The sequence below is a fragment of the Catenulispora sp. MAP12-49 genome (assembly GCF_041262705.1).
Lineage (GTDB): Bacteria > Actinomycetota > Actinomycetes > Streptomycetales > Catenulisporaceae > Catenulispora.
Genome location: NZ_JBGCCP010000016.1, coordinates 56,380 through 114,050, shown reverse-complemented (window position 1 = coordinate 114,050; position 57,671 = coordinate 56,380). Strand labels below are relative to the sequence as shown.

The window sequence follows — 57,671 nt, the reverse complement described above, 5'->3', positions numbered from 1 at the left end:
TGCGACGAGTGGGAGAACAGCGGCTCGGCCGGGACCGTGTACCAGAACACCGCGACGACCCAGGGCGCGATCTGGCGCAACCACCCGAGCATCTTCAGCTTCCAGTGGAGCGACAACAACCCGAGCTCGACCCAGGAATCGCAGGCTCTGAACGGCTTCGCCGCAGCCGATTTCCCCGGTCCGTTCATCTCCTCCGCCGAGTACAACTCCAGCTCCCAGCTCGGGGTGTCGGGGGAGAAGGAGGGTCCTTACGACTGGGTGCCGTCGAACTACTGGTACGACACCTCGCACTACCCCTCCGGCGACTCCACGCTGACCAACGCCGGCGGCGCCTGGGGCTTCGACTCCGAGCAGAGCGCCGGCGACACGGTCCCGACGCTGGACTCGATCAACCGCTTCCTGTCCTCCTCAGACCAGTCGGCCCTGTGGCAGACCACCGCGGCGAACCAGTACCACGCGAACTATGAGGGCACCAGCCACAGCGGCTACGCGTTCGGCACGCTCTACAACCTGGACCAGGCGGTCTCCAAGCGCTTCGGAGCCTGGTCGAGCCTGGCGCAGTACGTCCAGGAGGCGCAGGCGCAGAACTACGAGGACACCCGCGCGCAGTTCGAGGCCTACATCGCCCACTCCACCAACACCACGCAGCCTTCCACCGGCACCATCTACTGGCAGATGAACAAGGGCTGGCCGACGCTTCTGTGGTCGCTCTACAACAACGACTACGACCAGGCCGGCGCGTACTTCGGCGCGCAGGAGGCCAACCGCACGCTGCACGCGATCTACACCCTCGACACCCACACCGTGACCGTCGACAACCTGTCGGGCCAGACGCAGTCCGGCGTGACCGTCGAGTCGAAGGTCTACAACACCTCGGGCTCCCTGCTGGACGACCAGACCTCGGGCTCGCTGTCCCTGGCCTCCCAGAAGGTGCAGAACAAGGTGCTCACGCCGAAGCTGCCCAGCGCCGCCGGCACGGTCTACTTCGTCGAGCTGCTGGTCAAGCAGAACGGCACCGTGGTCGACCGCAACGTCTACTGGGACTCGACCACGCCGGACGCCGTCAACTGGGGCTCGACCATCCCCTCCGGCGGCGGCAACCCGCAGGCCACGATGAGCTCCTACGCGAACCTCAGCGCCCTGCAGAACCTGCCGTCGGCCACTGTTTCGGCGACCGCCTCGACTACCAGCCAGCCCGGCCCGAACGGTGCCGACAGCCTGGTCACGGTCACGGTCACCAACAAGTCCACGACGCCGACCGTCGGCTTCCTGCTCCGTGCGGACCTGCGCCGCGGGACCGCTTCGGGCTCCGAGCTGTCCGGCGACAACGAGGTGACCTCGGCGGTCTGGAGCGACAACGACATCACGCTGTGGCCGGGGGAGTCCGAGACCCTGACCGCCTCCTTCAAGTCCTCCGACCTGCAGGGCGCGACGCCGGTGGTGAGCCTGTCCGGCTGGAACGCGGCGAAGACCGACGTGGTCGCGGGCACCGGCACCGGCGCCCCGAACGACTTCTCGATCTCCGACGCGCCGGCCTCCGGCTCGGTGGCGCAGGGCTCTTCGACTACCGCGACCGTCTCCACCGCCCTGACCAGCGGCACCGCCGAGCCCGTCACGCTGACCGCCTCCGGTCTGCCGACCGGCGCCACCGCGGCGTTCTCCCCGGCCTCGGTCACGGCCGGCGGGTCGTCGACCGTGACGATCTCGACCGCGGCGAGCACTCCGGCGGGGACGTATCCGATCACCATCACCGGCACCGCAGCATCGGCCACACACACCACGAGCTACTCGTTGACGGTCACGTCGTCGGGCGGCGGCGGCTGCACCGCGGCGCAGTTGCTGGCGAATCCGGGCTTCGAGTCCGGGGCGGCCTCGTGGACGCAGACCTCGACGCTGGGGTTCGACCCGATCACCAAGGCCACCTCGGCTGAGCCGGCGCACTCCGGGTCGTACATCGCCTGGTTCAACGGCAACGGCAGCAAGGACACCGACACGATCGCGCAATCGGTGACGATCCCCGCCGGGTGCAGTGCGTCGCTGACGTACTGGCTGCACATCGACACCACCGAGAGCACCAGCACGGCGAAGCCGGACACGTTCACCGTGCAGGTCCTGAACGCCTCCGGGACGGTGCTCGGGACCGTCGGGTCGTTCTCCAACCTGAACGCCGCCTCGGGCTACTCGCAGAAGACCGCCGACCTGTCGGCCTACGCCGGCCAGACGGTCACCCTGAAATTCACCGGCAGCGAGACCGACACCAGCGGCGGCACGACCACCTTCGTGGTCGACGACACCGCTCTGCAGACCAACTGACGCCCCCACATCCCCACCCCAGAAAGGATCGACCACTGTGAAGCACCGCACTCAGCGTGTGCTCAGCCTGGCGACCGGAATCAGCACCCTGGCCGGAGTCGTGGCGATCGCCGTCGCGCACTCCGCCCCGGTCAGCGCCGCCGGGCCGAACTACGCCTTCCCGCAGCACCAGACGTACAAGGTCGGCGTCATGCCGTCGGCCTCGCAGGCCACGCGCGACGCCGCCGTGGAGAAGCAGTACAACTCCTGGAAGTCCACGTACCTCGTCAAAGGCTGCGCCAGCAACGAGTACTACGTGTCCACCAAGGGCGACGGCGACGCCACCAACAACGGCCCGGTCTCCGAGGGCCAGGGCTACGGCATGAACATCGTGCCGCTGATGGCCGGGTACGACGCCAGTGCGCAGACCGAGTTCAACGGCCTGTGGCAGCTGGTCAAGGACCACGAAGACCAGTACGGCATGATGCAGTGGCAGCTGGACGGCAAGACCTGCAAGTACTACAGCGGCGGCACGCCCGACGGCGCCACCGACGGCGACCTGGACATCGGCTACGGCCTGATCCTCGCCGACGAGCAGTGGGGCGGCTACAGCAGCGACGCCAAGACGTGGCTGACCAACTTCTGGAACCACAACGTGGCCCCCGACGGCCACCTCAAGTGCGAGGACGACGGCCCGAACACCGACACCCGGCCCTCGGACCACATGATCGACCACCTGCGGGCCTACGCCGCGTACGACCCGTCGCACGACTGGAACAAGGTCATATCCCGGACCGAGGCCGTGGACGGCTCGCTGGTGAGCAACTACTCGTCCTCCTACGGCCTGCTGTCCGACTTCGTCGTCGGCGCCGACGGCAGCAGCCCGAAGCCGGCCCCGGCGAACTACCAGGAGGACCAGCCGGACAACATCGTCGGCTACAACTCCATCCGCGTGCCCTGGCACATGGGCACCGACGCGCTGCTGAACGGTTCCTCGACGGCGGCGTTCGAGCTCAGCGAGGCCCAGAAGTGGTCGGCGTGCGCCAAGAAGGTCTCGGGTTCCAACCCGGGGAACGTCTACCCGCACCTGAACCTGAACTGCACCGCGCAGAGCACCTCGGACGTCGCCGAGGAAGCCGGCGACTCGATCGGCCCGTCCGCCATGGCCGCCGGCGACCAGGCGTGGACCGACACGATCTGGAACTACCTGCAGACCAACCCCTACGGTGACGGCTACTACGGCGAGACCATCAAGACGCTCGTCATGATCGTCATGGCCGGCGACTACTGGAGCCCGGCCTCGGCCTCCACCCCGCCGCCGCCCGCCAACGACTTCTCGATCTCGGCCTCGCCGACGTCGGGCTCGGTCACCGTCGGCGGCACCGCGACCGCCACCATCTCCACCGCGGTGACCGCGGGCAGCGCCGAGTCCGTCGCCCTGAGCGCCTCCGGCGGTCCGGCGGGTTCGACGGTCAGCTTCAGCCCTGCTTCGGTCACCTCCGGCGGCAGTTCGACGCTGAGCGTGGCGACGAGCTCCTCGACGGCCACGGGCACGTTCACCATCACCGTCACCGGCACCGCCGCGTCCGGGACCCACACCGCCACCTACACGGTCACGGTGAACCCGACCTCCGGCGGTGGCGGCTGCACCTCGGCGCAGCTGCTGGCCAACCCGGGCTTCGAGTCCGGGGCGACCTCGTGGACCCAGACCTCGACCCTCGGCTTCACGCCGATCACCAAGGCCACCTCGGCCGAGCCGGCGCACTCGGGCTCGTACGTCGCCTGGTTCAACGGCAACGGCAGCAAGGACACCGACACGGCTTCGCAGTCCATCACCATCCCGGCGGGCTGCACCGCGACGCTGACCTACTGGCTGCACATCGACACCACGGAGAACACGACCTCGGCCAAGCCGGACACGTTCACCGTGCAGGTCCTGAACTCCTCGGGGACCGTGCTGGCGACCGTTGGTTCCTTCTCGAACCTGAACGCCGCCTCGGGCTACTCGCAGAAGACCGCCGACCTGTCGGCGTACGCGGGGCAGACCGTCACCCTGAAGTTCACCGGCTCGGAGACCGACACGAGCGGGGGGACCACCAACTCCGTCATCGACGACACGGCGGTGACGACTTCCTGACCTGACCGGGAGGAAAGAGGGCGCCGGCCCTGACGCTTTGAGGGAGGCGTCGGGGCCGGTGCTTTTTTGTCTTGTCCGCTCCGGCTCTACCGCTCGACGAAGTAGTGGTCCTGCTCCAGATCCTCGATCAGGCCCAGGTGCTCCGGCTCCCAGCCGAGGGTCTTGCGGGTGACCTCGTTCGAGGTCGGGTTGTCCAGGCCGACGAGCCCGCCGAGGAAGCCGAAGTGCGCGGCCGCCTCGTCGGCGGGGATCGACGCGGTCGGGACGCCGAGCCGCCTGCCGATGGTCTCGGCGATCTCGCGGAAGGCGTAGCCCTCGCTCTCGACGCCGTGCAGCCGGGTGCCGCCGGGCGCCGACTCCAGCGCGAGCCGGTAGATGCGGGCCGCGTCACGGGTGTTGATGGCCGGCCAGCGGTTGGCGCCGTCGCCGACGTAGCCGGCCACGCCCTTCTCCCGGGCGACGCGGATCAGGGTCGGGCCGAAGCCGTGGTGGTCCAGGTCGCTGTGGACCAGCGGGGCCAGGCGCACCACGGAGGTGCGGACCCCGCGCTCGGCCAGGGCCACGAGCGCGTTCTCGGTGTCGATCCGCGGGCCGCCGGGGAGCGTGTGCTCCTCCAGGCCGAGCACGCCGGGCGCGCGCATCGCCAGCATCAGGGTGCCGGTGGTGGCGACCAGCGGCTTGCCGGTGCCGGCCAGCCGCTCGCCCATGGCCCGGACCACGCGCAGGTCCTCGGCCGCGGCGGCCGCCATGTCGGTGAAGGAGTGGTCGTAGGCGAGGTGGATGACGCCGTCGGCGGCGGCCACGGCGTCGAGGTAGGTGTCCGGGTCGAAGACGTCGCCGCGGTGCACCTCGGCGCCCCGGGCCGCGACCCGCTCGGCGGCGGCGTCGTTGCGGGCCAGCCCGACGACCTGGTGGCCGGCCTGGAGCAGGTCGGGGACGACGGCCGAACCGATGTGTCCGGACGCGCCGGTGACGAATACACGCATGAGGGCCTCCCGGGCCAGTGATGACAGTTTCTGACATCACTAACGCTAGCACTGATGTCAGTCACTGTCATCAAGTACCATGGGGGCATGAGTCGCTGGCCGTCGAACCCCCGAGGACGTCTCGAACAAGCCGCCATGGACCTGTTCGTGGAACGGGGCTACGACCAGACGACGGTCGCGGAGATCGCCGAGCGCGCCGGCCTCACCGAGCGCACCTTCTTCCGCCACTTCAGCGACAAGCGCGAGGTGCTGTTCCAGGGCGGCGAACTGCTGCGGGCGACGATGGTCGAGGCCCTGGCCGCCGCCCCCGCCGACGCCCCGCCGATGGCCGCGGTCCACGCCGCCGTCACCTCGGTCGCGATCTTCTTCGACGAGCGCCACGACATGTCCCGACTCCGCCAGGGCATCATCGACGCGCACCCGGAACTGCAGGAGCGCGAGGTCGCCAAGATGGCCATGATCGCCCTGGCGCTCGCCGCCGGCCTGCGCGAGCGCGGCGTCGCCGACCCGGACGCCCGGCTCGCGGCGGACGCGGGCATCGCCGTGTTCCGCTCGGCGTTCGCCCAGTGGGTGCGCAGCGAATCCGGCGACATGGCGAAGTCGATGAAGGAGTGCTTCGCCGCGCTGGAGAAGCTGGTCGAGCGCGCCGGCTGAGCCGGCTGAGCCGGCGTCGGCCTACCCGAGCCCGGAGACCGTCGAGAGCAGCACCACCAGCGCGCCGCCGATCGCGCCGACCTGCGCATAGCGCACGACGCGCGCGCGATCGGTCGCCTGGCGCAGGTACCAGAGCGTCGCCATCGCGAACGCCAGCCCGCCGACCAGGAAGTACGGCCCCCACAGGTACAGGTACCAGCGCAGCAGCGCGACGGCATCGGGCTTCGCGTGCACCGCTCCGGACTCCACCAGCGCCCCGCCGACGACGAACAGCAGCCCGTGGCCGGCCAGCAGGACTGCCGCCCCGGAGCCGCAGAACACGGCGAACCGGCCCACGAGGGTGCTGCGCGGCCGCGTCAGTGCCAGAGCGACAACGCTCGCGAACAGCTTGAGGAACCCGCTCAACCACAGCACGACGAGGAACCAGGTCACCCCGTCCCGTGCCTTCGCGACGAGTTCGGGGGAGACGGTGGAGGTGGCACCGGCGGTGTGGCCGGTCGCCCAGACGAAGCTGGGCACTGCGAACAGCACGCCCCACACCACGGCGACCCACGCTGCCCGGTTGCGGGTCCCGACGCCCGCCGCGGCCGTGTCCATCTCAGCGCGCTGTCGCGCCGGCCAGCAGGGCCCGGACGGTTTTCGTGAGCTCCGCACGGTTCTCCGCGGTGCCCGGCGTCTGCGTCTCGGGAGAGCCGCTGACGAGGCGCTCGAAGATCAGTCCGTCGACGGCGGCGACGAACGCGCGGGCCCGGTTGTCGAGGTCGGGGACCCCATGCCCGGCCAGGTGCCCGGCCAACAGGTCGCGGGTCTGCCGGAAGGCGGCCTGCTCGTGCGGCGCCAGCAGGGCCCGCAGGTCCGGCTGCGTGATCGACTCCATGCGGCAGTGGTAGCGGGCCAGCGCGCGGTTGCGGGTGCGCGACAGCGAGAGATCGATGAAGGCCGCGGTGGCCTCGGCCACGGCGTCGAGGTCGGACGGCATGGCCGGCGCGGCGGGCGCGGCCGGCTCCGGCCTCGGTTCCGGCCGCGGCTCCGGCTTCGGCTTCGGCTTCGGTTCCGACCCGGCCGGCTGGGAGGGCAGGTCCAGCCCGCGCCGTCGCAGGTCCTCCCGGTCCAGATCGGACAGCCGCTTCACGATCGCCGTCAGCAGGGCCTGCCGGGTGCGGAAGTAGGCCGACGTGGTCCCCAGCGGCAGCGCGGCGCGGGTGTCCACGGCGCGGTGCGTCAGGGCCCGCATGCCCTCCTCGGCGAGCAGGTCGATGGCCGCGTCGGCGAGGAGCGCGCGGCGATCGCGCCGGTCGGTCTGATCGCTTGTGGTTCCCACATCTGGAGCGTACCTTCTACATCTGTAGAGAGTTCTACAGATGTAGAAGGGTGGGGACGGGGCGATGAAGACGGCGATGGTGGTGGGCGGCGGCATAGCCGGACTGGCCGCGGCGATCGGCCTGCGGCGCGTCGGCTGGCAGGTCAGGGTCATGGAACGCGCGGCGGTGCTGGACGACGCCGGCGCCGGTATCTCGGTGCAGGCCAACGGAATGCGCGCTTTGGACGTGCTCGGGGTGGGCGATGCGGTGCGCGCTGTCGGTGCGGCGCAAGGCGGCGGCGGAATCCGAATCCCGGAGGGCAAGTGGCTGTCGCATATGGATGCTGAGGCGGCCGCGCGCATCCTCGGCTCGCCGGTTTACAGCTTCCTGCGGGCCGACCTGCATCGGGCGCTTCGTTCCGCGCTGCCCGCCGACTGCCTCGTCACCGGCGTGACGGTGGATGAGGTGGTGCGCACGGCCGACCTCGTGGTCGTCGCCGATGGAGTTCACAGCCGGATGCGGGCTCAGCTGTTCCCGGGCCATCCCGGCGCCGTCTACGCCGGTACGACGGTGGTGCGGGGCGTGACGTCGGTCCCGGTGCAGACCGAGGTCGACATCGATCAGACCTGGGGCCGCGGCGCCGAATTCGGCTCCACCCGCCTGCTCGACGGCCGCGTTGAATGGCATGCGGCGTACAACGCCGCCGAGGGTGTGCGCCACGACGACCTGCTGTCCGAGATGGCGCGTCGCTTCGGCCACTGGCACGCCCCGATCCCGGCCCTGCTCGCCGCGACCGAGCCGGGTGCCGTCCTGCACCACGACGTCTACGAACTGCGGACTCCGCTGCCCGCTTACGTCGCCGACCGCGTGGTGCTCGTCGGTGACGCGGCCCACGCCATGACCCCTCACCTCGGTCAGGGTGCCTCCCAAGCGTTGGAGGACGCAGTGTGCCTCGCCGCATATCTGGGTTCGGAGGCGACGATCGACGAAGCCCTGATCCGCTTCGACCGCGAACGCCGTCCCCGTACCCAGGCGGTGGTCGGTGCGGCCCGTCAGACCGGCCGGATCGGCCAGCAGCTCCAGGGCCGCTTCGCTGTGGCGCTCCGCAACGCCGGGATCCGGATCACCCCTTCGTCCGCGGCGGTGAAGGCGATGGTCAAGTACGCCCTGTGGGAACCGCCGGCGCTCGGTTGAGGGGGCTGCCGGGGAGGTTGTCCGGAGCTCAGGAGCCTGCCACGTCCAGCACCAGCTTGCCCGTCGTCGCGCCGGACTCGATCCGCCGGTGTGTCTCGACGACCTGCGCCAGCGGCACCGTCTCCACCTGCACCCGCAGCGCACCCGCGCTCGCGGCCTGGACCGCGCGCCGCAGGGCCTGGCCGGCCCGGTCGGGGTGCACGGCCGAGTACGCGGCGAGGTTGAAGCCGGAGACGGTCTTGTTGCTGAACCAGAGTTCGTTCGCGGAGATGCCGACGTCCTCCGCCCCTGAGGCGTTGCCCATGACCACCAGGCGCCCCAGCGGCGCGAGGCGGTCCAGACTGCCCTGGCGCGCGGGGCCGCCGACCATGTCCACGACGACGTCGAACTGCCCGGCCGTCGCGAGATCGTCGCGCAGGATCACCTCGTCGTAGCCGAAGGCGCGGGCCGCCTCGATCTTCGCCGCGCTGCCGACCGTCCCGACCACGCGGCCCGCGCCGAGCAGCCGCGCGACCTGGCCGAGCTGGCTGCCGACCCCGCCGGCGGCGGCGTGGACGAGCACGCTCTCTCCGGGGGCGAGCCTTGCGATCTGGTCCAGGACGAGGAAGGCCGTGGTGCTGTTGGAGGGGAGCGCGGCGGCGGTGGCCAGGTCGAGGCCGGAGCCGGCGCCGGAGTCTGGGCTGGAACCGGAGTCTGGGCTGGAACCGGAGCTGGAGTCGTCGGGGAGCGGTGCCACGAGGTCGGCGGACGTGACAGCCACCTCGGCGTACCCGCCGCTGTCGACGATCGTCAGTGCGGCCACCGGCTGGCCGACCGTCAGCCCGCTGACCCCGGCTCCGATCGCGCGCACCCGCCCGGACACTTCGATGCCGGGCACGAACGGCAGCGGCACGTCCACCACGCCGCGCCGGTACAGGACCTCGGCGAAGTTGGCGCCGGCGTACGCCACGTCGATCGACACCTGCCCGGCGCCGGGCTCGGGAACGCCGGTCGCCACCTCGCGCAACACCTCGGCCTCCCCGAACTCGGGGATGACGACGGCCTTCATCTGTGCATGTTCAACAATCCGTGCTTGTCCATCAATCTCTATTCGCTCATTGCTCATGACGATCAGTCTGGCAAGGGGACCGCCGGCGACAGGAGTGCCAGTTCATGCTGGGCTTGGCACCACCAGGCTCCGGCAGCCGGGCTCGGCCCCCCCGTCACATCAACGGGTCGGCATCCGTGGGCCCGGGCGCCACCGCCAGCGGCACCACCGTTCCCTCCTCCGGATCGCCGTAGTGCTTCCAGATGCGGTTCAGCTCGTGCTGGTAGTACAGCGACTGCAACCCGGCGAAGAAGACCAGGATCAGCCCGATCAGGCCGCTGCAACTCCCCGGCAGCCCCGCGGCCCGCTGCATCGCGGCGATCCGGCCCCCGGTCCGGTAGACCGAGATGAACGGCGGGACGATGATGATCCATCCGAACAGGATCGCGCACACCGCCACCGCCGGGCTGACCTCGATCCGCCGGTCGAAGTCCTTCGCCTCCCGGTTGATCTTGTAGTACCAGACCAGGTGGTAGATCCCCAGCGTGATCAGCGGCCAGACGAACCAGACCAGCAGGATGTTGCGATGTTTGCCGACGCGACCGTTCACCTGGGCTCCCGCTGACGGATGAGTGTGGTTGCCCGCACTGCTGCCCCGCGGGCGCGGCACGCAAGCCGGGACTGGGCCGCACGGGTTACGGCGGGCCGCTCGCCGCCGACTCTGGTTCAGGGCATTGACGAGGCTGCCGGCGTCTCTTATCGTGTGCGCCGTTCACCTACATATTGATTGCTCATGTATGTGAATTCATTCGCACGGCACCTTTCTTGCTCGGGCACCCCACCTCTGCACAGGCACTGGCTCGGAAAGGGAGTTCCGCAATGACCAGAATGACAAGAATGCCCAGATTGCCCCACCGGGCGCGAGGCAATCCGTCGCGCCCGCACCACCAGAGCAGGCCGACGGCCGCCGCCCCCACGCGGCGCCGGCCGGCCAGATCCTTCGCCGCCGGGACGCTCGGCGCGGTGCTGACCATCGCCGGGACGAGCCTGGTGCTGGCCGCTCCGGCCTCCGCCGGAAACGATACCGGCCAGGTCACCGGGTACCAGGGGCTGTGCCTGGACGACCGTGGCGCGGTGACCACCAACCTCAATCCGGTGCAGGTCTACTCCTGCAACGGCACCAGCGCGCAGCAGTGGAGTGTGGACAGCACCGGCGACACCTTGCAGGTGTTCGGCAAGTGCCTGGACGTGAAGTCCGCCGGCACCGCCAACGGCACGCTCGTCGACCTCTACGACTGCAACGGCACCGGTGCCCAGAAGTGGGTCCCGCAGTCCAACGGCGAACTGCTGAACCCGAACTCCGGCAAGTGCCTGGACGACACCGGCTACGGCGGCTCCGGTACGCAGGTCCAGATATGGAGCTGCACCGGCACCGCGAACCAGCAGTGGACGCTGCCCTCCGGCGGCAGCACCGGCGGCGGGGGCCTGAACACCTCGGTCGCGCCCGGCGGCAACTTCGACCTGTCGCTGTGGGAGCTGCAGGAGCCGACGGGCTCGCCGGGCTCGCCCACCACGATCCTGCCGTCGCAGCTCGAAGGGGCGAACGGCTATCAGGATTCGTACTTCTACACCGACTCGAACGACGGCGCGATGACGTTCTGGGACCCCGAGAACGGCGTCACCACCCCGAACTCCAACTACTCGCGCTCGGAACTGCGCGAGATGGACTCCAGCGGCGCGGCGGCGAACTGGTTCGCCGCGGGCACCACCAACACCCTCAGCGCCACGCTGAAGGTCACGCAGGTGCCCGACCACGTCTGCGTCGGCCAGATCCACCTCGGCTCCGGCGGCTCCACCAAGCCGCTGCTGGAGCTGTTCTCCTACGCCAACGGCGACATCAAGATGGCCATCGAGCAGACCCCGGCCGGCGGCAACGAGGTGCTCTACAAGGTCGGCAACGTGCCGGTGGGCACGCAGTGGAGCTACGTGATCGGCCTGAGCGGCAGCACCATCAGCCTGTCGCTCAACGGCGGCGCGGCCCAGACCTGGACCGCGTCCTCCACGTTCAACGGCTACGGCATGTACTTCAAGGCCGGTGACTACGACCAGAGTTCCGGCAGCGACGCAAGCGTCGGTGCCAAGGTCGGGTTCTACGCCTTGGCCATCCACCACGGCTGATCGGCTCCTTGCAACCACATCGCGCCGCCGGGCGCCACGGCGATGGCCGGAACCCGGCGGCGCGGCAGCGACCCGCAGTCGACGTGCACCGGCTCGGCGATCGACCAGCCGTCCGCCGCGAGGCTGCGGCCGTTCACCGGCGGATACACGTGCAGGGCCACGACATCGCGATGCCGCGTGGCCCACAGGCACATCCCGAACCGCTCCGCGTGCTCCCCGGTGGAGAAGTACGCGGCCGGGAAGAGATAGCCGATGCGAGGGACGGTGTCAGCGCGGACGCGAAAGGCCAGCCGAACCATGTAGCGGGGTTCCTTCATGAAAGAAGAGACGGCCGGATCGCCGGTTCATGACGCGGCTTTCGCGTCGGAAACAGAGTTATTCCCCGGCAGAGTCATTCCCCGGCTTCCAACGCCTCCGCCCAGCGTTCGGACCAGCGGACCAGGCCGCCCAACTGGTCGCGTGCCTCCTCGCCGAGCGCCGTGAGCCGGTAGGCCCCGGCGGCGTCGCGCTCGACGAGCAGGCTCTCCTGCAGCTCGGTCAGGCGCTGGTGCAGGACGCTCGACGACATGCCGTCGCACCTTTGCTGCAAAGGCCGGAAGCCCAACGCTTCCTCGCGCAGCTCCCAGATGATGCGCAGTACCCAGCGCCGGCCGAAGAGGTCGAGCGCGGCCATGAGCGGGCGGCCGGTGGACGAGCCGCGGACCGGGCGGCCGGGGCGCGGAGTGCCGGATGGCGCGTCGGTCATGCGGGATGGTCCTTTCACGAACTCGCGAGTGGGTGAGGCCGGGGGTGGCGCTTCGGAATCAGAAACACTACTCTCGAGGCCAGTGCTTCTAAAACAGAAGCACTCTCTGTGGAGCCCCGATTCCCGAGCCCCGAAGGGAGCCGACCACCATGGCCGCCCGGATCCCACCGCTTTCCCCGCCGTACTCCGACCAGGCCGCGGATCTGTTGCGGCGCATGATGCCCGGCGGCCAGGAGCCGATCGCGCTGTTCCGCACCTATGCCCGCAGCCTCCCGCTCGCTGAGGCGCTCAACGGCTGGGGCGGCTACGTCCTCAGCCGCCGCCTCAGCCTGAGCCTGCGCGACCGCGAGATCCTCATCGACCGCACCTGCGCCCGCTGCGGCTGCGAATACGAGTGGGGCGTGCACATCGCCCACTTCGCCGACCGCGCCGCGCTCACCGCCGACCAGATCACGTCCCTCACCACGGGCACCGGCGCCGATCCCTGCTGGACCGGCGAGCGCGACCGCCTGCTCCTCGACGCGGCGGACGCCCTGCACGACGCCAACGACATCGACGACGCGCTCTGGGCCCGGCTCGCCGCGGAGTTCACCGACGAGCAGATGCTCGATCTGCTGATGGTCTGCGGCTGGTACCACGCCATCAGCTTCACGGCCCGCGCCGCCAGACTTCCGCTGGAACCGGGAGCCGCGCGTTTCAGCTGCGTCCCGGAGCCTCGGTGAGCATCCAGTGGCTGAAGGCCGCGTAGTGCTCGGCGTAGGAAGGTGCGTCGTCGGCGCTCTCGACGGCGCGTGAGTGCTCGCGGACGCCTTCGTAGCGCGCACGGCGATCCGCGTCGTACTCCTTCAGCGCGGACGCGATGTCGCCGGTGCTGTCGGTGTGAGGTGGGCCGACGCCGACCGGCGCCGGCCGACGCCCTACTCGCCTTCGGGGAAGTCGACGTTCGCCCCGATGTGGGCCCAGCGCTCGTCCTCGGCGGCGGCGTCCTGGAGCGCCTGCGCCGTGAGTCTCTGCGCGTCGCGTCCGAGCAGCAGGTGCAGCGGCGGCTCGGGCTCCCCGGCGATGGTCAGCAGCGCCTTGGCCGCCCTGACCGGGTCGATGGGCTCCTTGCCGGTGCGGGAACGCACGTAGGTCTCCAACGCGCCGGCAGTGCCCTGATAAGCCGGGTCGAACTCGGGGATGTCCATGGAGCTGCCGCCCCAGTCGGTGCGCATGGCGCCGGGCTCGGCCAGCGTCACCTTGATGCCCAGCGGGCCGACCTCCTTGGCCAGCACGCCGGAGAAGCCCTCCACAGCCCACTTCGCGCTCTGATACGCGCTCATACCCGGCGCGGTGATGCGGCCTCCCACCGAAGTCACCTGGATGATGTGGCCGAAGCCCTGCGCGCGCAGGATCGGCAGGACCGCCTTGGCGACCAGGACCGTGCCGTAGAAGACCGCCTCGACCTGCGCGCGGAAGTCGTCCATCGTGACGTTTCACTGACGGTCGAATGACTGAGCCGGGCGTGAGACGGGCCCGTGCCGGGCCCCCGGCCGCCGGCCATCTGCCGAATCATCACGAGTCATATGACGGAAGCCAGGCCCACCTGCCGCTTCCTAGCATGATCCATACGTGGGAGAGCCACGACACCTCGCGGTGACAGCGGAGAGGGGATCATGACCATGAACGGTTCGGGGCTGCGGCCGATAGCCGCGTTGTGGGAATGGCAGGAGTCCGCCGCCTGCCGGGATTCCGACAGTGCACGGTTCTTCTCGCCGTCCGGCGAGCGCGGGTTCGCCCGGCGCGAGCGGGAACGGCTCGCCCGGGCGGTGTGCGACACCTGCCCGGTGCGCGAGGAGTGCGCGCGCTTCGCGCTGGCCGTCGGCGAGGAGCACGGCATCTGGGGCGGCACGACCAGCCAGGAGCGCATCGCGCAGCTGCGCCGGCCGCGCGGCGGCCTGTCGCGCGTCGACATCGCGGCGGGCCGGGCCCGGGAGTCCGCCGCCTCGCAGGCCGAGGCCGCGTGATGACGCCCCCGACGCAGCCGGAGACCGTCGTGCTGATCGGCGGTACCTGTGTCACGACCATGGACTGGCAGGGCTGGATGTCCCGCTACACCGCGCGCGGGTACAGCGTCATCGCCACCGGCGTGCCGCTGGCGACCTCCGAGGACTGCCTCGGACCGCGCGACTGGGAGCAGGTCGCGTCGGTCGTCACCTACTACGAGCGGCTGCTGTTGACGGTGCCACAGCCGCCGGTGCTGATCGGCCACTGCTTCGGCGGGGTGATCGTGCAGATGCTGCTCGATCGCGGCTACGGCGCGGCGGGTGTCGCCGTCAATCCGCCCCGGATTCCCACAAAGCGGGTGCGGGTCTTCGGCGGCGCGCTGCCGTCGCGCCGTGCCGATCCCATGGCGATCGACTACCGCTCGTCCTTGCGGGCGCCGTTGCTGTTGGTCGGCAGCGGGGCGGACCGGAGTGTGCCGCCGGAGTCGGTGGAGGCGACCGCGCGCCGCTATTGGAAGTCGGACGCGGTCACCAGCTACCTCGAATACCCGGACGGGTGTCACCACACCCTGAATGCCCCCGGCTGGGAGAGCGTCGCCGACGACGTTCTGGACTGGACCGAGCTGTACGCCGATCCGGGGCGGCTGACATCCGCCGATCTCTGGAACCGGTGACCTGACCGGCGGACCGTGACTCGCGGTCTTGGTTTCTCAGCCCGCGCCCTTCGGGCAACTGAGCAGCGCCACCGCTTCGGTGAACGCCGTGTCCTTGCCGGCCGCCATCTCCTCCGGCGGGAACACGGGGATCCGGATCTGCGGCGGGATCCCGGTGATGTCGAAGGTGGGGCCGGTGCGCGAGACCGGATACTCCTCGTTCGGGAGCTCGAACTCCCAGCCGTTGGGCAGGACCCGGTTCAGTGTGTCGGAGAACGAGCCCTGCGTGTTCTCGCCGATGCGGACCGGGGCGGGGGAGCGGCCCATCAGCGCCTGCGCGAACGTCTCGCCCGCGCTCACCGTCGAGCCGCCGGCCAACAACGCGATGGGGCCGCGGTAGACCGGTTTGTCCGCCGGGGCGACGCGGATCGGCTGGGGACTGCTGAAGACGGTCGGATCGTCCGGGTCGTCGCGGTGCTTCTTCCAGTAGGCGGTGTACGGCTTCGCGGTCAGGCGCGAGACGACGTCCAACGCGAGGACGTCGGAGCCGCCGCCGTTGACGCGGTCGTCGATGACCAGGCCGCGCAAGGCGTTCGGCCCCTGGGTCCGCTCAGGGGTGAAGATCGCGTCGAGGGCCTTGGTGAGTTCGGCTTCGTCGGCCGAGAAGCCGCCGCTGTCGTCGGGACTGGTGTAGCCGGCGAACGAGGACAAGCGCAGGTAGCCGATGCCGCCGGGGAGGTCCGCGTAGGCGATGTGGCCTCGGCCCCATTCCTGCAGCGGCGTGGTGAGGTCGTGGGCCTGGATGAAGGCTTTGATCGAGAGGTCGTAGGCGCGGCTCGGATCGATGGTGCCGGGCCGGGACGGCGAGACCATCGTGGTGCCGTCGGTCAGGGCGGTGTGGGCGTCGTTCAGCGGGGCGAAGGCTTCGGTGAGGATCTGGAAGAGCTGGGCGTCGGTCGTCGTCGGGGTGATCTCGGCCCGCAAACGGTTCCCGGTGGCCTGCCAGTCGATGCCGCTGATGCCGCGCGCGGCGAAGAACGGATAGTTCTCCTGGTAGGTCTGCCAGAAGACGTCGAAGACGGTCCGCGGATCGGCGGGGGTCGGCTGCGAGCACCGGGCGGGGAGCGCGGGCAGGCGCGTGAGGTGCCGGGTCCCGACCGACTCCTGGATCGTCATCGCGAGCGCCTGCACGTGCTGTTCGGGGCGGAGCGTGAACTGCGTGGTCCCCACTGCGAAAGTCGTAGCCCCATGAGGCCCGCTCGCCCCGACCTGGTCGCCGGTGAAGTCCGGCAGGCAGCTGATGGCGGTGGTCTCGTAGGACGCGACGGTGCCGCCTTCGACGTCCAGGACCGCTCCGTAGCCGTCCATCCGCCATACGCCGTCGACCGGCGACCTTCTGGCCTCGGCTTCGGCACCGGTCGCGGCCGCGGCCATCACCAGCGCCGTGGCGGCGGTGACGGCACCGGCCCGGCAGAGCGTCCTGCGTCGTGTGCTGGTTCGGTTCATGCCGTCAGCCTGCTGCGCCGGGTCGGGCCTTGCATCGGCCATCAGTTCTCTGTGTCGCTCATCCCCCGGGGTGATTACACAGCGCCCGGGCCCTCACACCTTCTGAGGGCCCGGGCGCCGATGGTCCGGTTCTGCTTCACCGGCCTTCACAGCCGGCGGGGGTGACTACCGGTGCGAGACGACGGCGCCGGTGGTCGGGTTCAGGATGACCTTGTTGCGGACGTCCTGGTCCCAGAAGTTGAACATGCCGTCGATCGAGCCGGCGGTGCGGTCGAAGGACCCGTTGCCGACCTGGCCCAGGCACCAGTTGTTCTCGACGAACTGCAGGATCGAGGCCTGGGAGATCTGGTTGTGGCTGATGTAGTTCTGCTTGCTGAAGGGCGAGATCACCAGGAACGGCTGGCGCGGGCCGACGCCGCAGCGGTCCGCCTGGCCGCTGGCCGGAGCGGCCGCGGTGCAGGCGGCGGAAGCGTCCAGCGCGGTGTTCGAGCCGCTGACGACCTTGCCGGACTGGTGGTCGTACCAGCCGTCGGAGTCGTCGTAGGCGACGATGATCGCCGTGTCCTTCCAGTCCGCGGACTTCTGGATCGCGTTGATCTCGGTCGCGACGAAGTTCTGCTCGTCCAGCGGGTCGGAGTAGCCGGCGTGGCCGTCCTGGTACTCCGCCGCCTTCAGGAAGCTGACGGCCGGCAGGTTGCCGGTGTTCAGCGCGGTGGTGAAGTTGGTCAGGTCGTACTCGTGGTTCGCCTGGTCGGTCTTGCCGATCATCGACGGCTTCGTCGGCGGCAGGTGGTGCGGGTTCGCCGTCGACTTGTAGTACTCGAACGGGTTGTGGTGCGGGGAGTAGTCGGCGGAGGAGTTGCCGCCGATGTTCTTGGAGGTGGCGCCGCACTGCGCGTAGCCGTTGGCCGAGGCGCTCGCGGCGGTGGTCGGCGCGAAGCCGCCCTGGAACCAGCCCCAGGTGACGTTCTTCTTGTTCAGCAGGTCGCCGACGTTCTGGCCGGACAGCGCGGCCAGCGGCGAGGTCGACGCGTGGCCGTTGTCCGAGCAGTCGTCGTACGCCGGGTCGGCGTCGGTGTACAGCGTGCCTACGCCGGAGGCGTTCGGGGAGCCGATGAACGAGGCGGTGACCGGCTGGCCCGTGGTGGAGTTCACCGCGGTGGCGCCGTAGGTCTGGCCCGAGATCAGGTTCAGGGCGCCGGGGGTCGACGGGCCGAACACGTCGCTGTAGGCGTTGTCGCTCATCGCGTAGTTCTGAGCGTAGTTCCACAGGCCGGTGACGGTGTTGCCGTCGTAGTAGTCCATGACCAGGCCCGGGGCGCCGTAGAGGATCGGCTGGCCGGTGCAGGTCGACACGTCGGTGTTCTGGACGTAGGCGTCGTTCTTGCCGTTGTCCGACGCCTTCTGCTCGGCCGTGTAGCCGTGGTTCTGGTCGCAGGTCAGCGCCTGGCTCGGCGAGAGCCGCTGCGGGTTGTACTGGTTCGGGTTGGCCGTCAGCAGCGACGGGGTCAGCCCGTTGGACTTCGGCGTGTCCTTCTTCGCCGTGAACGGCGTGCCCTGGCCGTCGTTGGCGGCCTTCGGGTAGGTGCCGAAGTAGTGGTCGTAGGAGACGTTCTCGTCGAACAGCACGACCACGTGCTTGATCGGCGTGCTGGTGCGGTTGTCGCCGCTCCCGTCGTGGCCGTGGTGCCAGTTGTAGCCGGACGCGAAGGCGCTCGGGGTGGCGACAAGACCGAGCACCGCGGCGGCGGCGGCGGGCAGGACCCACTTCCGGCGGATCAGTCGTTTCTTGCTCTGCGACATCGGATTCTCTTCCTTGGAGACGGCCTTGCCTGCTTTCCGGGGACAGTCTCGACAACCGCAGTGAACTTGCTGGGAATCTCATGAGAATTCTGAGGCACGAGCCCCGCGAATCTTCAGGTCAGGAGCCCCGAGGCGAAAAAGTCCGAACCGGGCGAAACCCCGGGGAGTACCAGGAAGTACCCGCCGCCGAACGGCGATATGTAATCGTCCAGCGGCTCTCCGCTCAGGCGGTTCTGCACCGTCTCGAACTGCCGCTTGATGTCCTGCTGGTAACAGGTGAAGATCAGGCCCATGTCGAGGTTGCCGTTGGCGTCCACACCGCGGTCGTAGTTGTAGCCGCGCCGCAGGATCCGTGAGGCGTCGGTGGCCGCGCTGCGCGGATTGGCCAGGCGGATGTGGCTGGTCAGCGGGATCGTCTCGCCGGTGGCGTCGTTGGAGTAGTCCGGGGCGTCGGTCTCGACGTGCCCGGACAGCGGGGCCCCGCTGCCGCGCCGCCGCCCGAACATGTTCTCCTGCTCCCCGAGCGAGACCCGGTCCCAGAACTCGGTCAGCATCCGGATCAGGCGCACGCTCAGATAGCTGCCGCCGACCGCCCACGCCGGGTTCCTCGCCGGGTCCACCCACACCAGCCGGCTCATCTGCGCCGCGTCGGCGACGTCGGGGTTGGCGGTGCCGTCCATGAAGCCGAAGTGGTTGCGCGGCGTCCCGGAAGGACGCGGCGGGCTGACGAAACCGTCGATGCGCCACCGGATCTGCGCGGCGCCGCGGACGCTGCGCATGATGTCACGCAGCGCGTGCAGCACGGTGTCGCCGTGGTCGGCGGACAGCTGAAGGCTCAGGTCGCCGTGGCACTGCGCCTGGTCCAGGTCGTCGTTGGGGAAGACCGGCATCGGGAACAGCCCGGCGGGCTTGCGCGCGGCCAGCCCGAACCGGTCGTCGAACAACGAGGCCCCGACCCCGAGCGTCACGGTGAGGTTGTCGGCGGCCACCTCCGGCCCCAGCGTCCCGGAATCGGTCGGCGGCCCGGCGACCCCGGCCTGATCCGGCAGCCCGCCGGCGGTGAGGAACGAGGCCCGCGCGGTCAGCGTGCGGAACAACTCGGCCAGCCCGGCCCTGTCGGTCGCGGTGACATCGAGCGCCAGCATGATCGTCGACGGCGAAGCCCCCCGCAGCACCGCGGCCTGATGCGGCCCCCGGAACGAAGGCGGCGCCGGCGCGGCACCGTCGGCCACAGCGGCGGCCGATGCGGTCTCGCGGGTCAGCGCGACCCCGGTCCCGGCGGCGGTGGCGGCTGCCGCGGCCCCGCCGATACCGGCGGCGCGGAGCAGGGATCGGCGGCCGATCGAGGCGGTCATCGGGTGCTCCCTGGTGAGATCTGGTTCAGAGCAAGCGCTTCGAGGGGAGTGGGCTTCGGCACTGGGGCGGTCATCAGGACTCGTCCAGCGGTGACTCGCGGATCGTCGCCGGGCGCCGGCTGGTGCAGGGCAAGGGCTTCGAGCGGAGTGGGCTTCGGTATCGGAGCCGCCATCAGGACTCGTCCAGTCGTGGCTCGCGGATCGTCGCCGGGCGCCGGCTGGTGCAGAGCGAGCGTTTCGAGGGGAGTGGGCTTTGGCGCCGACAGCCTCAGGGCAAGCGCTTCGGCGAGCGGGGTGGGCTTCGGTGTCGGGACCGTCGTCAGCACGTGTCCAGCCGCGGTTCGCGGATCGTCGCCGGGCGCCGGCTGGTGCAGGGCAAGCGCTTCGAGGGGAGTGAGCTTCGGCATCAGGACCGCCGTCACGACTTGTCCAGCCGCGGTTCGCAGATCGTCGCCACCGGCGCCAGCAGCTCCACCGCGCCGCCCGCCGCCGAGTTCAGCGCCTCGCGCTGCGCCGTCGTCAGCTGCGCCAGCGGGGTCCAGGAACCGTCGGGCCGGTGCTGGGCCTCGGCCAGGGTGCGCAGGCGGGTCAGCGCTCTGTCAATGCGGGGGAGGTCCGGGTCGCGGGGCGTCAGCAGGGGCCGCAGGATGCCCAGGAGGGCCTGGGTGCCGTCGATGTTCGCGTCGACCGTCGCCAGCGTCGTGCCGCTGCCCTGGTCGCTCTGGCCCGACAGTTCGAAGCGGACCGCGTCCTCGAGGATCTCGTGGGTGCGCAGGCCCAGTTGCAGCGGGTCGATCTGCGCGGTCGGGAACTGGGCCGCCAGTTTGTCCACCGAGCTCGCCAGGTCGGCGGCCGGGCCGGTCAGGTCCGCGGCGCTCTGGCCGTGCCAGAGTCCGTACTCGAGGCGGTGGAAGCCGCCGAAGCCGGAGTCGCCGACCCCGCCCGGCAGGTCGCTGGGCAGTCCGTCGATCGCGTCGCCGAGGTCGCCGAAGGCGTCGTACGCGCCGCCGAGCCGCTCGTACTGCTGGTGCGCGGGCACCCAGTCGGCGCGGGCGGCGTCCAGGTTGCCGGCGGCGAGGTCGGCCTGGAGCTTCTGGACCAGCGGCTTGAGCTTGCTGAGCCCGTCCTCGACGTAGGCCTGATACTGCTTCACCGGTCCGGTGAGGTCCTCGCGCGAGACCGGCAGCACGCCCGGCGTCACCGTCCCGGCCATCGCCGCCGGCGCGCTGCCGGTGACGTGGACCCCGGGCCCGGTGACCGGGTCGGCGTCGGCCGGCCAGCAGCGCAGGGCGTAGGTGCCGTCGCCGAGCACGACCGGCATCTGGTCGGTGGTCCCGGGGGCCAGGCCGACGAGCTCGCCGTAGATCGCGCCGCTGCCCGGATCGACCAGGTACACCTCGGTGGTCTCGATGCCGGTGTTGGCGATGAGCAGGTTCTGCTTGCCCGGCTTGGCCGAGGTCCAGTCGGCGCCGCAGTCGTAGGCGTCGACGGTCAGCGCGTCGGCCGGCAGCCCGGCGGCGTACCTCGGCTTGGCCGGCGAGTGGTGCAGGGCCGTGCCGGCGACCGCAGCGCACGCCACCGCGACGGCGGTGAGCGGCAGGACGACCTTCGGCGAAGCCAGTCTGGGCAGGATCTTGGACAAGGGGAGCCCCATCGTGGCGAGCGTCCGGAACGGGTTCGCCGCTGAGCTTAGGGCATCCTTAGTTGGTCGGGACCTGCCTGAACGCGGAATTCATCGGCCCTTCGCCGAGTGTTGGCCTGGGGCCGATCAGGCTTCGGTCAGGCTTCGGCCGGGCCCGGCCGGGCCTCAGCCGCGGACGCTCACCACGACCTTCCCCTGCCGCGCGCCCGACTCCACCGCGGCGTGCGCGGCGGCGACCTCGGCCAGCGGATAGACCTTCTCGTCCAGCCGCGGCCGCAGCAGTCCCCGGTCGACCAGCTCGCTCACCGCGGCCAGGATCTCCCCGTGGTGCTCCCGGCCCTTGCCGGTCAGCATCGGCAGCAACGTGAAGACGCCGGAATACGTGGCGCCGCGGAACGACAACGGCGCGAGGCTGTGCGACCCCCAACCCAGAGCGCTGACGACATGCCCGGTGTAGGTGCGCACCGCCGCGAACGAGGCGTCCAGCGTCGCCCCGCCGACGGTGTCGAAGACGACGTCGAAGCCCTCGCCCCCGGTGTGCTCCGCCACGTACGCCTCGACGTCGCCCACCGTGTAGTCGATCGGTGTGGCCCCGAGCCCGCGGATGACGTCGAGACTGGCGCCCGAACCCGTCGCGAACACCTCGGCGCCCCGGGCCCGCGCGAGCTGCACCGCGACATGCCCGATCCCGCCGGCGCCGCCGTGGACCAGCACCTTGTCCCCCGGCTGCACGTCGGCCCGGTCGATCAACCCCTCCCACGCGGTGATCACCACCAGGGGCAGTGCGGCGGCCTCGCGCATCCCGATGCTGTGCGGCTTGCGGGCGAGCAGGCGCGCGTCGACGGCGGCGAACTCGGCGAGCGACCCCTGAAGGTCGCCGACACCGCCGGTCAACCCGTACACCTCGTCCCCCGGCGCGAAGCCGGTGACCCCCGCCCCGACCTCCTCCACGACCCCGGCCAGGTCCAGGCCCAGGACGGCGGGCAACTCCGTCTGGGCGTGCGCCGCCCGGCCGGCCCGGATCTTGGTGTCCAGCGGATTCACCCCGCTGGCCTCCACGCGCACCAGGACCTCGCCGGCGCCGGCCTGGGGCACCTCCTGCTCCACCGGGACCAGCGCACTGCCGAATTCCTGGAGAACCATCGCCCGCATCATGGCGTCCCACCTTCCGAAGTTCGATCACACAGGGACATTCGCGGCCAACAGCGCAGGGTCCCGCCATGTTCCCGCCTTGATCCCACCCGCCACGGAAGAAGGCTGGACGGGCCCCATCGGACCCGTCCAGCCTCAGACGGCGCTCAGGGCGCTCACGGATAACTGGTCACATCCACCGCGGACGTGTTGGTCGGCGTCGCACCGCCGACCCCGTTGATCACGTCCTCGATCGCGCCGGCGTTGGTGATCGAGACGGTCACCAGGTCGTGCCAACCCGCTCCGGAGGCCGCCGACGTGAACGCGTTGTCCGACACCACGCTGTTGTTGGTGCTGAAGAAGCAGTACACGCCGAGCCCGTACCCCTGGAAGCCGGTGGCCGAGCCGGACACCGCGAACGACGGGTAGCCGCGCGCCGAGCCGTCCATCCACGAACCCTGATCCGGCACGTCGTAGGGCATCTCGCTCTGGTAGAAGTAGTCCTTCCCGCCGCTGCCGTTCCACTGCACCTGGACCGCCTGGTAGTGCTCGACGGCCAGGCCGTACATCGCGACGTTCGCGCCGTTGACCACCAGGCCGTTGGCGGCCGTGTTGGCCGTCCAGCCGACGGTCCCGTCGTTGCCGTGGTCGGCGCGCCACAGCCACAGGTCGTCGCCGATCACGTTGGCGCTGTTGACCACCAGCGTCTGCGTGGCCGAGCCGACCGTCGCGCCGCCGATGCGGGCGAACACGTCGGACAGCACGGTCGGGTCGCTCGCGTGGCTCGCGCTCGATCCGGACGGGCCGATCTGCACGAGCGTCTGCGAGTTGGTCGTGCCGGCGTCGAAGATGAGCCCGCCGATCCGGATGCCGTTGACGTCCGCGGTGGACAGGATCGTGTTGCCACCGTTGGAGACCAGCGTGGCCAGACCCAGCCCGAGCACCACGGTGTCCGGCCGGGTCACGTTGATGGTGCCGTTGACCTGGTAGACGCCCGGGGTGAACAGCAGGTTCTGGCCGTTGGCCAGCGCGGCGTTGATGGTCGCCACGCTGTCGCCGGGCTTGGCGATGTGGAACGAGCTGATCGGCAGCGAGCTGCCCGGGGTGTTGCCGTTGCTCCAGCTGGTGCCGGAGCGGTTGGCCTGGTTGCTCGGCACGAACACGTTGTAGTTGCCCGAGCCGTCGACGTACAGGTACGGCTTCTCCGAGATCGTCGGCGTGGTCCCGACCGAGGTGTCCGGCGGGTTCGGGAAGCTGTTGCCCGGCACGCCGGTCGAACCGGTGAAGACCATGTTCCAGTTCGCGCCGGCCCAGCTGCCGAACTGGTCGTTGCGCAGCATGTACTGCTGCTGGCTGCCGGAGTTCACCTGGCCGGTGACCACCGAGTCGCCGATGAAGCCGCCGGAGGAGTAGCCGTTGAGCGACAGCGCCAGCGAGCCGTTGATGTCCATCCGGCGCAGCGGGGTGGCCTGCGAGGTGGCCCACACCGTGCTGCCGGAGGAGGGGGAGCTGGTCAGGTTCTCCGCGTCGCGCCAGAAGTTGATGGTCGCGTTGCCGCCGTTCCAGTTCGCGTCCGCGTGCACACCGCCGCCGGTGATCGTGGTCTGCGTCGGGGACTGCCCGAGGCCGAGCACCTGTGTGTAGAAGCCGACCGGCACGTCCACGTTGTACGTGCCCGGCTTGAACAGGATGGCGTAGCGGTTCGAACCCATCTCGCTGCTCTGCTGCGAGTTGTAGACCGAGTTGATCTGGTTCTGGATGGTCGAGGAGGACATCGACGGGTCCATGACGAACACGTTGGGACCGAAGTCGGGCGTCCCGCCGCAGGAGGTCCCGCAGCCGCCGGTGGGCACCACGAGGTTGAACGCCTGCGCGCTGGTGCCGTTGCAGGTGTTCTGGTCCAGCTGCACCCCGCCGGCCGTGGAGGCGCCGGGGGTGTCGACGCACAGGCCGGAGTTGTCGGCCACGAAGGTGTAGTCGCCGTTGGTCTGCTGGTGCGCCGCGAACAACTCGTTGGTGTTGCTCGTGCCGCCGTACTGCCAGGTCTGCAAAAGCGCGCCGGCCGCGGTGGCCGTCACGCCACCGGTGATGTTCCAGCTCTCGCCGCCGGCCTGGGCGTTCTGGTTCAGGACCTGGTACTCGCCGGCCGCCACCGGGACGAACTGCCAAAGCTGGCTCGACGCGCCGGTGCACGCCGCCTGCTGCACGGCGGTGCCGTCCGCGGTGCCGCTGCCCGCCGCGCTCGCGCACAGGCCCGAGTTCTGGTTCACGACCTCGTACCAGGCCGAGGTGTCGATCCCGGAGGCCGATGCGGCGAAGGCCAGGCTGTTGAGGTTCCAGCCGCCGTTGTCCTGGGCGACGGTCAGGGTCTGCTGCCCGGCCGGAAGCGTGACGGTGGCCGAGACCGTCGTCCACGTCTGCCAGCCGCCGGTCGCCGGGACGGTGACGTTCCCGGAGAGGTTGGTGCCCGAGGCGTCGGCGATGTGCAACCCGTCGGTCACGCCACTGACCGAGGCCAGGCGGAGGCCGACGGTGTACGTGCCCGCCGTCGCGACGTTGACCGTGTACTTGAACCACTGTCCGGACGCGGTCCAGCCGACGTCGTATCCGCCGCCGGTATCCGTGGTGGCTTCGAGGTCGATGCCGCCGGACCGGTAGCTGTTGGCCGAGCCGTTGGTGCCGGTGACGTTGTAGGCCACACCTTGGCCGCCGGTGTCGTAGTTCTCGGCCTGCACAGTGCCGGGTATCGCGGCGGCCGTCCCGCCGTAGGGACCCTCGTTGCTGGCGAAGGCCAGGCTGTTGAGGTTCCAGCCGCCGTTGTCCTGGTCCACGACCAGCGTCTGTTGCCCGGCGGGGAGCGTGACACTGGTGGTCACGGTCGCCCAGGTCTGCCAGCCGCCGGTCGCCGGCACGTTCACCGAGCCCGACAGGTTCGTCCCGGAGGAGTTGGCGATGTGCAGGCCGTCGGTCACGCCGTTCGGTGAGGCGAGCCTGAGGCTCACCGTGTAGGTCCCGGCCGCCGCGACGTTCACGGTGTAGTCGAACCACTGCCCGGTCGCGGTCCAGCCGACGTCGTATCCGCCGCCGGTGTCGGTGGTGGCTTCGAGGTCGATGCCGTCGGACCGGTAGCTGTTGGCCGAGCCGTTGGTGCCGGTGACGTTGTAGGCCACACCTTGGCCGCCGGTGTCGTAGTTCTCGGCCTGGACCGTCCCGGGAACCGCGGCCGCTGTTCCGCCGTAAGGGCTCCCGCCTGCGGCGTGGGCGATGGAGGGCCCGCCGACCAAGGCCAGGGCGGACACCACTGCCAGGCCGAGCGTCAGTCTCGTGATGCGAAAGCGTCCCATTTTCTCCTGCCTCGGACGGGTTCGGAGGGACTTAATTCACGTCGTGATTGAACTCGCGATCCGCACCCTCGTCAAGCAGTGGGCGGTGATCCATCGGAGTTGTGTGAAACCAAGGCTCGAAGACCGGCTCAGAGTCTTGACTTACACCCATAGTCAGACGAAACATGTGCGCAACACCAGCCCGAAATCAAAAGCCTGATCCGATGGAGGTGTCCGTGTTCGTCCCACCAAGACTCCGACGTGGAACGCGGCTGGTGGCCGCGTTCCTGATCGCGATGGCCATAGCCGTCGCGGTGCCGGTCTTCGGCACAACCTCGACGAAAGCCGCGGCGGCCACGGCTGCGCCGTGCGACATCTACGCGTCGGGCAACGCGCCGTGTGAGGCCGCGTACAGCACCACGCGCGCGATGTTCGCCTCCTACAACGGCCCGCTCTACCAAATCCAGCGCGCCTCGGACAACAGCACCCTGAACATCGGCCTGGAATCGGTCGGCGGGGTGGCCAACTCGGCGCCGCAGGTGTCCTTCTGCTCCGGGACCACCTGCACCATCACGCTTCTGTACGACCAGACCTCCAACGCCAACAACCTGCCGATCTCCCCGGGCAAGTCGTGCTCCGGCTGCTCGAACGGCCTGGGCGGCCCCGGCCCGAACGGCTCGGACATCGGCGCGAACGCCATGGCGCTGCCCGTGACCGTCGGCGGCCAGCCGGCGTACGGCGTGCTGGTCAACACCGTCGGCACCGGGTATCGCAACAATGCCGCCAAGAACGTGCCCACCGGCTCGCAGCCCGAGGGCGAGTACATGCTGACCTCGTCCAACCTGACGAGCGGCAGCTGCTGCTTCGACTTCGGCTCAGCCGAGACCAACGACAGCGACGACGGCAACGCGACCATGAACGCGATCTACTACGGAACCGCCTGCTGGACCGGAGGCTGCACGGGCACCGGCCCGTGGGTCGGCGGCGACATCGAGAACGGCATGTACTTCAGCGCCGCCGGCCCGAACCCGCCGAACATCCCCAGCGAGACCGGCTCGTTCGTGACCGCCTGGGAGAAGAACAACGGCACAACCAACTTCACGCTCAAATACGGCAGCGGACAATCCGGCGGGCTGACACAGGCCTATTCCGGAGCACTGCCCAACGGCTACAACCCGATGAAGGTGCAGCCCTCCATCGAGCTGGGCACCGGCGGGGACAACAGCGACCTGGGCAAGGGCGAGTTCTTCGAAGGCGCGGTCACGGCCGGGTTCCCCTCGGACGCGACCGAGAACGCGGTCCAGGCCAACGTCACCGCGGCCGGCTACGCCAACAACACCACGACGTTCTCCACCAGCGCCTCGGTGGTCAGTTTCAAGGCCCACGCCAACGGCCACTACGTCGACGCGCCCGACAGCACCACCTCGCTGATCGCGGACGCCGCCTCGATCGGCAGGGCCGAGGAGTTCGAGATGGTCACCGGCACCGACGGCACGGTGAACCTGAAGTCCCTGTCCGTCGGCGACTGGGTCACCGCCGAGAACGACGGGGCCGCGCCGCTGATCGCCAACCGGGGCGGTGTCGGCAACTGGGAGGTGTTCGGACTGATCCACAACCCGGACGGGAGCGTGAGTCTGCGCTCGTTCACCAACCAGGACATCGTGACCGCTGACAACGCGGGCGCCTCTCCGCTGATCGCCAACCGCACCTCGATCGGCCCCTGGGAGGAGTTCGACCTCGTCCAGGACACCGTCCCGGTCAGCTTCCGCGCGCACGCGAACAACGACATCGTGACGGCTGACAACGCCGGCGCCTCGCCGTTGATCGCGAACCGCACCGCGGTCGGGCCTTGGGAGACCTTCGACCTGATCCCCAACACGGACGGCAGCGTGAGCCTGCGCGCGCACGCGAACAACGACATCGTGACCGCTGACAACGCCGGCGCCTCGCCGTTGATCGCCAACCGCACCTCGATCGGGCCGTGGGAGGAGTTCGACCTCATCGCCAACGGCATCGGGAGCGTGAGCCTGCGGGCCCACGCGAACAACGACATCGTGACCGCGCCCAACGGCGGAGCGTCGCCGCTCATCGCCGGCCAGACGTCGATCAGCTCGGCCGAGCAGTTCGACCTCGTCTTCGACTGACCCGATACCCAGCCTCACCACCGCTTCACCACCGCACCGCCCCCGCCCACTCTCACCGGCCGGGGGCGGTGTTCCGTGTCAGCGGCGGTGTCAGGACCGGGTCAGGGCGGGGTCAGGGCCGCGTCAGCGCGTGGGCCGACATTGGAGATGTGAGAGCGGGCCGGACGGGCCCGCCGAGGTGAGAAACCAAGGAGCACATCATGCAGAACTTCGCCACTCCCAACCCGGTCTTCGTCAGCCTGGACATCCCGGCCGGCAGCGTCCGTCTGATCGCCACCGAGCGCACCGACACCCGGGTCGAGGTCCTGCCCGCCGACGCCTCGAAGCGGCGCGACGTGAAGGCTGTCCAGCAGACCGGTATCGAGTTCCGCGACGGCGTGCTGAGCATCACCACCGCCGAGGCCAACCGGGTGCTCGGCAGCTCCGGCGCTCTGCGGGTGACCATCGAACTGCCGGCCGGTTCGCGCATCGAGGGCAAGGCCGGCGCGGCCGAACTGCACACCGCCGGCCGGCTCGGCGAGGTGGTCTTCGACGGCGGCTACCGCAGCGTCAGTGTCGAGGAGGCCGAAAGCGTGCGGTTGAAGGTGCACACCGGCGACGTCTCCATCGCCCGGCTGTCCGGCCCGGCGCGGATCCGCAACGGCAAGGGCGACATCGCCATCGCCGAGGCTCAGTCCGGCCTGGTCGAGCTCCACACCGACATGGGCGACCTGTCGGTCACCGCCGCCCGCGGCGTGTCCGGGATCCTGGACGCCGGGACCGCCCACGGCCGGATCGACAACGGGCTGCGGAACACCGACGGCGCCGCCGCGGGTCTGACCGTCAAGGCCACCACCTCGCACGGCGACATCACCGCCGCCAGCCTCTGATCCGGCGGCTGGATGCCGGGTTGGATGCAGGTTGGGTGCCGGCTGGATGCTCAGTCGCTCAGAGCCGTGTCAGATGTTGCTGCCGCCGCTGCCGGTTCCGCTACCGCCTCACCGGCGTAGAACAGCGGAATCCGGTACAGCGCCGGGGGATCGCCGGGCAGTCCGAGTTCGCGCCAGCGCCGCTGGAGCGCGACTCGGACCAGCCGGCGTGCGCGGAAAAGCAGGAACAGCGCCAGCGGTACCTCGATGAACACCGCTGAGGCCACGCTCAGCCAGACGTCGGAGGTTCCCCAGTCCAGGACTATGTCGAACCAGGCGTCGCACAACAGCAGGGTCGCCGTGAACACCGCCAACATCACCACGATCTGCCGGCCCAGCATCGCCGCCACGACCGTTCCGGTCAGGGCCAGCAGCAGCAGGATGTCGAAGCCGACCCATGCGGCGGACCAGGCTTTCGACTGGTACCCGGTCGGCATCGAGAAGGCCAGGTAGACGATCCAGGCGCCCAGGCCCGCGCAGCAGGCCACGAGCACGGCCAGGAAGCGGGCGCGCAGGCGCTTCACGCGTTCCGGGTGCGTGCTCAGTTCGCGGGCCGCGTCAAGGAGCGACCCGGGTTGAGTAGGAGCTTTCACCGCTGTGTCCATGTCGGTCTCCCCCAAGGCCCGGCCGTGGCGGTGGTGTCACGGCCGGGCGGTTCTTGCTGTTCTGGTGATCAGTGTGCGAAGACCGGGACTGCGTCCTCAACGGTTTCCGTGCTCTTCGAACCCGCGTCGCCGGCGCCGTGGCCGCCGCCGGTCTGGGTTTGCGGACGGGCGTTGATCAGCACGCCGGCCACGAGGGCGGCCGCGGTCAGCAGCCCGGCGGCCAGCCAGTACGCGACCGTGAAGCCGTGGACCATGGCCGAGAGCTTCAGCTGCGCGCCGCCGGCCGCGGAGTGCACGCCCGCGGCGTGGCTCTTGGCGTAGTTCGCGGTCGCGCTGTTGGCGATCGTGCTCAGCAGCGAGGTGCCGATCGCACCGCCGACCTGCTGCGAGGTGCTGACCATCGCCGAGGCGACGCCCGCGTCCTGCGGCCGCACGCCGTGGGTCGCCAGGTTCATGGCCGGCATGAACACCAGGCCCATGCCGAAGCCGAGCATCAGCAGCGCGGGCAGCACGTGGGTGGTGTACGAGCCGCCGACCGAGATCTGGGTCAGGATCAGCATCGCCGCGGCGGCGGTCAGGGCGCCGGGGACCATCAGGAGCCGGGTCGGCACCTTCGGCAGCAGCCGGACGGCAACCTGCGTCGCGCCGAGCATCATGCCCACGACCATCGGCAGGAACGCCAGGCCGCTCTTGAGCGGGCTGTAGCCCTGCACGACCTGCAGGTAGTAGGTGAGGAACAGGAACGCGCCGAACATGGCGACCACGGCCAGGCCGATGGTCAGGTAGGCGCCGCCGCGGTTGCGGTCGGTCACCACGCGCAGCGGCAGCAGCGGGGCGGACACCCGGGTCTGGGAGAAGACGAACGCGGCGAGCAGCACCACGGAGCCGATGATGAAGCCGAGCGTGGTCGTCGAGCTCCAGCCGTCGCTCTCGGCCTTGTTGAAGCCGTAGACCAGCGAGGCCAGGCCCGCGCCGGCCAGCACGATGCCCAGGACGTCCAAGCGGTTGTGGTTGCGGGTGCCCTCGGGCTCCTTGATCTCGAAGATCGCGCCGAGCACGGCGACCACGGCGAACAGGACGTTGACGTACAACGTCCAGCGCCAGTTCGCGTACTCGGTCAGCAGACCGCCCAGCAGCAGGCCGACGGCGGCGCCGCCACCGGAGATCGCGCCGTAGATGCCGAAGGCCTTCGCGCGCTCCTTGGGCTGGGTGAAGGTCACCGTCAGCAGCGACAGCGCGGCCGGGGCGAGGATCGCGCCGAAGGCGCCCTGCAGCGCCCGGGCGCCGAGCAGCATGCTGGTGTTGACCGCCGCGCCGCCGAGCGCCGAGGCGCCGGCGAAGCCGATCAGGCCGATGAGGAAGGCGCGGCGCCGTCCCCACCGGTCGGCGATGCGGCCGCCGAACAGGAGCAGCCCGCCGAACGCCAGGGCGTAGGCGGTGACCACCCACTGCCGGTTGGCGTCGGAGATGCCCAGGTCGCGCTGGGCGGAGGGCAGGGCGATGTTCACGATGGTGCCGTCGAGGACGACCATCAGCTGGGCCAGGGCGATGAAGGCCAGAGCCCGCCACCGCCTCGGGTCCAGACCCTGGGTTATCGAGTCGGTCATGACGAGAAAGTCCTTGTCTGAGTGGGGCTCTGGTTCGGGTTCTTGGCGGTGAGCGGCAGCACGATCTGGTCGATGATCGTCTGCACGAACTCCGGGTCCGGGGCCTTGCCGGTCATGATCATCCGGTGGAAGACCATGGACGGCACGACGTCGGAGAGCAGTTCGTAGTTCGGCACCGGTGCGATCTCGCCGCGTTCTACGGCCTGCTGGAAGACGGTGCGGAACACCGCCTTGCGCGGCGCGATGAACTGCTCGGCGAAGACCTCGCGCAGCTTGGCGTCCCGGACCAGGCCCGAGACGAGCCCGGCCTGGACGTCGGTGCGGAAGGCCGCGTCCTCGGTGTCGTGGAAGTGGCAGGTGAGCTCGACCAGGTCGCCCCGCAGCGTGCCGGTGTCCGGCAGCTCGGGCTGGGCCTTCATCCGGCCGATCGCGTCCACCGTCAGCTCGGCCTTCCCGGCCCAGCGGCGGTAGCACGTCGCCTTCCCGGCCCCGGCGCGCGAGGCGACGGCGTCGATCGTGAGGCGGTCGTAGCCGACTTCAGCCAGCAGCTCCAGCGCCGCCTGGCACAGCGCGTCGTCGCGGGAGGCGTCGCGCTTGCGTCCGGGGGCGGGGCCGGGCTGGGTCGCCTGGCTGGTCTGCGTCATCGGGGCTCACCCACTCCATGCTGAACGATTCTGTATCGAAACGATGTCGTCTCGGAACTCCATCGTATCGAAACGAAGTCGTTTCGCAAAGTCGAACCCGAGTGGGCGGACGCGAGCCTGGTCAGGGTGGGTTACCTGCCCGCACCCTTCTGAAGCAGCCGGGCCAGTTGCGACCGCTGGTTCACGCCCAGCTTGTGCAGCACCTGCTCCAAGTAGTCGTCCACCGCGCGCGGCGCGATCCCCAGCGCCTCGGAGATCTGGCTGTTCGTCGCGCCCTCCGCCGCCAGCCGCATGACCCGCCGCTCCTGCGTCGCCAGCCGTGCGCCGGACAGATCCGCCGGCAGCACCAGCAGGTCCAGCTCGGTCTCGGCCTCCTCCAGCCACGGGTCGGCGCCCATCGTGGTGAACGCCGCCGCGGCCGCCGACAGCAGGCGTCCGGCCGGGTCCGGTTTGCCGTCCTCGCGCAGGAAGCGGCCGTAGGCCAGGTGGGTGCGCGCCTGCTCGAATGCGTCGACCGAATCGGCGTGCGCGGCCAGAGCCCGCTCGAACCAGGGCACTGCCTCGTCCGGCGGCAGGACCTGTGCCTGGCAGCGGTATACGACCGCCAGCGTGGCCGGCAGGCCTCCGGTCTCGGCGCGGGGGAGTTCCTCGGCGACCTCGGCGCGGGCCCGGACGCCGTCGCCGAGGCGGATCAGGGCCTCGATGTAGTCGCCGAAGGTCGGCATGAACAGGCTGTGCTCGACCATGCCGCCGGCGAGCGCCCGCTCGCGGACGCCGGCCAGCACCGACACCGCGTCCCGGTGCCGGGCCTGGGCCAGGTCCGCCGAGCCCACGGCGGTGTTGGCGATGTCGCGGTAGAACGTCGCGCCGGTGGCCTCGGTCAGCTGCTCGGTCGTGGTGGCCAGGTCGCGGGCGCGGGTGAAGTTGCCGCGCAGCGCCGCCAGGCGGGCGGCCAGGGCCACGGCGAGCGGGGCGACCTGGCGCTGCCCGAGTTCGCCGCCGAGGCGCCGGGACTCCTCGACCGCCTCGTGCGCCGCGGTGAACTCGCCCTTGCGGATGGACAGCAGGACCTGCGGGATCAGCAGCAGCGGCAGGTGTTCCTCGGCGCCGGCCTGGCGCAGCAGGCGGGCGGTGCGGCTGATGTACTCCCCGGCCTTGCCGGTCATCCCCAGCCAGATCAGCACCATGCCGGTGACCCCGACGGTCTCGAAGCTCTGGCGCCAGGGGTCGGCCTCGCGGAAGGCCGGGAAGTAGTCGGCCATCACGCGCGCCGACTCGGGGGCGTGGCCGTTGCTGACCAGCCCGAAGGCGTTGATGGTGCGGGCGGCGGCGGCTCCGGTCCCCGTGCAGGCGGGCGTCAGGGCGACGCCTTTCGCGCTGAGCCGGAGCGTGTCGTGCAGGCGGGTCGCCGTGATCGCGGTGGCCGCCGCCGCGCCGAGGTAGGACGCGGCCAGATCGGGGTCGTGCGCGGCCACCTCGTCGGCATCGGCCTCGAACAGCTCCAGCACTTCCTGCGCGCCGGCGCGGGCCAGCGTGATCTGGTGCAGGACCCGGTTGGCCGAGTTGGCCACGGCGGGCGAGTGCGAGTACTGCAACGCCTCGCGGGCCAGGATCTGTGCGGACTCCACATCGCCGGACACCTGTGCGCACTCGGCGGCGCCGATCGACATCAAGGCTCTGATTTCGGGCTTCGCGCTGAGTTCCCGGGTCCGCAGGTACGCCCGCCGGGCCGCGACCAGGGCGCCGCGGGAGCGGGCCGCGTCGGCGGCCTCGGCCAGCAGCCCGGCCGCGTCCTCGTCGCCGGGCAGGGCCGCCGCGGCCGCGTGCCAGGCGCGCTGGTCGGCCAGGAACGTGCCGCCCACGCCGCCGCCGTTGTCGGCGAGCCAGTCGGCGAACGCCTGGTGCGCCTGGCGCCGCTCGGCGAGCGGATAGTTCTGGTAGGCGACCGAGCGGAACACCGGGTGCCGCATCTGCCAGCGGTCGCCGTCCTCCCACACCAGGCGCTCCATCCGGGCCAGGTCCAGGTCGAACGCCGACAGCCCGAGCCGGGCCATGGCCCCGGCGATCTCGGCGAGGCCGCCGGTGTAGCTGGTCGCCACCACCATCAGCGCCCTGGTACAGCGCTCCGGCAGCCGCTTCAGACGGGTGGCGAAGGCGTGCTCCAGCCGCGGGCCGGACGGCACGACCTGGCCGTCGTCCGGATCCAGCCGCCCGCTCAGCGCGGCGTCGGCCAACTCCAGCAGCGCCAGCGGATTGCCCTGCGCGGCCCGGTGGATGTGCTCGGCCATCCGCGGCCCGACCCGCCGCGACGCCTCGGCGCCGATCAGCACCTCGGCCGCCGCCCGGTCCAGCGGCGACAGCTCGATCGACGGCGCGTCCAGGCCGTCGAAGACGCTCGGCTCGCCGTTGCGCAGGGTGATGAGCACGGTGGTCGCCGAGTCCCCGAGCCGCCGCGCCGCGAACGCCAGCGCGTAGGCCGAGGCCTCGTCGGCCCAGTGCCCGTCGTCCAGGGAGATGAGGACCGGCTGGTGCGCCGCCACGTTCTGCAGCAGCACGGTCAGCGCGCGCCCGACGGCGAAGGTGGAGCTGCCCTCCCCGCTGCCGGCGGCGGCCCCGATCGCGGTCTGCAACGCCTCCCGCAGCAGCTCCGGCAACTCCGCGATCTCCGCGCCCAACGGCCGGCACAGATCGGCCAGCACGCTGTACCCGATCTCCGCCTCGGTCTCGAAACCGCGGGCCTGCAACACCAGCATCCGCTCGGCCGCCCGCTCGACCGCCCACCCCAGCAGCACGCTCTTGCCGATGCCGGGATCGCCCCGCAGCAGCAAGATCTCGCCGCTGCCGGAGCACGCCCGGTCCAACGACTCCTCAGCCCGCGCGGACTCCCGATCGCGTCCTAAAAGCACGGCTAGTGCCCTCCCAGCGCCCGCCACCCCATACCCTGGCAAATCAGGATGCTCCCCAGCGTGGCACTGCCGGCGGACGGCTGCCGGGCTTCGACCGAAGTCATGCCCGCGCAAAGCCTGATAGGGCTGTTCGAGTCGCCAGGTAGTCCTCAGGAAGTCCTCTTCACTCCTTGCGGCCCGCAGCGTCACCACGACCCGGTGCCGCTCCGGCAGCGAGGCCAGCGCCTCGCCCACCACCCGCCGCACCTCACCGTCTCCCTGACCCCGCGCCCCTTGGCGAGGTTGACGCCGAGCCAGGACTCCTGCGCGACCTCCGCGGCGGAATCATCGGTCGACACGAACGACCGCGCCAGCAGCGTCATCGCCGGCGACCACGCGTCCAGCACGAGCCGGAACGCGGCCGAGTTCGGCAGATCTCGTCGCACGATCATCGGCCACACGCTGTATTAGCCGCGGATGTCCTGCTGTCGGAGCTCTGATATCACTGAGGCGATGGTTACGAAGTCATTGTCGACGTGCAGAACTGTGAGGCTGTGGTGCATGGCGGTGGCGGCGACCAGCAAGTCGATGGGACCGGGACCGCGGTGCTGCGACTTGAGTGTGAGTTTGTACTGTGCCGTATCGACCCAGCGCCAGGCATCCTTCGGGACCGGCGCCGGTTTGCATAGGACGTCGAGGACGCCCGCCATTTCGTCACGCTGTGCAGCGTTCTCCGCCGAATAGAGGATCTCCGCACGTGTCGGCTCGCTGACGTGGAACATGCCCTCCGCGCCGTAGTGTTCCCAAGCCTTCATGGCCTCGGGGTCGCGCGCCAGATGCCAGAAGGCTGAAGTGTCGAGCAGGTACCCGAACTTCACTCGCGCCACGCCTCTTTTCGAGCCTCGTACGCGGCGATGCCCTTGTCGAAGTCGCCTTGTGTGCCCATCGTGGTGAGCTTCTGCATTGCCTCAAGACGCCGCAGCCTTGCGGCCGTCTCCTGGAGGGCTTTGTTGACGGTGTCCTTCTTGGTCGTGGTGCCCAGCAGCCTCATGGCCTCAGCCAGGGCGTCCTCGTCCAGGTCGATTTGGGTGAGCGACATGGGTCCACCTCCATTCGGCACTATGTACATGACATCTGCTTCTAATGTACATCATGTACATGGTGAGGCCACAGGCGGCCGCCATTCCACCCGCGCCACAAGCCCGCATCGCCCGGAGGCTGTACCCGAGCATGACCCGCAGTTGGAGCCGGATCAGGTCCGGCAGGCCGGACAGCGCCAGTTCGTGCCGGCAGGCCTGTTCCCTGATCTCCACCGGGTTCCAACAACGACTCCGGCGGCCGCGCTTCGAGCAGGTCGGCGGTGCATCTCGGCACCGAGCTGATCGGGGCGCATCGCGAGCAGCCACACGATGGGCGACGTGATGAACAGCGGCTGCGCGGCACACGCCTTCTCCAACTGCCCAGCCAGCTCCTGAATCAGCCACAGCCGATCGTCCGAGGAGAAGGGAAGGGCCCGCAGGACCCCTTCGCCGGTCTGCGGGAGATGCGCCGCGTCGCCCGCCGCGTGGTCGTTTTCACGAAGGACTTCAGCGCCCTCGACACCTTCTGGCTGGACCGCGACTACCTCCCCGAGCGCGCCGACCTGCTCATCGGCCGGCCCCCGCTGACCGACCTGGCCCACGCTGTCGGAGCCCGCCTGGAACCGGTACCCATACCCTGGGACTGCGCCGACGGCTTCTACGAGGCCTACTGGCGCCGCCCCGAGGCGTACCTGGACCAGGACATCCGCCGCGGCATGTCGGTCTGGGCCCGAGTCGGCCCGGCCGCCGAGCAGCGCGCAGTCCGCACCCTCAGCGCCGACCTGGCATCCGGCCGCTGGACCGCCCGCAACCACGACCTCGCCGGCCTCGAAGCGGCAGACCTCGGCGTCCGCCTGCTCATCGCCTGAACCCCAGTACCATCGCCCAATGTCCAAGACGGATCTCGACGCCCTCACCGCCGACTTCTTCGGCGCCTTCGACAACCGCGCCGGCCGCCCGGCCGACGTGGCCCGCATCCGCCGCCTGATGCTCCCGACCGGAGTCATCGTCAAAACCGGCCCGGACTTCACCGTCTACACCGTCGAGGAGTTCATCGAACCCCGCGCACGCCTGCTCACCGATGGCCGGCTCACCGACTTCGCCGAATGGGAGACCTCGGAGCACACCGAGATCACCGGCGACATAGCCTCGCGCACCGGCGAATACAGCAAATCAGGCCTCCTCGACGGCGAGCCCTACGAGGGCACGGGCGTCAAGACCTTCCAGTTCGTGCGGACGCCGCAGGGGTGGCGGATCGCTGCGTTCTCTTGGTGGGATCAGCCCTGACCCTGATGCGCTGGGGCGAGCCAGAGCGGTGCAGGCATCATCAGGCCTGCACCGTCTCGCCGTTTCAGCTGCTGCGACCGCGCACCGCCGCCGTGATCTGGTTTGCCTCTGCGGGGGACACCACGGCCGTTCCGCCGAAGATCGCGACCTGCGCCAGCTGCGGCGCCAGCCCGCTCAGCAGGCTGCTCAGCCCGGTGGACAGCGTCGGCGGGACGATCACCATGGCGCCACCCATGGCCGCGGTGGCCGCGCCGCCGGTGAGTGCGTCGGCGAAGCCGCCGCCGGAGGCGATGCCGAGGCGGTGCAGCGGTCCGGGGAAGGCCTGGACCACCTGGGTGGCCGTACCGTAGCGGTCGTTGCCGGCGAAGCCCCTCACATAGCCGCCCGTCTTCTGCGCCGCGGTGACCGCCTGGCCACCGACCGCGTAGAGGGTCGGGTCGGCCGGGGTGGAAGCGCCGGCAAGCCGCCGGACGTAGGCAGCAGTGGCCGGGTCCATCACCTTGTCGTCGGTCAGCAGGATCGCCGCCGGGTCGCCGTTCGTGGCGGCCGGGCCGGTGGCGAACGGGCCGGCGGTCAGGGCGTCGGCGTAGTTCAGACCGGTCGCCAGGATGACCTTCGAAGGGTTGATGCGCTGCGCGATCTGCAGGGCCGTGGCATAGCGGTCGGTGCCGCCATAGCGCTGAACGGTGTAGCCCAGGGCCGCCAGCCGCTTGGCCACGGTGTCGGACACCGCGTCGGTGCCGCCCAGGATGTCCACTCTGGAGCCGGCCGGCAGGATCCGGTGGATCTCGGCCTCGGTCTCCGGGGTCAGCGTGTGCGAGTCGGTCAGCAGCAGCGGGCCGTGCACGTCGGCGGCCAGCGGGACGCCGGCCAGGGCGTCCGGGAACGCGTCGCCGCGCGCCAGCACCACTTCGCGGGCCTGGGCCCGCCCGGTGGTGTCGCCGCCGGCGTTCGCCCACTGGTGCTGCGACACCTCGACGCCGGTGGCGAACCGGTCGGCGCCGGCCACCCGCGCGACCGTGGTCACGGCCTGGCCGCGCAGGTCGACGGCCAGCGGGCCGCCGGCGGTCCCCAGCGTCAGCCGGCCCGTGTCCCCGCCGACCGGCGACGGGCCGGCGGGCGCGTAGGAGACGTTCACGTTCAGCGTGCCGCCGGCTGGTACGACAGTCCCCGAAGCCACCCCGTTGACGCTGAACGGTGCGTTCGGCGTCCCGACGGAGGTGATGGTCACCGGGGCGGACGTGACGTTCCGGACCGCGAGGTTCTGGCTGCTGGACGTGCCCGCGCCCAGCGGTGTCGGCGTGCCGAAGGTCACCGCCGGGGCGGAGAGCCCGGTGCCGTTGGCCGTCCCGGTCAAGCCGAAGGAGTAGGACGGTGTCTTCCCGCCGTCGGACACGGACGCGGTCAGCGTCGCGTTCGTCGTGCCCGCGTCGGTCGGCTTGAAGGTCATCGGGAGCGTGACCTGCTGGCCGGCGGTGAGCGAGATCGGCAGCGCGGGGCTGTTCGCGGCCGGGGTGAACGCCGGGTCGCTGATCGACAGGCTGTTGATGGTCAGGTTCTCGGTGGCGGTCAGCGTGACCGAGCCGCTGGTACTGGCCCCCGAACCGGTGGGCACCGACCCGAAGTCGGTCGTCGCCGGTCCCGTGAGCACCGGGTTGTTGCCGCTGAGCTGGATGAACATCGCGCCCTGGCCGGTGTCGGGCGTCATCTCGAACTGCGCCGTCTGTGCCGAGTAGTCGGTCGGCGAGAAGGTGACCGGGATGTCGACCGAGTTGCCGACGTCCAGGGTGAATCCCTCGGAGACGGTGGTCGAGGTGCTGAAGATCCCCGCCGGGGGCTTGAACTTGTCGAGTGTCACCGGCACGTTCCCGGTGTTGGCGACGGTGATGTCCCTGGTCACCGAGGTCCCGGGCGCCACCAGGCCGAAGTCCATCGTCATGGGCGAGACGCTGACCGACTTGACCGCGTTGACCGCCTGCCCGCTCAGCGGGATCTGCAGCGGCCCGTAGTCGGTGTTCACCGTGATCGAATCGTGGTCGCCCGAGGCCGGGGAGGCGGCCGTCGGCGAGTAGGCGATCGGCAGGGCCAGGCTCCCGTTGGGCGCGATCACCGTGCCGGCGGCGGGCAGGGAGCCGGTGACGGCGAACGGCGCCGCGGGCGTCTGGACCGACTGGATCGTGACCGGGTTGCCGCTGAAGTTCTGCAGCTGGACGGAGCTCTTGACGCTGGTGCCCGTGGGCGTCGGATCGTCGCTGTCGGAGAAGTCCACCGAGCCGGGCGAAGCGGTCAGTCCGGGCCCGCTCCCCGTGCCGCGCAGCCCGAAGGCGTAAGAACCGTTGGCCCCGCTGGCCGTGGTGATGCTCGCGGTCAGCGAGCCGACGGAGACTCCCTGCGCGGTCGGCGTGAACGTCATCGGCACGGTCACCGACTGGTTGGCGGCCAGCGTGATCGGCAGCGCCGGGGCGTTCGGGCCCACGGTGAAGGCCGGGTTGTTGCTCGTCAGGCTGTTGATCGTCAGAGCCTTGGTCGCGGTCAGTGTGACCTTGCCGGTGGCGCCGCCCGCCTGGCCGACCGGCACCGTGCCGAAGTCGGTCGACGTGCCGTTCAGGACCGACGAGGCCGGACGGCCGAACGCCATGATGTTCCCGTCACGGGTCCCGACATAGACGCGGTTGGAATCGGTGTCGACGACCGAGAACTTCGCCGCGGTGCCGATCGGCAGGGTCGCGATGGGCTTCCAGCCGTTGGCGTCCGGGATCGCGTTGAACGCCATCAGCTGTGCGCCGGTCCCCGCGCTCCCGTTGGAGTAGACGACCCACAGTGTGGCGCTCCCGGAGGCGGTGCCCTCGGAGGTGATGACCGGCGAGCCGCTGCCGAACGGGAACGGCTGGGACGAGGTGCCGGCCAGCGTCAGCGTCGGATTGCCCGCGGCGTCCTCACCGATTTTGAACGCCCGCAGCTGACCGCCGCTGCCGGGGTTCCCGACCACGTACACGTATCCGCCGTCGCCGCCCCAGACAGCCGGGTGTCCCCAGACGCCGTCGAGCGGTCCGATGGTCTGCACGACGGCGTCCGTCGGCGGGCCGCCGGCCGTGGCGGGCGCGCCCTGCTGCATCCCGCCGAGGTTGTCCCGGTTGAGCAGGAACAGCCGGCCGTCCTTGCCGATCTGCACCATCAGGTGCGGGACCTTCGCCGTCCCGAAGCTGTCCGGCAGGGCCACCGGAGCCCCGGAGCCCAGGTCCTGGTCGTTGGTGTTCAGGCTCGCCGTGTCGGCGGGCGTGAAGAAGTCCTTGGTGACCAGCGATCCGTCGGGCTGGACACCAAGCCGGACCACCGACATCCCGACATTGCCCTGCGGGGCCTTGCCCGGCTGGGTCAAGCCGGGACCGGCGGCGGGGAACGGGCCGTTGCCGGTGCTCAGGTAGATGTCGCCCGAGGCGTCGGCGACGAGGCCGCCGCCGGACTGCCAGATTCCGCCGCCGTCGCCGGCCACGCTCGAGGTCCACATGGTCTTGACCGACCCGCCCGCGGCGGCGTTGACGCCGACGACGTAGCCCCGGTAGTGCAGTTGGTCGCAGATGCTGCCGAAGGAGGCGTAGATGGTCCCGTTCAGGTCCAGAAGGCCCGGCCGCGCGATCTCGGCCTGGGGGTTGAAGGCGACGTTCGGCGCGTTGGTGGGATGCCCCTGGATCGTGACCGGGAAGTTGGCGCGTTCGTTGCCGGAACCGGGATCCACGGAGTGCATCGTGTAGATCGGCTTTGTGTGGTCGGCCGTGTTCACCTTCGCGGTGAAGAACACCGAGTCGGTGGCCGCGTCGTAGACCGGGGTCCCCGTGATCCCGATGTTCGGGGCCAGGTCGGTGCAGTTCACGTCGCCGGTCGGGTTGTTGATCGAGGGCCAGGCCGGGCCGACGTTCTTCGACCACAGAATCGCCCCGGTGACCGGGTCCAGACCGTAGACGTTGTTGTTCTCGGTGACCGCGATCAGGATCGGCGCGGTCCGGCCGTTCTTCGCCGGGATCACGATGGGCTGGGCGTAGACCTGGCCGTCCAGCTTGGTCGAGAACAGCTGCCCGAAGTCCGAGGACGCGGCGTTCGCCGGGCTCAGGCCCGGCTCGGAGCTGTCCCAGCCGTCCCGGGAGTTGTCGACCGAGACCGTCGTCGATGCTTCAGCGGGCGCCGCGGTGGCTCCGACCAGGGACCCGAGCACGATGCCCGCCGTCCCGAGCGAGCCGAATCGGGCTATACGTCGCTGAACCATTGGTGGGTCCCCCCGGCGGAATCACAGTGCGGCAACACAAAAACGCCACGATAGTCTGTCCCGACCGCAGCCATCACCACAAGCGTCAGCTCGTTGACGCGTCGGCAAAGCCGTCGGCGCCTGACATACTCTGATCCGCGCCGCCACAGCACCCGGGTATTTCGCGTTTCACCGCGAACACGGGCAAGACGGGCCCGGGGGCTGCCCCACTAGCGGCAGTGATGGCTCGTTCGGCTACGGCGAAACCGGTCGCGGCCGGCTACAGCCACGCGCCACCACAGGACCGATGCAATTGCGGTCCCATCGAATGGGGAATAGGGAACGGCCGATGAGAAGCAGTCCCAAGGGGAGTAACAGCCATGCGCGGCGCAACAGCGCGAACCGCCGTAGCGGCAAGAACGCGGCCCACCTGCTGAGCCGGCGCCAGACCGTGTTCGTCCTCGGACTCGCCGCGGTCGTCGCCGCCGGCGTCGTGGTCCGGCCGATGCCGGCCCTGACCGTGCTCGTCGCCGTCTGCATAGCGTTCTATTCCCTGTTCGCCATCCTCAAGCTGGTCGTGACCGTCGCCGGCCAGAAGCACCGCTCGCTGCCCCGGCGCGTGGTGACGGCGGACGATCCGAGCCTGCCCTACTACGGGGTCCTGCTTCCGGTGCACAAGGAAGCCAACATGCTCCGCCACTTGGTGGCGCGGGTGGAGCGTCTGGAGTACCCGCGCGAGAAACTGCGGATCCTGCTGCTGATCGAGTCCGACGACGAGGAGACCCTGAGCGCGGCCGAGGACCTGGGCTTGTCGTTCCGGTGGGGCGCCGAGCCCGGAGGCGAACCGCTCGGCCACCTGACGGCCGTGGTGATTCCCCCGGGCGGGCCCAAGACCAAGCCGAACGCCATGAACGTGGCCTTCGACCTGCTGGTGGCCGCCGGCTGCACGTTCTGCACCATCTACGACGCCGAAGACCGCCCGGCACCGGACCAGCTGCTGCGCGCGGTCGGCACCTTCCGGGCCGCGCCGCCGGAGCTGGCGTGCCTGCAGGCCGAGCTGGTGTTCTGGAACGACGACACCAACTGGGTCACCGCCCTGTACTGGATCAGCTACAAGGTCCACTTCCGGCGCTTCCTGCCGGGCCTGGCCCGGCTGGGCATGACGATCCCGCTGGGCGGCACTTCGAACCACTTCCGGATGAAGGCGCTGACAGCCACCGCGCTGTCGAACGGCGACATCTGGGACGCCTACAACCTCACCGAGGACGCCGACCTGGGCGCGCGCCTGGTGGCCGGCGGCTACCACATAGACCTGCTCCATTCGGTGACGCTCGAAGAGGCCCCGGCCCGGATGCGGATCGTTGACAAGCAGCAGCGCCGCTGGAAGGGCGGCTATCTGCAGACCGGGCTGGTACACACCCGGCGGCCCGTCTCCAGCGCCCGGCAGATGGGGATCGCGCGCTGGCTCTGCTTCAACCTGCTGATGATCGGCACCCCGCTGTCGTTCCTGCTCAACCCGATCTTCTGGGGCATGACGGCGGCCTACTTCGTGACACGGACCCAGCTGGTCACCGAGCTGTTCCCGCGTGACGTGTACTACCCGAGCCTGGTCCTGCTGCTGGTCGGCAACTTCGGCCTGCTCTGCGAGCTGATGCTGACCTGCCTGCAGGAGGTCGAACACACCCGCGGCCAGTACGGCCTGGTCAAGTACATGCTGCTGGCGCCGGTCATGTGGTTGTGGATAAGCCGCTCGACCTACATCGCGGTCTTCGAGATGGCGATCGGCAAGCGCACCTGGCACAAGACGCCGCACGGTCACGAGATCGGCGACGACGGCGAGGACGGCGGGTACGACGGCGCGTCCGGTACATTCGGCCGAACCGAACCGGCCTCCGGGACCGGATCGGCCGTCGGCGGTACGACCGTGGTGGCCACGGTGACGCGAACCGTCGCACCGCGTGCGCCGCAGTCGATCGTGGGGGAACGGCAATGAGGGCTCCGATACGAATACCCGCTACGGCCTCTCGCGCCGTCGCGGCGACGGTCGCCGCCGCCGTCCTCCTGGTGACGGCCGGCTGTGCCCAAATGGCGCCGGGGCTCCCGGACGGCACCGACGCGATCGTGGCCGCGCCGCAGAGCGGAGACCCGGCCCACCCGCAGCTGACCCCCCAGCCACAGGCCGTCGGGATCGGCCCGGAGGAGGGCGCGGGCTCGGTGCCCAGCCCCGTCGGGCCGCCGTCCCAGGTGCCGACCCCGGTCCGGAACATCCCGGCGGACCTGGGCATCAACCTGTACTGGCACACGATCGGCAGCAACGCCGTGGTGGACGCCACCGCTGGCCGGCTGCTGAACTATGTCGTCGGGCTGGGGGCGAACAGCGTCGCGATCGCTTTCCCGATCTTCACCGACGGCGTGCATCCCACCCGCGTCTACGGCACCTCCGGCATTACGCCGAGCCCGGCTCAGCTGGGCCGGATCATCGCCGCGGCCAAGGCCAGGGGCCTGAGGGTGATGGTGCGGCCGCTTCTTGATGAGGCCAACCTCCTGCCTTCCGGAGCCTGGCGGGGAAGCATCGCCCCGCCGAACGTCGACGGATGGTTCGCCAGCTACCGCGCGTTCCTGGACCCGTACTTCGCGGTCGCCAAGGCCCAGGACGCGGAGGAGTTCGTGGTGGGCACCGAGCTGGACGCGTTCATCAACTCCGCCACGCAGTGGCGCCAGGTGGTCGCCGACGGCCAGGCCCGCTTCGGCGGACTGATCACCTATGCCAGCACCTGGAACACCTGGGACCACGCACAGGTTCCGAGCGCGGTGCCGGGTGTCGGCGTGGACGCCTATCCGCCGGTCCACCTGCCCGACTCGGCCACCGTGGACCAGCTGTCCGCGGCCTGGACCGCCTGGCTCAAGAACCGGCCCGCGTCGGTCCTGGCCCAGACCGCGATTCAGGAGCTGGGCATCCCGGCGCAGGCCGGTGTGTACGCCAATCCCGGTGCCTGGGGTGGTGCGACCGCCGCCATAGAACCGCAGGTCCAGGTCAACTGGTTCACCGCCGCGTGTGACAGTGCACGCGCACTCCATATGCGCGGGCTGTACTTCTGGATGCTCGACAGCAACGCCAACACGGCCAACGCCGCGAGCTATCCGTCGGGATCGTTCATCGGACGCGGGGACTCGGCCATCAAGACCTGCTTCTCCCAGGGCTGGAGCCACTCTTGACCGCCACCGTCGACGCCGGTTCCCCGGAGGCCGAGCAGGGCCAGGACACGGCGGAGCCGTCGGAGAACCTCGACCGCGACGGGGCCGAGCTGACCGAATCGGCTGAGCCGACCGAGCTGACCGAATCGGCCGAGCCGACCGCGTCGCCCGCGGACCAGGAGTCACCCGGCAAGAATCGGGCTAACAGCTACATAGCCGACGAGACCATGCTGATCCCGATGGTCCGCCGGCCGACAGTCCGCGAGGAACAGGGACAGGGACACAAGGCGGTCCCGAAGTCCGACCGCTGGACCGTGGTCGCCCTCACCGCCGTCGCGATCGCCTTCTCGATCGCGGCGTACGGCTACTACGCCCACCTGCACATCACGATGGCGATCAAGGACTCGTACTCCCACCTGGAGATCGGGCGCCGCGTCATCTCGGGCACGACCCCGGGCATCGCCCAGCTCGGCGGCGTGTGGCTGCCGCTGCCGCACATCCTGCAGGCGTTGCTGGCGTGGAACTGGTACATGTACCACACGGGGCTGTCCGGCTCGCTGGTGTCGATGGCGGCGTATGTGGTGGCCTCGCAAGCCGTGTACCGCATCATCCGGGTCTACGACCCCGAACGCGTGTGGCCCGCTGTCGCGGCGGCCATGGTGTTCATGGCGAACCCGAACGTGCTGTACATGCAGAGCACCTCCATGGACGAGCTGCCGTTCTTCGCCTGCACGCTGGTCGCGGTCCTCTACCTGCTGCGCTGGGCCACCTCCGGCCGTCCCACCAGCCTGATGGCCAGCAGCATGGCGGGCCTGGCGGCGATGCTGTGCCGGTACGAGGCTTGGTTCCTCGGCGTCCTGTATGTCATCACCGTGATGGTGATCGCGCGCAAGAACGGCCACAACTGGCGCGATGTCCGCGGCCTCGGCCTGGTGGCGGCGGTGTTCGGCCTGGGCGTCGCGGCGGGCGGCTGGCTGCTGTACAACTGGGCCATCTTCGGCAACCCGCTGAACTTCCTCGTCGGCTCGGAGTCCGCCGCCAAGCAGATGGCCGGACGGACCGACGCGGAGATCGGCCATTGGCGCGTGGCCCTGCACGGCTACGGCACGGCGGTGATCGCCGACGTCGGTCTCGCGGTCCTGATAGCCGCGGCCGCGGGCCTGGTGCTGCTGTTGTGCCGGGAACGGTTGTCGGCGCGCAGCCTCCCACTGCTGTGCCTGGTCATGCTGTCGCCCTTCCATCTGTACTCGATCGAGTCCGGCCAGTTCCCGTTCGGCGTGCCGGACATCAACAACGACCTCGACAACCTGCGTTTCGGGTTGCCGCCGATCCTGCCGGCCGCCTTGCTCGTCGGCTATCTGCTCAGCCAGTTGCCCGGCAAGGGGAGGCGCCGCCTGCCGGGTTGGATCTCGGCCGCCGTCGCCGTCACGGCCGCCTTCGCCGTGGCCGCGATGGGCGCCGTGGCCACCGTCCACCACCAGGTGGCCATCGCGGCCGAAGCCACCAACGACCTCGGATACCTGTCCTATCAGGCTCAAGTGGCCGACGAGCTGGAGTATCACACCCACGGCCTGATCCTGATGAACGCCTACGGCAACGAGAAGGCACTGTTCCCGGTGCTGGACCGTGTCATCTACGAAGGCAGCAAGACCACCAACGAGAATCTGTGGTTCCGCAGCCTCGACGCTCCCGCCGCCAACGGGATCCAGGTGATCGTGATGCGGTTCACCGGTCCCACGGCTGATGACGTGTTCAAGCAGCTGCACGGCTCACCGGTGCTGAAGGACTATCGACTGCTGCTGCAGAACGGTCAGTACTTGGTCTACGTCCGAAGGTGATTCCGGATCGCGCCGCACGGTGCTGCGTCAGGAACCGCCTTCAGCCGCCCGGTGGGCCTGTATCCCTCCTGATAAGCGGCGGGTATCGGGTTTCGTAGACGCCTTGCGGATCGATAAAATCTCTCTGGGGGATCTCGGTGAGAGTCCGGCGATCCATGATTTCAAGATCTTGGCGGGGGTGTCGTGTGGGTTCCCCCTCTCACCAGGAACGTCTCAAGTAGGGACACGACGATATGAGCACACCGCCTGACGAGCCGGTGCAGCGGCCGAACCCGTTCGCGCCGCAGCCGCAGGACGAAAGCCCCTACGACTCCTCTCCGCCGCCGGCTCCCCCGGTGATGCATTCGCCCTACCGTCCGGACGAGGCTCTTCCCGGACAGGGACAGGGGCACCGTGAGCGGCAGCCGCCGCGGTTCCCGTCGCTGTTCGGCACGGACCATCACGGCAGCGGTCATGGCAGTCATGGCGGGCACGGCGCGCAGCCTGAGCAACCGCAGGCCCCGATGACGCCCCCGCCGCCGTTCGAGCAGCGTTCGTCCCAGGGCGTCTCGGCGAACTGGGGTATGGGCACTGGCAACGAGTCGTACCCGGTGCCGCCCCAGTTCTCGTACAACCCCGAACGGCAGCCGGTCTACCAGCCGCCGGCTCCCGCACCGAGCCGCGCTCCGCGCAGGGCGATCATCGGCGTGGCGGCCATCGTGCTCGTGAGCGCGGGCACCGTGGGCGCGGTGCTGCTGCACGGCAGCTCGGCGAAGTCGACGACCGGCGGTTCGACCGTCAACATCCCGGGTCAGGACTCGCACACGACCGCGGGCGCGACCGTCCAGGCGAAGTGGTCCGCGCCCGCGTCCGGCGACGCCGCGACGGTGGTCGGCAGCTGGCTGGTGAACAAGAAGACGGTCGTGCGCGGCGACGCCGGCGCGCTGAAGGCCTACGACGCCGAGACCGGCAAGCAGGTGTGGACGCTCCCGGTTCCCGGCCAGGGGGCGGCGATCTGCCAGATGAGCCAGGTGACGGTCCAGGGCATCGGCATGGTGCAGTACGGCGCCGTCGGCAACTGCAACACCGTCGCGGCGATCAACACCGCCAACGGCAAGACGGTGTGGACGCAGACCCTCGGTGCCACGCCGGGCTCGGCGCCCGGCACGATGCCGATGATGGCGATGGGCGCAGACATGGTGGCCGGCCAGATCGGCACGACGGTGACGGCCTGGAACGCGGCCGACGGCAAGCAGCTGTGGACCTCCGACCTCGCCAAGGCAGCCAACCCGCCGTGCAAGCCGGACCAGCTGGCGGCCAAGAGCACCTTCGTCGCCCTGATCGAGGACTGCGGAGCCGGCCCCGTGGCGGTACGCAAGGACGCGCACACCGGCGCCGACCTGTGGCGCACCCCGCTGCCCCCGGAGGGCCTGAACGGCGCGCAGATCACCCTGGTCGAGGCGGCGCTCCCGACGATCGTGCACGTCGAGTCGCCCACCCTGGACAACTACTACACCTTCGACGCCCAGGGCAAGGCGAAGGCGACGATCCCCGGCTCCGGCGACTTCGGCAAGCTGAACCTGAACGTCGGCCCCCAAACCGACCAGCAGCAGCTGCCGCACGTCCAGGACACCACCTTCATCGCCCCCACCGCCGACAAGGACGCGACCACCGCCCTGGCCGCCTTCGACCTGTCCTCCGGCAAGAAACTGTGGCAGTCCCCGCCCGCCCCCACCGGCCCGGTCATCATCGCCGCCCAGGACCCCCAGAAGGTCACAGTCTTCGAAGCCGGCGCCCCCGGCTCATCCCCCCGCCTGACCGCGTTCGCGATGAGCGACGGCGGCAACCTCGCCGCCGGCATCAACGGTACGATCGCCACCGACTGGAGCGGCCCCGCGGCAGCGGCGTACGTGACCGGCGACCGACTGATCGTGCTACCCGCGGCGCCGGAGAAGGGCGCGGACGTCGTCGCCTTCGCCTTGAGCAACACCGGGTGACACGGCGCGCCGTGGAGGGCAGGCGCAGCAACGAAGAAAGTGGGTCCGCGAGCCTTTAAGGTTCGGGGACCCACCGCCGATCCAGCTGTTCCCGCCCGGCTCAGGCTGACAAAGTTCTCACCTTGCCCCGCCGTCTGGGATATCGCACGCGCTCCCCAGCATGAGGGTCTACCCCTACGGAACCTGGCAGCAGACTCTGGCGGCGTACATGTTGTTTGAGAACTCCTCCATCGGGGCGTGATGACCCTCGCGCATCCCCCGTGCGAGCTACCGGATTCGTCCGCCGGCGGGTGACTCGGGGGATGCGGTCGGATCCCTAGCGTTGCTTGCGTGGCCGCTGCTCAGGCGGCCGGAACGCTGGGGAGGCAGTCGATGAGCACGACAGATGTTCGCCGTGACGCAGACTTCGATCATGGGTCGATGCGGTCCGGTCCGGATCGGGGTCGCTGGGGTCGCTGGGGTCGGATTGTGCACGGCCCACTGGGCTGGGCGTTGGCCGGGCTGGTGGGCGTGGGCCTGGTCGCCGGTGTGACCGCGACCGGGCCGGGTCCGGTGCCGGTGCTGGGAGGGGGCGTCGCAGTGGGCGTCTATTGGGTGGTGATGCGTCGCCTGGCGCGGCGGGCCACCCCGGAGATCGCGTGGCGCGGTGCCGGGCGGCAGGCGTTGTTGGGCGGCGCGATGGGGCTGGGGTTCGTCGCGGTCTCGACGCTGCTGATCGTGGCCTTCGGCGGGTACTCGTTCTCCTGGGCGCACCACGCGGTTGTCGGAACGGTGGCCTCGGTGCTGGCGGTTCAGGCGGGGGCGGCGCTGACCGAGGAGCTGATGTTCCGCGGGGTGGCGTTGCAGGCCATTGAGCAGCGGTGGGGGAGTCGGGTCGCGGTCGCGGCCACCGCGTTGTTCTTCGGTGCGGTGCACATGGCCAACCCCGGGGCGACGCTGTGGAGTGGATTGGCCATAGCCGTCGAGGCCGGGATGATGTTGGGGGCGGCGTTCCTGTGGCAGCGCAGCATGTGGCTGGTCGCCGCGTTGCACTTCGTCTGGAACAGTGCCGAGCAGCTGCTGGGCGTCCCGGTCTCCGGGCACACCCCCGACGCCCGGCTGTTCAGTGTGCGGACCAGCGGCTCGCACCTGCTGACCGGCGGCGCGTTCGGGCTGGAGGCGTCGGTCTTTCCGGTGGCGATCGGCCTGCTGCTGGCGATACCGATGTTCGCCGCCGCCCGCCGGCGTGGCAATGTGGTGCCCGCTCGACGCGCCGACCGGAGGAACCGCTAGTGAAGACGTCCGCCACGCCTCGTCGGCCGCTGTCGCCGCGAGGCGCGGCAGGCTTGCTGGGACAGCGGGACGCCTCGGTCGAGGACGGCGTGCTGGCGGCGGGGCTCGCGGTGCTGGCCTTCGCTCCGGCGCTGTCGAAGGCCGGTGCGCAGATCGGTGACCTGCCCGGCCGGCCGGCCGACGTGCTGAGCGTCGCGCTGGCCCTGGCGCAGGCGCTGCCGCTGGCCGTGCGGCGAAGGTTCCCGGCGGCCGTGCTGGCGGTCATCGGCTCCGCGTTCGCCGCGGATCAGGCCCTGGGCTACCCGACGACGTTCGCCAGCCTCGGGCTGTATCTGGCCCTTTATTCTGCCGGGGCCCACCAGGATCGCTTGCGCCGCACGCTTGCCGCCGCGGCGACCGTCGGCTACGCGGTGCTGGCATTGGTGCTGTACTACCTGGGCGCACCCCATGGGTTCGGCGACTACGCCGTCTTCTATCTGGTCACCACTGTGGCCTGGCTGGCCGGCAGCGTCATGCGCAGACTGCGGGAGCAGGAGATCGAGCGGCGACGGCTGGCCGCCGAGGCCGCCGGCGCTGCCGAACGAGCCAGGATCGCCCGGGAGCTGCACGACGTGGTCACCCACCATGTGACCGCCATGGTGGTGCAGGCCGACGCGGCGCAGTTCCTGCTGAGCTCCCATCCGGAGCGGGTCCAGGCTGGGCTGACAGCGGTGTCCGACACCGGGCGCCGGGCGCTGACCGAGCTGCGCTACCTGCTCGGCGTGCTGGAGGCGACCGGCGACACGGCGCGCCGGGACGGGGCTCCGGATCGAGCTCCGGACCGGGCTCCCGATCGGGCTCCGGACCGGGCCCTAGACCGGGCCCCAGGCCGCGCTCCGGCCCAGGGCGCGATCGCAGACCTGGTCGAGCAGGCCAGGGCCACAGGCCAGCCGGTCGAATTCAGCGAGATCGGCGAACACCGGCCGCGTCCGGCCGCGGTCGAACTGGCCGCCTACCGCGTGGTGCAGGAGGCGCTGACCAACGCGATGAAGTACGCGGCCGCGGCACGCACGAACGTCTTGGTACAGCAGCACCCGCGGCACATGGAAGTCGAGGTCACGACCGAGGGAAGCGCGACAGGAGGAACCTCGTCCTCCGGATTCCCTTTCCGCGCTCCGGATCTGCCGTCCGGCGGCCGAGGACTGGCGGGCCTGCGCGAACGTGTCAGGGTGCTTCATGGTGAACTGGAAGCCGGTCCCCGCCCGGACGGCGGATTCGCCGTCCGAGCACGGATCCCGTTCGAACCCGATCAGGAGTGACCCCGTGACCGACCGCCCCATCCGCGTGCTCGTCTGCGACGACCAGGAACTGGTGCGCACCGGCTACGCCACGATCTTCTCGGCCCAACCCGACATGGAAGTCGTCGGCGAATCCGCCAACGGCCTCGAGGCGGTCGAGACGGCGACCCGCATCCGCCCCGACGTGGTGGTGATGGACATCCGCATGCCCCTGCTGGACGGCATCCAAGCCACCCGCCGCCTGGCCGGCCCCGACGCCGCCGACCCGCCGAAGATCCTCGTCGTCACCACCTTCAACGTCGACGCCTACGTCTACGACGCCTTCCGCGCCGGAGCCAGCGGCTTCCTGCTGAAGGACGCACCCCCGGCCGAGATGGTCAACGGCGTCCGCACCGTCGCCCGCGGCGAAGCCCTGCTGGCGCCGGCGGTGACGCGCACACTCATCGGCCACTTCGCAGAACGGCTCCGCCCGGGCGACCCTTCCCGCACGGCGCGCGAAGACGTCGTGCGCACACTGACGCCCCGCGAACTGGAAGTGCTCGAACTCCTCGCCGAAGGGCTCTCGAACGCCGAGATCGCGGCGTCCCTGTTCATCACGCCCGAGACCGTCAAGACCTACGTGTCACGCATCCTGACCAAGCTCGACTTGCGCGACCGGGTCCAGGCAGTCGTCCTCGCCTACCGGATCGGACTCGCCGGCGGCACGTCGTAGCGCTCGTAGCGCTCACGTGGCCGCGTGCATCAGCGGTTCTGGAGCCCGGCGAGACCGTCGTTGATGAAGTCGAGCGCGAACTGGAACTCGGCGTCGTCGTCACACCCGCCGAGAGCACCTTGGTGGGTGACCGCGAGGGCCATCTCCGCGATGTAGGGGAGGGTGGCGCCGAGCTCGCTGACGATGCCCGCGGCTGTCTCGGGATCGAGGGCCCCGGAGCTGCCCGCCGAGTCGTCGAAGAGATCCTGGGTGAACCCGAGCAGGCGGCTGCCGAGGATGTGCAGGGCGTGATGCGTCTGGGCGACCGTGAAGCCACCCTTTCGCAGGACGCTTAGCGCCGCATCGATGTAGCGAAGCGTGGCCGGTCCCGGCGCGGTCCGGGACTCGATGACCGGCGGCGCCCAGGGGTGGGTGAGGATGACCGCCCGTGCGGCGAGTGCCATCTGACGCAGCGTCGTCGCCCAGTCGGCATCGGCGGCACTGTCGGTGCCGTCCGCGCCGTCCGCGCCGTCCGCGCTGTCCGCACCGCCGGCACCGTCGGCAGTCGTCGGAATCTGGCCGATCACCGCGTCGACCATCCCGTCGAGCAGGTCGTCCTTGTTCCGGACGTGGGTGTAGATGGACATCGCTTCGACGCCCAGTTCCTGCGCGAGTTTGCGCATGCTGATCGACTCGATGCCGTCCCGGTCCGCGAGCGCGATACCGGCTGCCACGACCCTTTCCCTGTTCAGCGGGGTGCGTCGGGCTGCGCTTGGGGTGCCCAAGGAGAACCTCTCTTGACGTCCTTACAGTGTAAGCCTAGCCTTACGGCGTAAGCACGTCCTTACGCCGTAAGGTCCGACGACCCTATCAGGAATGGGGAACCGGCACATGACCAGCGAATCGCCGACGATGCAGGCCGTCATCCAGGACGGCTACGGAGCGCCGGAGCGTGTGCTCCGGCTCGGTCAGGCCCTCAGGCCCTCGATCGACGCCGACAGCGTCCTGGTCCGTGTCCGGGCCACGAGCGTCAACACCCCGGACTGGGCCACCGTCGCGGGGGAGCCCTATGTCCTCCGCCTCCAGGCCGGATTGCGGCGACCGAGGCTTCCCGTCCGCGGCACCGACGTCGCCGGCGTCGTGGAGGCGGTAGGACCGCACGTCACCGACCTCCAGCCCGGTGACGAGGTGCTCGGCTCCCTATGGGGCAGCACCGTCGGCTCGCGGGCCGGAGCTTTCGCGCACTACGCCGCCGTGCCGGCTGCCCAACTGGTGAAGAAGCCGGCCGGACTGGGTTTCGACCAGGCCGCCGCATCGGTCATGAGCGGGTTGACCGCCTTGGCCGCGATGCGCGACGCGGGCCAGGTGCACGCGGACACGCGGGTACTCGTCAACGGAGCTTCGGGCGGCGTCGGGACGATGGCGGTCCAGATCGCCAAGTCGCTCGGTGCCGAGGTGACGGGTGTGTGCGGTACCCGCAACGTCGAACTGGTCCGGTCACTCGGCGCGGACCACGTCATCGACTACACCGAGCAGGACTTCACCCGAAGCCCCCAGCGGTTCGACGTCATCCTGGACAACGTGATGAACCACCCGCCGAAGGCCGTCGCACGCCTGCTGGCGCCCCATGGCGTCCTGATCCCGAACAGCCTCGGGAACTCGGGAAGGCTGCTGGCCGGCCTGCCGAGGATGGCCCGGGCGGCGCTGATGGGCAAGGGCGCCACCACCGTCAAGTTCGTCACGCTCGCCGTGGACCGCGAGAACCTGAACGCGCTGGTCCGCCTTCTGGAAACCGGCGACCTCAGGGTGGTCATCGACCAGACCTATCCGTTCGGCCAGACCGCCGCCGCCGTCGCGCACATGCTGGGTCATCACGCCAGCGGCCAAGTCGCCATCACCGTATAGCCGACGCAGTCGTCGGCAGACGACGAAACTGTCCTCCGAACCCAGGAACAACGTGTGTCTCCAACGCTGCTGTGTCTCTTGTATCGACGTCACGCACGGCGATCGCCCTGACGCACCGCAGACTCGAACCGAACACATTCCACATCGGAGGATGTCTCTATGATTAACCGGCCCTTGACGTTGATGGCGGTCCACGCCCACCCCGACGACGAGGCGACAGGCACCGGAGGGGTTCTGGCGCGGTACGCGGCCGAGGGCATCCGCACGGTCTTGGTCACCTGTACCGACGGCGGCTGCGGAGACGGACCGGGCGGCGTGAAGCCGGGCGAGCCCGGCCACGACCCGGCCGCGGTGGCCGCCCTCCGACGTCAGGAACTCGACGCCAGCTGCGACGTCCTGAACATCACCCATCTGGAGACGCTGGACTACGCGGACTCCGGAATGATGGGCTGGGCGACCAACGACGCGCCCGAATCCTTCTGGCGGACACCTGTCGAGCAGAGTGCCGCGCGCCTGGCCGAGCTCATGCGGCGCTACGAACCCGACGTGGTCGTGACCTATGACGAGAACGGCTTCTACGGCCACCCCGACCACATCCAGGCGAACCGCATCACGGTGGCGGCGCTGGCACAGACCGAACTGACGCCGAAGGTGTACTGGACGACGATGCCCCGCTCCGGAATGCAGAAGTTCATGGAGACGATGCGCGAGTTCGACCCGGAGTGGACCGAGCCGGACCCGGCGGAGGTCGCGGAGATGCCCGAGATCGGCCTCCCCGACGAGGAGATCACCACCTGGGTGGACGTCTCCGAGTTCGGAGGCCAGAAGTACGACGCGCTGGCAGCACACGCCAGCCAGGGCGAGAACATCTTCTTCCTGAAGATGGGCCAGGAGCGCTTCACCGACCTGATGGGCGTGGAGACCTTCGTCCGGGTCCAGGACCGCACCGCCGCGGCCCTGCCCGAGAACGACTTGTTCGCCGGACTGCGCTGAGCTGACGGAATCCCTGCGCCGGCCGTCCTGCACCCGGACGGCCGGCAGCCTGCAGCCCGCAGCTCAGGCCGCCATCACGCGGAGGCGAAGATCCGATTCAGGTGATCGAGCAGCGCACCGTCCTCGGTCAGCGCGACCCGCGTCCCGACATACCCATCGGGCCGAAGGAGAATGGCCTCCATTCCCGTCGCCCCGTACGCAGCCCGGAACTGCCCGGCGCTGTCCCGCACAACGGGAGGCATCGCCCCGTCAGCGGTCGGTCCGGCCCCGTCGGGAACGACGGCGTACGTCTCCAACTGCCCGTCCGCCCGCTCCTTCGCGAGGGCGGCGATCTGCGGGAAGATGCTCCCCGCCGACGTCGCGGCGCCATCCGCGTACAGCAGCAGCGTGTGTCCGGTGCCCCGCAGCAGATCGAACAGCCGGAATGGGTAAGTCGCGATCGCGCTGTGCAACTTCTGACAGTCCGGAGCCCGGCCACCCGGCTGAGCTGATAGCGCGCCGGCGTCGGATGGCCGAGTGGTCGAAGGCCCGACGATCGGGCTGTCCGGGTACCCCACCAAGAGCTGGGCCTCCCGCTTGACGACCGTCGCCGGGTCGTCCGGGTCGGATTCGATCCCCGACCGCGCATGCCGCACCGTTCGCCCGACGACCTCCTCGGCCACCGGCAGCCGCTCGGCCTCGTAACTGTCGAGCAGGCCCTCGGCGGCATGGCCCTCGACCGCCAGCGCCAGCTTCCACGCCAGGTTGTACGCGTCCTGGATGCCGGTGTTCATCCCCTGACCGCCGGTGGGCGGATGGATGTGCGCCGCGTCGCCGGCGATGAATACTCGGCCCCGGCCATAGTGGTCGACCAGTCGGTGGCTGATCCGGAACACCGACGACCACCGCAGGTGATCCGCTGTGACCGGCTCCGGCGAAAGCCGGTCGAGCACGTCCTGCAAGTCGGCCAGCTCCGGGGCCCGGCCCTGCTGCATGCCGTGCCGGACGCCATCCGCGGACCCGTTCCCGGCCGCGGTGTCAGCGTCAGCGTGGGCGTGGGCGTCGGTGCTGGTGCTGGTGCCGGTGCCATCAGGGTTCGTGGGTGCCAGCATCGAGATCCGATACCGTTTGTGCCCTGGCAGCGGAACACAGACCAGCAGTTCGTCCGTCTTCCCTCCGGTCTGGTGCATCGACCGGATCACATACCCTCGGGGCAGCGACCAATCGAGCTCCACATCCCCGATCATGTACGAATCAGGGAATGCGTCGCCTTCGAAAGTCAGGCCGAGCGTCTTGCGCACCACGCTGTGCGCTCCGTCGCAGCCGATCAGATACCGGGCCCTGATCTGCTCGTCGGCTTCCCCGGTCCCGCGTGCGACAACCGCCTCGACGCGCTCGGCGTCCTGCTCGAACGACACGAGCCGCGCGTCCCGCTCGACACGGACGCCCAGCCCGGCCAGTCGTTCGGTCAGGATCCGCTCGACCTCGTACTGCGGCAGCGCCGCGAACCCGTAGGGCACGTCGGGCGGCAGGGTGAGCGTCATCGTCGATACCTCGCGCCCGTTCACGTACACCTGCTGCCCGAGCATCGGCTCGGCCGCGTCCAGGGCCTCGCGCACGACGCCCATCGCATCCCAGACCTCGAGCGTCCGGGGCTGGATACCGACGGCCTTGGCATACATCATCGGTTCGGCCAGCTTGTCGATGATGCGGCAGCGCACACCGCGCCGCGCGAGTTCTATCGCCGCGGTAAGGCCGACCGGGCCCGCCCCGACCACCAGCACATCGACGTCCGCCATGGGAACCCACCTCCTGCCGGGTCCTTCCACGGCAGCACAAGCCCCGGGTCCCGGCCACTCGCGGCCGCGGACGAGGAGGACACGGTCCGGCGGCCGTTACTGCATTCGGTGCACGACGCTGTGGCCCCGCGCGGCACGACGACCCCGCGTTCCGATGTGGCGGCGGAGACCGCCGTCAGCTCACCGCCGTCAGCTCACCGCCGCCGTCCACGCGGCGTTGTCCGGCGCGACGAAGGTCGCGGTGTAGCCCGCGCCGGTGCGTTCCCGCAGATCGGGAACGACGTGCGCACCGGCCTTCGCCGCGCTCGCCGCCGCGGTGTCCACGTCCTGGGCGGAGGCCGCGACGTAGCCGACCGCGTAGCCGCGGAACCCGCGGCCGTGCGGGTCGACGTCGGCGTCGGCGGCGAGCGCGTCCCAGGCGTACAGGGTGAAGGTCGCCGCTCCCGGCACGGTCTTGAACTTCGCGAACTTGCCGAAGGCCTTGTCGAGTTCGTAGCCGAGGCCGTCGGTGTAGAACTGCTTCGCGGCCTTGATGTCCGGCACGCCCAAGGTCACCGCGACCTCGATCGGAGCCATCGCGGGCCCGCTCGGGGCGTCCGGTCGCCGCTTGAACTTGGCGAGGATCGGTGCCGCGCTGGTGGCCGCCTTCCACAGATGGCCGTCGGGGTCGGTGAAGTGCCCGGCGTAACCCCAGACAGCGCCCTTGGCCGGCTTCACCAAGGTCCCGCCGGCGCGCACCGCGGCGTCCAGCAGCCGGTCGACACCGCCGGCCGACTCGAAGACCGCCGAGATCATGAATCCCCGGAAACCCTCGGTGTCGGGAGTAACGCCGACCTGGTCGGCGAGGTCGTCCCACACGCGGAGTTCGAGCAGCGGGACCTGCGCGTCCCCGAGGCGCACCGCGGCGCTTCGGTCGTCCCGGCGCTCGACGGTGCAGCCGAGTCCGTCGGCGTAGAAGCGGATCGAGCTGTCGAGGTCGCGGACGGCGAGCTTGATGACGTTCACGCGAGTTGTCGTGTTCACCGGGATTCTCCTGTGATCGGATGATGTCTTCACAGGGTTGACGAACCGCGAACGGAAGATGTGACAGGTGGCGCCGGGCTACTCAGCCCGCACGTCCAGTCCCAGGCCCAACGCCAGCACGACCGCTTGGTCGACGGTGATGAGCGCACGGCGCATCGCCGTCTCGGTCGGGTCGAACGCGGACAGGTCGCTGCCGCGCAAGTCGCTGTCCTCGAACGAAGCGCCGTACACCAACGCACCCGACAGGTCCGTGTCACGGAACTGTGCCTGCTGGCACTTGGCGCCCGTCAGGTCGGCTTCGCGCATCCGCACGCCCTGGAACACCGAGCCGCGCAGATCGGCGCCCGGCAGACCGGTGAACGACCAGTCGCCGCCTTCCACCTTGAAAGCGCCGAACGTGCAGTTGTCGAAC

The 57,671-nt window shown here is 70.0% G+C and carries 46 protein-coding genes and 1 pseudogene (2 of these 47 only partly in view); 21 read left to right on the top strand and 26 right to left on the bottom strand.

Translation table 11 applies throughout. From position 1 onward, the window contains the following. Both ABIA35_RS26975 and ABIA35_RS26970 read left to right on the top strand, forming a co-directional pair. Window positions 1–2,313, top strand: the 3' portion of a protein-coding gene (locus tag ABIA35_RS26975) for a beta-mannosidase (RefSeq protein ID WP_370359763.1). Its footprint begins 1,422 nt before the window's first position; the window shows 2,313 of its 3,735 coding nt (coding positions 1,423–3,735); its start codon lies beyond the left edge, outside the window; its stop codon occupies window positions 2,311–2,313. A gap of 37 nt (window positions 2,314–2,350) precedes the next feature. Next, window positions 2,351–4,429, top strand: a complete 2,079-nt coding sequence (locus tag ABIA35_RS26970; protein ID WP_370341982.1) for a glycosyl hydrolase family 8 — start codon at window positions 2,351–2,353, stop codon at window positions 4,427–4,429. An 86-nt stretch (window positions 4,430–4,515) separates the two neighbouring features. On the opposite strand, the gene ABIA35_RS26965 is transcribed toward ABIA35_RS26970, so the two are convergent. Further along, window positions 4,516–5,415: an SDR family oxidoreductase gene (locus ABIA35_RS26965; protein WP_370359762.1), complete on the bottom strand. Its 900-nt coding sequence runs from the start codon at window positions 5,413–5,415 to the stop codon at window positions 4,516–4,518. A gap of 87 nt (window positions 5,416–5,502) precedes the next feature. On the opposite strand from ABIA35_RS26965, the gene ABIA35_RS26960 reads away from it, so the two are divergent. Beyond that, entirely contained in the window at window positions 5,503–6,069 is a 567-nt protein-coding gene (locus tag ABIA35_RS26960) for a TetR/AcrR family transcriptional regulator (protein WP_370341978.1), read from the top strand. 21 nt (window positions 6,070–6,090) lie between these two features. Here ABIA35_RS26960 and ABIA35_RS26955 read toward each other — a convergent pair whose 3' ends face one another. Together ABIA35_RS26955 and ABIA35_RS26950 are read right to left on the bottom strand one after the other, a co-directional pair. Continuing rightward, entirely contained in the window at window positions 6,091–6,666 is a 576-nt protein-coding gene (locus ABIA35_RS26955; RefSeq protein WP_370359761.1) for a DUF3995 domain-containing protein, read from the bottom strand. A 1-nt stretch (window position 6,667) separates the two neighbouring features. Continuing rightward, window positions 6,668–7,390, bottom strand: a complete 723-nt coding sequence (locus ABIA35_RS26950; RefSeq protein WP_370341976.1) for a TetR/AcrR family transcriptional regulator — start codon at window positions 7,388–7,390, stop codon at window positions 6,668–6,670. A gap of 64 nt (window positions 7,391–7,454) precedes the next feature. Between ABIA35_RS26950 and ABIA35_RS26945 the strand changes: the two genes are divergently transcribed. Continuing rightward, entirely contained in the window at window positions 7,455–8,564 is a 1,110-nt protein-coding gene (locus ABIA35_RS26945) for an FAD-dependent monooxygenase (protein ID WP_370359760.1), read from the top strand. 28 nt (window positions 8,565–8,592) lie between these two features. On the opposite strand, the gene ABIA35_RS26940 is transcribed toward ABIA35_RS26945, so the two are convergent. Together ABIA35_RS26940 and ABIA35_RS26935 are read right to left on the bottom strand one after the other, a co-directional pair. Further along, a complete protein-coding gene (locus tag ABIA35_RS26940; protein ID WP_370359759.1) occupies window positions 8,593–9,612 on the bottom strand; it encodes a zinc-binding alcohol dehydrogenase family protein in 1,020 nt (339 codons plus the stop codon). A gap of 154 nt (window positions 9,613–9,766) precedes the next feature. Next, entirely contained in the window at window positions 9,767–10,201 is a 435-nt protein-coding gene (locus tag ABIA35_RS26935) for a DUF4234 domain-containing protein (RefSeq protein ID WP_370341971.1), read from the bottom strand. Window positions 10,202–10,488: 287 nt separating this feature from the next. Here ABIA35_RS26935 and ABIA35_RS26930 point away from each other — a divergent pair, with 287 nt between their 5' ends. After that, window positions 10,489–11,769 (top strand): polysaccharide lyase family 7 protein, encoded by a 1,281-nt coding sequence (locus ABIA35_RS26930; protein ID WP_370359758.1) that lies wholly within the window; start codon window positions 10,489–10,491, stop codon window positions 11,767–11,769. On the opposite strand, the gene ABIA35_RS26925 is transcribed toward ABIA35_RS26930, so the two are convergent. Further along, a complete protein-coding gene (locus ABIA35_RS26925; protein ID WP_370341969.1) occupies window positions 11,742–12,068 on the bottom strand; it encodes a hypothetical protein in 327 nt (108 codons plus the stop codon). The two genes, ABIA35_RS26930 and ABIA35_RS26925, sit on opposite strands and share 28 nt — an antisense overlap. A 92-nt stretch (window positions 12,069–12,160) precedes the next feature. After that, window positions 12,161–12,442: a winged helix-turn-helix transcriptional regulator gene (locus tag ABIA35_RS26920; RefSeq protein ID WP_370342121.1), complete on the bottom strand. Its 282-nt coding sequence runs from the start codon at window positions 12,440–12,442 to the stop codon at window positions 12,161–12,163. Between the two features lie 221 nt (window positions 12,443–12,663). Here ABIA35_RS26920 and ABIA35_RS26915 point away from each other — a divergent pair, with 221 nt between their 5' ends. Beyond that, window positions 12,664–13,236 carry a carboxymuconolactone decarboxylase family protein gene (locus tag ABIA35_RS26915; RefSeq protein ID WP_370359757.1) on the top strand — a complete coding sequence of 191 codons (573 nt, stop codon included), beginning with the start codon at window positions 12,664–12,666 and terminating at the stop codon, window positions 13,234–13,236. Window positions 13,237–13,431: 195 nt separating this feature from the next. Here ABIA35_RS26915 and ABIA35_RS26910 read toward each other — a convergent pair whose 3' ends face one another. Continuing rightward, entirely contained in the window at window positions 13,432–13,980 is a 549-nt protein-coding gene (locus tag ABIA35_RS26910) for an SDR family NAD(P)-dependent oxidoreductase (RefSeq protein ID WP_370359756.1), read from the bottom strand. 189 nt (window positions 13,981–14,169) lie between these two features. Between ABIA35_RS26910 and ABIA35_RS26905 the strand changes: the two genes are divergently transcribed. Continuing rightward, window positions 14,170–14,520: a WhiB family transcriptional regulator gene (locus ABIA35_RS26905; protein WP_370341967.1), complete on the top strand. Its 351-nt coding sequence runs from the start codon at window positions 14,170–14,172 to the stop codon at window positions 14,518–14,520. Continuing rightward, window positions 14,520–15,173, top strand: a complete 654-nt coding sequence (locus ABIA35_RS26900) for an alpha/beta hydrolase (protein WP_370359755.1) — start codon at window positions 14,520–14,522, stop codon at window positions 15,171–15,173. Before ABIA35_RS26905 ends, ABIA35_RS26900 begins: the two co-directional genes overlap by 1 nt. A 36-nt stretch (window positions 15,174–15,209) precedes the next feature. Here the strand turns inward: ABIA35_RS26900 and ABIA35_RS26895 are convergent, their stop codons facing one another. From ABIA35_RS26895 to ABIA35_RS26870, 6 genes are all read right to left on the bottom strand, one after another. Next, a complete protein-coding gene (locus tag ABIA35_RS26895; protein WP_370359754.1) occupies window positions 15,210–16,658 on the bottom strand; it encodes a S41 family peptidase in 1,449 nt (482 codons plus the stop codon). 165 nt (window positions 16,659–16,823) lie between these two features. After that, a complete protein-coding gene (locus ABIA35_RS26890; RefSeq protein ID WP_370359753.1) occupies window positions 16,824–18,461 on the bottom strand; it encodes a phospholipase C in 1,638 nt (545 codons plus the stop codon). A 113-nt stretch (window positions 18,462–18,574) separates the two neighbouring features. Next, the gene (efeB, locus tag ABIA35_RS26885) at window positions 18,575–19,816 is read right to left on the bottom strand and encodes an iron uptake transporter deferrochelatase/peroxidase subunit (RefSeq protein WP_370341963.1); all 1,242 of its coding nucleotides are present in this window, start codon (window positions 19,814–19,816) and stop codon (window positions 18,575–18,577) included. Between the two features lie 418 nt (window positions 19,817–20,234). Next, on the bottom strand, window positions 20,235–21,470 hold the full coding sequence (locus tag ABIA35_RS26880; protein WP_370359752.1) for an EfeM/EfeO family lipoprotein: 1,236 nt from the start codon (window positions 21,468–21,470) through the stop codon (window positions 20,235–20,237). Between the two features lie 153 nt (window positions 21,471–21,623). After that, on the bottom strand, window positions 21,624–22,610 hold the full coding sequence (locus ABIA35_RS26875; RefSeq protein WP_370359822.1) for a zinc-dependent alcohol dehydrogenase family protein: 987 nt from the start codon (window positions 22,608–22,610) through the stop codon (window positions 21,624–21,626). A gap of 155 nt (window positions 22,611–22,765) precedes the next feature. Continuing rightward, window positions 22,766–25,933, bottom strand: coding sequence for a carbohydrate-binding protein (locus tag ABIA35_RS26870; RefSeq protein WP_370359751.1), 3,168 nt, complete (start codon window positions 25,931–25,933; stop codon window positions 22,766–22,768). 254 nt (window positions 25,934–26,187) lie between these two features. Between ABIA35_RS26870 and ABIA35_RS26865 the strand changes: the two genes are divergently transcribed. Both ABIA35_RS26865 and ABIA35_RS26860 read left to right on the top strand, forming a co-directional pair. Beyond that, entirely contained in the window at window positions 26,188–28,056 is a 1,869-nt protein-coding gene (locus ABIA35_RS26865; RefSeq protein ID WP_370359750.1) for an arabinofuranosidase catalytic domain-containing protein, read from the top strand. Between the two features lie 200 nt (window positions 28,057–28,256). Further along, entirely contained in the window at window positions 28,257–28,925 is a 669-nt protein-coding gene (locus ABIA35_RS26860) for a DUF4097 family beta strand repeat-containing protein (protein WP_370359749.1), read from the top strand. Window positions 28,926–28,975: 50 nt separating this feature from the next. Here ABIA35_RS26860 and ABIA35_RS26855 read toward each other — a convergent pair whose 3' ends face one another. The 7 genes from ABIA35_RS26855 to ABIA35_RS26825 form a co-directional block, all read right to left on the bottom strand. Then, window positions 28,976–29,569 (bottom strand): hypothetical protein, encoded by a 594-nt coding sequence (locus ABIA35_RS26855; protein WP_370359748.1) that lies wholly within the window; start codon window positions 29,567–29,569, stop codon window positions 28,976–28,978. A gap of 68 nt (window positions 29,570–29,637) precedes the next feature. After that, entirely contained in the window at window positions 29,638–31,176 is a 1,539-nt protein-coding gene (locus tag ABIA35_RS26850) for an MFS transporter (RefSeq protein WP_370341953.1), read from the bottom strand. Next, entirely contained in the window at window positions 31,173–31,820 is a 648-nt protein-coding gene (locus tag ABIA35_RS26845) for a TetR/AcrR family transcriptional regulator (RefSeq protein ID WP_370341952.1), read from the bottom strand. The genes ABIA35_RS26850 and ABIA35_RS26845 overlap by 4 nt, the downstream gene beginning before the upstream one ends. Window positions 31,821–31,951: 131 nt before the next feature. Then, entirely contained in the window at window positions 31,952–34,726 is a 2,775-nt protein-coding gene (locus ABIA35_RS26840) for an AAA family ATPase (RefSeq protein ID WP_370359747.1), read from the bottom strand. A 185-nt stretch (window positions 34,727–34,911) separates the two neighbouring features. Next, entirely contained in the window at window positions 34,912–35,157 is a 246-nt protein-coding gene (locus tag ABIA35_RS26835) for a hypothetical protein (RefSeq protein ID WP_370359746.1), read from the bottom strand. 15 nt (window positions 35,158–35,172) lie between these two features. Further along, entirely contained in the window at window positions 35,173–35,583 is a 411-nt protein-coding gene (locus ABIA35_RS26830) for a PIN domain nuclease (RefSeq protein ID WP_370341949.1), read from the bottom strand. Next, complete coding sequence (locus tag ABIA35_RS26825) at window positions 35,580–35,804, bottom strand: type II toxin-antitoxin system VapB family antitoxin (protein ID WP_370341948.1); 225 nt, start codon at window positions 35,802–35,804, stop codon at window positions 35,580–35,582. The genes ABIA35_RS26830 and ABIA35_RS26825 overlap by 4 nt, the downstream gene beginning before the upstream one ends. Window positions 35,805–36,221: 417 nt before the next feature. On the opposite strand from ABIA35_RS26825, the pseudogene ABIA35_RS26820 reads away from it, so the two are divergent. Both ABIA35_RS26820 and ABIA35_RS26815 read left to right on the top strand, forming a co-directional pair. Further along, window positions 36,222–36,653 (top strand): annotated as a pseudogene (locus ABIA35_RS26820) (MerR family transcriptional regulator); the annotation flags it as partial. Between the two features lie 19 nt (window positions 36,654–36,672). Next, window positions 36,673–37,071 (top strand): nuclear transport factor 2 family protein, encoded by a 399-nt coding sequence (locus ABIA35_RS26815; RefSeq protein WP_370341946.1) that lies wholly within the window; start codon window positions 36,673–36,675, stop codon window positions 37,069–37,071. Window positions 37,072–37,135: 64 nt separating this feature from the next. Here the strand turns inward: ABIA35_RS26815 and ABIA35_RS26810 are convergent, their stop codons facing one another. Continuing rightward, window positions 37,136–41,332, bottom strand: coding sequence for a cell wall-binding repeat-containing protein (locus tag ABIA35_RS26810; protein ID WP_370359745.1), 4,197 nt, complete (start codon window positions 41,330–41,332; stop codon window positions 37,136–37,138). A gap of 328 nt (window positions 41,333–41,660) precedes the next feature. On the opposite strand from ABIA35_RS26810, the gene ABIA35_RS26805 reads away from it, so the two are divergent. From ABIA35_RS26805 to ABIA35_RS26775, 7 genes are all read left to right on the top strand, one after another. Further along, complete coding sequence (locus ABIA35_RS26805) at window positions 41,661–43,304, top strand: glycosyltransferase family 2 protein (protein ID WP_370341944.1); 1,644 nt, start codon at window positions 41,661–41,663, stop codon at window positions 43,302–43,304. After that, on the top strand, window positions 43,301–44,527 hold the full coding sequence (locus tag ABIA35_RS26800) for a hypothetical protein (protein ID WP_370359744.1): 1,227 nt from the start codon (window positions 43,301–43,303) through the stop codon (window positions 44,525–44,527). Before ABIA35_RS26805 ends, ABIA35_RS26800 begins: the two co-directional genes overlap by 4 nt. Beyond that, entirely contained in the window at window positions 44,524–46,344 is a 1,821-nt protein-coding gene (locus ABIA35_RS26795; protein ID WP_370341942.1) for a glucosyltransferase domain-containing protein, read from the top strand. The genes ABIA35_RS26800 and ABIA35_RS26795 overlap by 4 nt, the downstream gene beginning before the upstream one ends. Before the next feature lie 233 nt (window positions 46,345–46,577). Further along, window positions 46,578–48,320: a PQQ-binding-like beta-propeller repeat protein gene (locus ABIA35_RS26790; RefSeq protein WP_370341941.1), complete on the top strand. Its 1,743-nt coding sequence runs from the start codon at window positions 46,578–46,580 to the stop codon at window positions 48,318–48,320. Between the two features lie 372 nt (window positions 48,321–48,692). Further along, window positions 48,693–49,592: a lysostaphin resistance A-like protein gene (locus ABIA35_RS26785; RefSeq protein ID WP_370359743.1), complete on the top strand. Its 900-nt coding sequence runs from the start codon at window positions 48,693–48,695 to the stop codon at window positions 49,590–49,592. A 53-nt stretch (window positions 49,593–49,645) separates the two neighbouring features. Further along, a complete protein-coding gene (locus ABIA35_RS26780; protein WP_370359742.1) occupies window positions 49,646–50,890 on the top strand; it encodes a sensor histidine kinase in 1,245 nt (414 codons plus the stop codon). Window positions 50,891–50,894: 4 nt separating this feature from the next. Beyond that, on the top strand, window positions 50,895–51,581 hold the full coding sequence (locus ABIA35_RS26775) for a response regulator (protein WP_370341937.1): 687 nt from the start codon (window positions 50,895–50,897) through the stop codon (window positions 51,579–51,581). Between the two features lie 29 nt (window positions 51,582–51,610). On the opposite strand, the gene ABIA35_RS26770 is transcribed toward ABIA35_RS26775, so the two are convergent. Continuing rightward, entirely contained in the window at window positions 51,611–52,294 is a 684-nt protein-coding gene (locus tag ABIA35_RS26770; protein ID WP_370359741.1) for a TetR/AcrR family transcriptional regulator, read from the bottom strand. A gap of 157 nt (window positions 52,295–52,451) precedes the next feature. On the opposite strand from ABIA35_RS26770, the gene ABIA35_RS26765 reads away from it, so the two are divergent. After that, window positions 52,452–53,465, top strand: a complete 1,014-nt coding sequence (locus tag ABIA35_RS26765) for an NAD(P)-dependent alcohol dehydrogenase (RefSeq protein WP_370341935.1) — start codon at window positions 52,452–52,454, stop codon at window positions 53,463–53,465. A 159-nt stretch (window positions 53,466–53,624) separates the two neighbouring features. Then, the gene (locus tag ABIA35_RS26760; RefSeq protein WP_370359740.1) at window positions 53,625–54,458 is read left to right on the top strand and encodes a PIG-L family deacetylase; all 834 of its coding nucleotides are present in this window, start codon (window positions 53,625–53,627) and stop codon (window positions 54,456–54,458) included. Window positions 54,459–54,532: 74 nt separating this feature from the next. Here the strand turns inward: ABIA35_RS26760 and ABIA35_RS26755 are convergent, their stop codons facing one another. From ABIA35_RS26755 to ABIA35_RS26745, 3 genes are all read right to left on the bottom strand, one after another. After that, window positions 54,533–56,236, bottom strand: coding sequence for an FAD-dependent monooxygenase (locus ABIA35_RS26755; RefSeq protein WP_370359739.1), 1,704 nt, complete (start codon window positions 56,234–56,236; stop codon window positions 54,533–54,535). Window positions 56,237–56,425: 189 nt separating this feature from the next. Next, on the bottom strand, window positions 56,426–57,259 hold the full coding sequence (locus ABIA35_RS26750; protein ID WP_370341931.1) for a VOC family protein: 834 nt from the start codon (window positions 57,257–57,259) through the stop codon (window positions 56,426–56,428). Between the two features lie 78 nt (window positions 57,260–57,337). Further along, window positions 57,338–57,671, bottom strand: partial view of a pentapeptide repeat-containing protein gene (locus ABIA35_RS26745; RefSeq protein WP_370341930.1) — the 3' portion only. Its footprint extends 287 nt past the window's final position; the window shows 334 of its 621 coding nt (coding positions 288–621); its start codon lies beyond the right edge, outside the window — the gene reads right to left on this strand; it ends in the stop codon at window positions 57,338–57,340.

Bases quoted from the DNA above. Each gene is read 5' to 3' on its own strand.
- ABIA35_RS26965 (WP_370359762.1), bottom strand. From the start codon at position 5,415: ATGCGTGTATTCGTCACCGGCGCGTCCGGACACATCGGTTCGGCCGTC.
- ABIA35_RS26960 (WP_370341978.1), top strand. From the start codon at position 5,503: ATGAGTCGCTGGCCGTCGAACCCCCGAGGACGTCTCGAACAAGCCGCC.
- ABIA35_RS26955 (WP_370359761.1), bottom strand. From the start codon at position 6,666: ATGGACACGGCCGCGGCGGGCGTCGGGACCCGCAACCGGGCAGCGTGG.
- ABIA35_RS26945 (WP_370359760.1), top strand. From the start codon at position 7,455: ATGAAGACGGCGATGGTGGTGGGCGGCGGCATAGCCGGACTGGCCGCG.
- ABIA35_RS26940 (WP_370359759.1), bottom strand. From the start codon at position 9,612: ATGAAGGCCGTCGTCATCCCCGAGTTCGGGGAGGCCGAGGTGTTGCGC.
- ABIA35_RS26930 (WP_370359758.1), top strand. From the start codon at position 10,489: ATGCCCAGATTGCCCCACCGGGCGCGAGGCAATCCGTCGCGCCCGCAC.
- ABIA35_RS26925 (WP_370341969.1), bottom strand. From the start codon at position 12,068: ATGGTTCGGCTGGCCTTTCGCGTCCGCGCTGACACCGTCCCTCGCATC.
- ABIA35_RS26920 (WP_370342121.1), bottom strand. From the start codon at position 12,442: ATGGCCGCGCTCGACCTCTTCGGCCGGCGCTGGGTACTGCGCATCATC.
- ABIA35_RS26915 (WP_370359757.1), top strand. From the start codon at position 12,664: ATGGCCGCCCGGATCCCACCGCTTTCCCCGCCGTACTCCGACCAGGCC.
- ABIA35_RS26910 (WP_370359756.1), bottom strand. From the start codon at position 13,980: ATGGACGACTTCCGCGCGCAGGTCGAGGCGGTCTTCTACGGCACGGTC.
- ABIA35_RS26905 (WP_370341967.1), top strand. From the start codon at position 14,170: ATGACCATGAACGGTTCGGGGCTGCGGCCGATAGCCGCGTTGTGGGAA.
- ABIA35_RS26900 (WP_370359755.1), top strand. From the start codon at position 14,520: ATGACGCCCCCGACGCAGCCGGAGACCGTCGTGCTGATCGGCGGTACC.
- ABIA35_RS26895 (WP_370359754.1), bottom strand. From the start codon at position 16,658: ATGAACCGAACCAGCACACGACGCAGGACGCTCTGCCGGGCCGGTGCC.
- ABIA35_RS26890 (WP_370359753.1), bottom strand. From the start codon at position 18,461: ATGTCGCAGAGCAAGAAACGACTGATCCGCCGGAAGTGGGTCCTGCCC.
- efeB (WP_370341963.1), bottom strand. From the start codon at position 19,816: ATGACCGCCTCGATCGGCCGCCGATCCCTGCTCCGCGCCGCCGGTATC.
- ABIA35_RS26880 (WP_370359752.1), bottom strand. From the start codon at position 21,470: ATGGGGCTCCCCTTGTCCAAGATCCTGCCCAGACTGGCTTCGCCGAAG.
- ABIA35_RS26875 (WP_370359822.1), bottom strand. From the start codon at position 22,610: ATGCGGGCGATGGTTCTCCAGGAATTCGGCAGTGCGCTGGTCCCGGTG.
- ABIA35_RS26870 (WP_370359751.1), bottom strand. From the start codon at position 25,933: ATGGGACGCTTTCGCATCACGAGACTGACGCTCGGCCTGGCAGTGGTG.
- ABIA35_RS26860 (WP_370359749.1), top strand. From the start codon at position 28,257: ATGCAGAACTTCGCCACTCCCAACCCGGTCTTCGTCAGCCTGGACATC.
- ABIA35_RS26855 (WP_370359748.1), bottom strand. From the start codon at position 29,569: ATGGACACAGCGGTGAAAGCTCCTACTCAACCCGGGTCGCTCCTTGAC.
- ABIA35_RS26850 (WP_370341953.1), bottom strand. From the start codon at position 31,176: ATGACCGACTCGATAACCCAGGGTCTGGACCCGAGGCGGTGGCGGGCT.
- ABIA35_RS26845 (WP_370341952.1), bottom strand. From the start codon at position 31,820: ATGACGCAGACCAGCCAGGCGACCCAGCCCGGCCCCGCCCCCGGACGC.
- ABIA35_RS26835 (WP_370359746.1), bottom strand. From the start codon at position 35,157: ATGATCGTGCGACGAGATCTGCCGAACTCGGCCGCGTTCCGGCTCGTG.
- ABIA35_RS26825 (WP_370341948.1), bottom strand. From the start codon at position 35,804: ATGTCGCTCACCCAAATCGACCTGGACGAGGACGCCCTGGCTGAGGCC.
- ABIA35_RS26815 (WP_370341946.1), top strand. From the start codon at position 36,673: ATGTCCAAGACGGATCTCGACGCCCTCACCGCCGACTTCTTCGGCGCC.
- ABIA35_RS26810 (WP_370359745.1), bottom strand. From the start codon at position 41,332: ATGGTTCAGCGACGTATAGCCCGATTCGGCTCGCTCGGGACGGCGGGC.
- ABIA35_RS26805 (WP_370341944.1), top strand. From the start codon at position 41,661: ATGAGAAGCAGTCCCAAGGGGAGTAACAGCCATGCGCGGCGCAACAGC.
- ABIA35_RS26800 (WP_370359744.1), top strand. From the start codon at position 43,301: ATGAGGGCTCCGATACGAATACCCGCTACGGCCTCTCGCGCCGTCGCG.
- ABIA35_RS26790 (WP_370341941.1), top strand. From the start codon at position 46,578: ATGAGCACACCGCCTGACGAGCCGGTGCAGCGGCCGAACCCGTTCGCG.
- ABIA35_RS26785 (WP_370359743.1), top strand. From the start codon at position 48,693: ATGAGCACGACAGATGTTCGCCGTGACGCAGACTTCGATCATGGGTCG.
- ABIA35_RS26765 (WP_370341935.1), top strand. From the start codon at position 52,452: ATGACCAGCGAATCGCCGACGATGCAGGCCGTCATCCAGGACGGCTAC.
- ABIA35_RS26760 (WP_370359740.1), top strand. From the start codon at position 53,625: ATGATTAACCGGCCCTTGACGTTGATGGCGGTCCACGCCCACCCCGAC.
- ABIA35_RS26755 (WP_370359739.1), bottom strand. From the start codon at position 56,236: ATGGCGGACGTCGATGTGCTGGTGGTCGGGGCGGGCCCGGTCGGCCTT.